Raw genomic sequence first — 57,671 nt, 5'->3', positions numbered from 1 at the left:
ACCGGAAAAGTTAACTTTTAACCTGGGGGATCACCATGGAATTGCGGATTATGACCGGTAAACTGATTTTGTTGGGATTTATCATCTATCAATGCGTTTTTTCGGAAATTGACAATCTGCCGTGGCTTGTGTTCAGCCTTCTTGTTTACGTCTGTATCAACCTCGGGATTGCGATTTTACCTAAAGGAAAAACAAAAAAGCTTTTTATTCTCATTTCTGTCATCATTTCAATCGTTTCTTATGCAGAAGTGCACCCCCTATTTATTTTATTCCTTCCTTTTACCCTGTGTGAAGGAGCAGCCGATTTCGGACTGCCGAAGTGGTTGGTACTTGCCGCTTCAATCGTTCCGGTTTTGTTTATTAATGAAAGCATCTTAGCGGTCTACGCGTTGACGGCCGCTTTTCAATTTTTGCTATACTGGGCCGCAAGTCATGATGCAGCGCGGATTGCAAAGCTTGAACATCATATTGATCAAACGAGAAGAGACATGCAGAAGCTAACAAACATCCTGCGTGAAAACAAAGAGTTTATCAGACAATCCGAATATACGTATAAGCTTGAGGAGCGCAACCGGCTTTCCCAGGAAATACACGATAAAATCGGCCATTCCATAACAGGAGCGCTGATTCAGCTCGAAGCGGCGAAGCGCGTTCTTGACATAGATAAGGAAAAAGCTTCCGAGCTCCTACAAAATGCGATTAACATCTCCAAGGACGGGATCGAAAACATCAGATTGACGTTAAAAAGCGTCAAGCCGCCCTCAGAACAGATGGGTATCCACAGATTGAGGCTGTTTATCGATGAATGTTCGGCGCAGTACCATATGAATATTTCATTTTTGCATAAAGGCGATTTGGATGTTATTTCTCAGATTCAATGGAAGATTATTTTTGAAAATATCACCGAAGCGCTGACAAACTCGGTGAAATATGCTGAGGCGACACATGTATCCATCTATATTCATGTGCTGAATACGCTCATTAAAGCCGAAGTGAAAGACAACGGAAAAGGGCGGCAGAAAATTAAGAAAGGGATGGGGATCATCGGGATGGAGGAACGGGCCGCTTCTGTTAACGGAAAGGTGATCGTTGACGGTTCGAACGGCTTCTCTGTCACCACTCTGCTGCCCAAGCATGAATGATTTCATGAATTAAATATGAATTTTCTCATGTGAAAAAGATGAAATGCTGCACTGCCGCACCATTCATCTTTTTTTTATAATGAAATCAAAATGAGGTGAGAACATGAATGTATTGGAAATCCAGCATCTGACGAAAAAATTTGGCGACTTCGTTGCCGTCGACAATATATCACTCTCGATCGAAGAGGGCGAAATATTTGGATTGCTCGGGGCAAACGGGGCGGGAAAGAGTACGACCATTCACATGATCTCGAGTTTGCTGAGAAGCAATGAAGGCGAGATTTTGATTCTCGGAAAAAACATTGCGAAATACCGCAAGTTCGCCAAGATGAATATCGGCATTGTTCCGCAGGATCTGGCCATTTACGAGGATTTAACGGCATATGAAAATGTGAAGTTTTTTGCCGGGCTCTATGGTCTGCGCGGGGCCCATTTACACAATCGGGTTGAAGAAGCATTGCAGTTCGTCGGTTTAAGCGATAAGCATAAAAGCTTTCCGAAAAATTTTTCCGGCGGTATGAAAAGAAGGCTTAATATCGCCTGCGCGATTGCCCACAGGCCAAAGCTGATCATCATGGACGAACCGACGGTTGGAATTGATCCGCATTCGAGAAATTATATTTTGGAATCCGTCAAAAAGTTAAATGCGATGGGATGTACGATTATTTACACGAGCCACTATATGGAGGAAGTTGAAGAGATCTGTACGCGGATCGCCATCGTTGATCACGGAAAAATTATCGCCGAGGGAACGAAGGAGCAGCTGAAATCGATCATTACCAATACAAAAGATATTCAGGTCGTTCTTAAATCGGCAGAAAATATCGATATCGGCGAACTGAAAACGATCAGCGGCGTGGAAGCGGCTGCTCTTGAAGACAATACGATCAAAATCAACTCGGATGCAGGCGTCAACAATTTAAACCAGATTATTGAAAAGCTGATGAAAAACGGGGCCGAGATTCGTTCATTGGAAGAGAAAGCGCCTAATTTGGAAACCGTGTTCCTGACCTTGACCGGAAGACAGTTGCGCGATTAGAAAGGAGGTCCAAGGTTTGAATACACTCATCATTGCGAAAAAAGAAATTGTATCGGCTTTTCGGGACAAACGGACGTTCCTTTTTATGCTGGCATTTCCGATTGTACTGATTATGATTTTGGGTACAGCGCTGACGAACGCTTTCGATCAGCAAGTAGTAGCGGTCGGCGAGGTTCATGTCTTGTATAAAGACAAGTCTGACGGAGCGTTTTCGCAAGGTTTTAAAACATTCACAAAGGAAGCGAAAACATCCGGCGTTCATTTTAACAAAGTATTGTCCGATATGGATGAAAAACAAGAAATCAAACAGGGGAACTACGATGCTTATCTTGAGATCGAAAACAGCGGCATCAAACTTTACCAAATGGGTAAAAACAGTATGAAAAACAGCATTATTCAAGGAATGCTTTCCGCGTTTGCTAACCGGTACAATGCCGCAGCGGAGATCATCAAAGCCGCTCCCGAGCAAGCGGGTGCCGTGCTCGGTGACACACCGGGCGACAATTATATCAAAGAGACGTCGCTCAGCTCAGACAGGCGGCCGAGCTCCATAGATTATTACGCGGTTACCATGACCACTCTGATCGCGCTTTACAGTGCACTAAGTGCCAGCTATTTAATAAGGGGAGAGCGGCTTGGAAAAACAGCCGACCGGCTGATCGCGGCACCGGTTCATAAAGGCGAAATTTTTGCCGGCAAGCTGATCGGCAATCTTGTGACAAACGGATTGTGTATTTTTGCCGTCGTCGCAGTCAGCAAATACGTATTTAAAGCGGACTGGGGAGAGCATCTCGGGCTTGTAGCGGCCGTGCTGTTCAGCATCGTATTGTTTGCCGTATGCCTCGGCCTTGGCGTCAGTTATTTGACGAGAACGGGGGAAGCGGCGGTGGCGATCATTAACGTGTTGATTCCGCTGGTTGCATTTTTCGGAGGCGCGTATTTTCCTGTCGACGGTGCGGAAGGTGTTTTAGCTTTGATCAAAGACCTGTCTCCGCTCGCCTGGACGAACGAAGCTATTATGAACATCATATTTGCGAACGATCTAGCGGCAGGGCTGCCTGCCATCTTGCTGAACATCGGCTTATCCCTGTTATTTCTGCTGATTGCCGTTGTCTCATTGCAGAGAAGGGAGGGGCTGTAAGATGAAAGAAATGCTATGGCTTGTCAAAAACACACTGAATGTCACCTTTAAAAAGAAGATCAATATCTTTCTGTTTGTATGTCTGCCTTTGCTAGGCATATTCGTATTGCTTTTGACAGAGGGAGGTATGGGCAAGACGGATTTGCGCGTTGGAATCATCAATCATGACGGCGGACGAATTGCCGAAGATACCGAGGATTTTTTGAAGGGGATTGAAAATGTCAACATCAGCGCGGTCAGTGAAGCAGAAGGGAAAAGTCAAGTTGCGTCAGGAGAGCTTGATTGCGTCATTACGTTTGAGCAAGGCTTTTCTCAAAGCGTGCAGAGCGGAGAACCGGCTCACATCGCAATCGCCTCTGTCAAAGGTGCTGAAATTACCGGATTTGTGAAAGCGTATGTCTATCATTATATTGATAATATCGCCGCAATCGGCAAATCGGCGCAGGGGAATGAAAAGCGCTTTGAGGAAATGTATAAAAATTACCGGAGTTCTGAAACGGGTGTCAAAACATATACGATTGAAGACACGGCGAAAAATAAAAATATGACGGAGCGGACGGTCGGTTTTCTGCTGATGGCGATGCTTTTTTCAGCGGGAAGCTTAACTGAACTGTTAGTGAAGGAAAAAGAGAACAGAACGTATTTCAGGCTTTTGACCACACCGATAACGTCAAGGCAGTACGTCATGTCCAATGTGGCCGTCAGTATGTCTGTCATCACATGCCAAATCTTTTTAACATTGATGATGGTGAAATATGTTTTCCGGATGGAAACCGGCATCTCATTTTGGGAGATGGCAGCGGTGCTGCTGATCTTTGCGCTAAGCGCGGTCGGCCTGGCATTGATCACCGTCGTCTTTGCAAACAGCTCCAAGTCATCCGGGGTATTGCGAAATTTGATTTTTATGCCGACGATCATGCTGTCGGGATGTTTTTGGCCGGTTGAAATCATGCCGTCTTTCGCACAGCGAATCGCGGACTTTCTTCCGCAGCGGTGGGTGTTGGATACGCTGGCAAAATTACAGGATGGACAGCAGCTTCAAGATCTGTACTTGAATATCATGATCCTGTTTGCTTTCGCTGCTGTCTTTTTCCTCATCGTCATTTACAAATTCAAACGCAGTAATGATGTGAGAAACTTCGCTTAATATCTATAAAAAAAGGGTTCGGTTTTAGTTAAACCGAACCTTTACCTTGGTGTATAGGAGGCCATTGAATACGGATAATCATAAGTGATCGGTTCATCAAATGTAATATAGTCAAGATACACCATCAGCAGCAAATAGCGTGTGCCTGTTTTTCTGTCGCTTAAAATGATGTGGTCGCGGCCGGCTGCTTCAATTTCTCCCCGAAAGACTTTCGCATTCCATTCCGGATTGTTTTCGAATGTCATATATACGGTTGCTACTTTTCCGCGATTGAGCCGCAAAATATTTTCAATATAGGATTGCTCAAGCGGCAGCATGCCGGGGATACTCGGTGAAGTCTGCTGTGCTGAAGGCATCGGAGGGACCTGGACTCCTGCCGGCTGCGGCTGGAACAGCTGTGGGCTTGGCTGCTGATACGATTGCTGCCCTCCCATTTGGGTGAAAGGCTGCTGTCCCTGCTGCTGATACATTTGCCCCATCTGCGGATAAGGGTTGGGCCCCATTTGCTGCCGGAAATCCGGCATTTCAAGCTCCTGAAGCGGCTGAAATTGATTTTTTTTAAATTTCATCTCGTTCCTCCTCATTTCATTGTGTCAAAGTCATGCCTACCATCCATACATGAGGAATGATAAAGTGCTGCTATGAAGACGATCCGGCTGAAAAAGCTGGGGGATGACTCAAGATGATAGATCAATATTTCCCATCCCTTTTACAGTATGAACGGGTGGGGGCGAATATGACGACACATCATGTTAGGAAGAGAAAAACAAAAAGACCGCTCGCGAAAAGAGCGGTCTTTCTCCATATTAACCTGTAATCACTTCATCTTCGGGATGGCGGATCGGCGCCTTCTTCGGCTTGGCCAGTGTAAACGCCATGGTCAGAGGCCCGACGCGGCCGATGAACATCATCACCATAATAACCGCTTTGCCTGCAGTCGTTAAATCAGGTGTCAGCCCCATCGACAGGCCGACTGTTCCGAAAGCGGAAAATACTTCAAAGACAATTTCCAAAAATGGGGCATTTTCTGTGATCGTCAATATAAATAATGCGAAAAGCACGAATAAAAAACTGATGACGATAATGGCCAAAGCTCTTAAAATGGTTTTCATTTTAATTGCTCTGTTGAACACAACCGTCTCGCTCTTCCCCCTTAAAAAGGTGATCGTCGCCAAGATCATCACGATAAATGTTGTCAATTTAATTCCGCTTCCTGTTGACGCGCTTCCGGCTCCGATAAACATCAAAACAATGGTTAACAGGAGGGACGGCGTTGTCATCTGGGCGATATCAAGTGTATTGAATCCGGCAGTTCTCGGTGTCACACCTTGGAAGTAAGCGCCCCACATTTTGTCAGCCAAAGGCAGTCCGCCGAGCGTACCCGGATTTGAGTATTCCAAAATAAAAATCAGCAAGGCGGCTGTCGTATTGATGATCAATGTTCCCATGATCATGAGCTTGGAATGCAGCGATAATTTCCGGAAGTTTCGCTTTGTCCATAAATCCAGCAGAACGGTAAAGCCGATCCCCCCTGTAATGAAAAGGCCTGTGATGACAAGGTTGACAATCGGGTCGCCGACATATTGAGACAAGCTGTCCGGCCACAGGGAGAACCCTGCATTGTTAAAGGCTGAAATCGTGTTAAACAAACTATGAAACAAGCCTTTTTGCAAACCGTATTCAGGAACCCATCTGATCGAAAGGATCAGAAATGCCACAAATTCTATGACAATCGTGAAAATAAACAGATGCTTGACCAAGCGGACAAGCCCGCCTAAAGAAGTCTGGTTAAATGCTTCTTGAACGAGAATCCGCTGCTGCAAGCCGATTTTTTTGCCGATCATCATGACGATGAGGACGGCAAATGTCATTAAGCCGAGCCCGCCGATTTGTATCAGGCACATAATAACTGTTTGTCCGAACACCGTAAAATCTGCCCCTGTATCGACAACGACAAGGCCTGTTACCGTAGTTGCTGAGGTGGCCGTAAATAAAGCATCCACCCATGAGATGTAAGTAGTGGAGGCACCGGGCAGCTTCAATAAACAGGCGCCGATGGCAATGATAATCAAGAAACTGAGGGCCAACGTCTGCGGCGGACTAATATTGATGATCTTCCCTTTTACAAGATTTGAAGAAACAAATTTAGGCATTTTTTCGTTCCTTTCTTCATCCATTCAGTCAAAACATGAATGGAGAAAAAGCAAGGTTATGTCAATCATAAACGCGGTTCGTGGTGTTTCAATAATGTCAATAATGTACAGCCAGATACATCGTTTGTCAACAAAAAATCAGGAGAATGAAGAGAAGGGAAGCGGGCAGGCCTTTTGTCCTTTACTAAAGCACAGCGGAGAAAATCAAGAGGAACAACGCCTGGTTAAATTCTATTATTTTGCATTTCTTTTAAAAATATGACATGGAAAACATTTACCATCTACAGAAAAAATGGTAGTTTTTAATAGAAATCACCAAAGTGCCGGCGCTTTGGAAAGAAGGCGTTGCTTGATTTTACGTCTTTCTTGCACGCTTTCGTCATGACGAATGATGAAAAAATGATGACTAGGGGGAATTGCTGTGTTGAAAAGAATGTGTCGTTCTAAATTGTCAATCTTGGCGGTTAGTCTCGTGATGATGGCTTCGATTTTTCTGCCCTCGTTCCAGGCCAGCGCTCAAACAACAAAAACTGAATCTGTCTACCGTCCGGCTGCGAGGGCTTCCTTGTATTCGGTGATAACAGGTGCCAGCAAACAGGAGTGGTCGTTCTCGGATATTGAGTTAACATATCGTCCTAATTCAATTCTGGCGCTGGGAACGGTTGAATTTACATTGCCGTCGGGATTTTCCGCAACAACGAAAGATACGGTGAATGGAAGAGCGCTGACAACGGGGCAAATTTTGAACAACGGAAAAACGGTAAGGCTGCCGCTTACAATTGATCTGCTGGGCATTGCGGAGTTTAAGCTGGTGTTGGCCAACAAAACGCTGCCTGCCGCAGGAAAGTATACATTCCGGGCGGAGAACAGAGTACTGGGGCTCGGATCGACTTTCTATGCCGAATCTTCAATCGAGGTGCAAAAAAGGGCGACTCCGCCTACACAGCCGTGTAACTGCAAGTAAATAGGCAAAAAAGCTCCAAAGACCTCGGTCTTTGGAGCTTTTTATCATTACACATGCAAAAATGCAGGCAGCTGTTCATTTGCGAGGCGGTTGCCGACAAAGAACGAGCCGAATTCACCGTAGCGGGCGCTTACTTCATCGAAGCGCATTTCATAGACGAGCTTTTTGAACTGAAGCACATCATCTGAAAAGAGCGTGACACCCCACTCATAATCGTCAAATCCGATTGAGCCGGTAATAATCTGCTTCACTTTGCCCGCATAGCCGCGTCCGATCATCCCGTGGCTGCGCATCAAGTTTCTTCTCTCTTCCATAGACAGCATGTACCAGTTGTCATCGCCCGATCTTCTTTTATCCATCGGATAGAAGCAGACATATTTGGCATTCGGCAGCTCAGGGTACAGGCGCGCACGCACTTGCGGATTTTCGTAAGGGTCTCCGTCTCCGCTTCCCATATAGTTGCTCAGCTCGACAACGGATACGTATGAATAGGCAGGTATCGTGTATTCAGCGAGTTTGGATTTATTGAACTCGAGTTCGATTTGATTTAATTCCTCCATCGTAGGACGCAAAATCATCAGCATGAAGTCCGCTTTCTGGCCGACGATGCTGTAAAGCGTATGGCTTCCGTTACCTTCTTTTTGAGCAGCTCCCCATTTTTCAAGAAGACCTGTAAATTCGCTGATAATGATCTGGCGCTCATCGCTTGAAAGCATTTTCCATGCGGACCAGTCCATTGTCCGGAAATCGTGAAGGGCATACCAGCCGTCAAGCGTTTGTGCGGCTTCGTTCGTTTTTTGCTGTTCGCTCATTTTGCAATCACTCCCAATTTGTATGTACTTGTCTTCATCATATCATAGTTTGCCGCGTTTTATCCGTTTAGAAGATTTGAACAAAAGGTGACATCTGTCGTATAACTGGGAAAGGCTGTTATATACTAATAGAAGTGTTTGAAGCCTTGCTGCACTTAAATTAATTAAAAAAAAGCGTTTAAAAAGTGAAAGCATTATAATAAAATACAGAAGGATTGAATTTATATCACAAAAGAGTATGCTTAATAGAGAAATGAAGTATTTGTGACACTTTCAAGGAGGGTATATAGTGGCAGATCTATTTACAACAGTGCAGGAAAAAGTAGCAGGAAAAGGAGTTAAAATCGTATTTCCGGAAGGTTTGGACGAGCGCATTCTCAAAGCTGTCAACGATTTGGCCGGAAACAACGTGTTAAAGCCGATCCTTGTAGGAAATGAGCAGGAAATCAAAGATAAAGCAAACGGGTTGAATTTGACGCTGGAAGGCGTTGACATATACGATCCTCATACATACGAAGGAATGGAAGACCTTGTTCAGGCTTTCGTTGAACGCCGCAAAGGAAAAGCGACGGAAGAACAGGCTCGCCAAATCCTTTTAGACGAAAACTACTTTGGAACGATGCTTGTTTATAAAGGGCTTGCCGACGGTCTTGTCAGCGGTGCGGCTCATTCAACAGCGGATACGGTTCGCCCGGCGCTGCAAATTATTAAAACAAAAGAAGGCGTGAAGAAAACATCTGGCGTCTTTATCATGGCGCGCGGCGATGAACAGTACGTATTCGCAGACTGTGCGATCAACATTGCTCCTGACAGTCAGGACCTTGCGGAAATCGCAATCGAAAGCGCGAACACAGCGAAAATGTTCAACATTGACCCTCGTGTCGCCATGCTCAGCTTTTCAACGAAAGGCTCGGCAAAATCAGATGAAACTGAAAAGGTAGCCAATGCGGTTGCGATCGCCAAAGAAAAAGCGCCTGAGCTTACACTGGACGGCGAATTCCAATTTGACGCGGCATTCGTTCCGTCTGTCGCTGAGAAAAAAGCGCCGGACTCCGTCATTAAAGGTGATGCAAACGTATTTGTTTTCCCAAGTCTTGAAGCGGGGAACATCGGCTATAAAATCGCTCAGCGCCTCGGTAACTTCGAAGCGGTCGGTCCGATTCTGCAAGGGCTGAACATGCCTGTAAACGACCTGTCCAGAGGCTGCAACGCCGAAGACGTTTATAATCTTGCGCTGATTACGGCCGTTCAAGCGCTGTAATTGCTTTTGAAAAAGGTGAACCTGAAGAGGTTCGCCTTTTTTTATGCTTCAATCGCTACATTCAGCAGAGATTCCGCCCCTTTCCGGCCGGGATCGAGAGGCGGCCACTGACAAAGGTCAAAAGGAAAATCGGAACCCGGGACAAGGCGGTCTTCTCCGACGAGCTTCTTCAAATATGCCGCGCTTTCTTCCTCCCACAGTACCCCATCAAACCAAAACTTCCGCAAATATTCGCGCGGCGGAGCCGAAAGCGATGAAGAAACGCCGGCCCATTTGTCATACCCTTTGTTCAGTCTTCCGATCTGATAAGGCAAAAAGCCGCCGCCGTGCGCCAAAAGAATTTTCACATTGCGAAAACGGTCTGTAAACCCGCTTAACAAAAGGTCTGCGGCACAAATCGTCGTTTCCCACGGAACGCCGATCAAGTTTGGCAGCATCCTGCGGCGGAGCCGCGGATCTTCAGAAAGGAGCGGATGGATAAAGATAATCGCTTTTCTTCTGTCAGCCGTTTCCCAAAACGGTGTGAATGCTTCGTCCGAGAGAAGCATTTGCGAAGCGCCGGGTCCGATAATCGCTCCTTTAAGCCCGTTGTTCATCGCTTCATTCAGGCGCTCGCTCGCCTTTGAAGGGCTGTTCAGCGGGACTGTGCCGAGGCCTGAGAGGCGGCCGTCGTGTTTTTTAACCCATCCGGCAAGCGCTTTGTTGTATACAAAGGACAATTCGTCTGTGATTTCTTCGGCGAAGTCATAAAGGAAAAGCTGGGGAACCGGCGATACCAATGAGTGTGTGACGCCGGCCTCCCGCTGGGCTTCCAAATATAAAGCCTCCTGATAGAAAAGCTCTTTTAATTCAAAGCCCCATTTGTGATTGACCGTCAAAAACTCCGCTTGGCAGCCAGCCTTTTTTTCGCGGATTGCGTGGACTCTCTTTTCATTGTCGTCCAGCCAAAGCAGCACATCGTGCGGTATAAAGTGCGTGTGAAGATCATACAAAGCCGATTCCCCCAATTTTTATATTCGTTTCCAGTACCCGATCCTTTCGGAAATATCCCGGGCCGCTTTTTTCACCTGGTATACGATTTTCGCCTGCCGGGCTTTTATACGATTAGCAGGGCCTACGACACTGACGGCGTACAACACTCGACCGGCGTGGTTTCTGACGGGAGCTGAGATTGATGTGACACCATCAATGAATTCCCCGCAACTGACGTCAAATCCGTTTTCTTTAACGGTTTTCAGCACTTCCCGCAATTTGTCCCCGTCTGTAATCGTTTGTTTCGTACAGGTTTTCAAGCCTTCCTTCACATACTCGTCCAATATGCCATCTTCGTCAAAGGCGAGAAGCACCTTACCCGAGCTTGTGCAATGCATCGGGTTTTGCCGCCCGATATATGAGAGAAGTTCGACCGGGCGGGGGCATTCCGTCCGATTGAGATAAACGACACTGAGACCGCGGCGCATCGCAATATGCGACGTTTCGCCGGTCTCTTCTGTCAGCTGTTTGAGGACCGGCTGGGATTCACGATTGATTTCAAGAGTGGAGTTGACAATGGTGTTTAACTGCAGGACCGATAAGCCGAGCTTGTATCTTCTGGATTCCGGGTCCTTCATGACAAACCCTTCGCTTTCCAATGTAGACAAAAGGCGCGAGACCGTGCTTTTTCCGAGGCCGAGCGATGAGGCGAGTTCGGTTAGTTTCTTTTCCGGTGTATCTAAGGTAAACGATTGAAGCAGCCGAAGTGCATTTTTTACTGAGCCGAGCAGCTGGTGGTCCTTTGTCTCAACAGTCATAGGTTCCTCAACTCTCTCCCTTGTTTTTGTTACCTTTTATTCCATAATATAACACGATCTGAAAAATAAAAAAGCGGAAAATATCAAATTTTCGGAAAAAATGTCCGGTTTGTTCCGCATAGAGGAACATTGCTGTTTTCTTGCTGTTTAAAATCATTTAATTTAATGGAAAGGATTTGAAAAGGAGGATGTTTGTAGAATATGAATGTTCAGACCCCATCGGCAAAACTCGTAAAACCTTTTGACTGTCAGCACTACATAAACGGCAGGTACTTTCCTTCAGAGAACGGCAGCACGTTTGACAACATCAATCCGGCCACACAGGAAATCATCGGAAGCGTTGCGGAAGGAGGCAAGAAAGAGGTCGATCTTGCAGTCGCGGCAGCCAGGCGTGCATTAAACGGACGCTGGAAAAACATGACCGCTGACGAAAGGATTCGGATCATCAGAAAGATCGGCGACATCATACTTGAGCGTAAAGACGAACTGGCAAGGCTTGAGACATTGGATACGGGAAAACCGCTTTCGCTCTCAAGCACTTTGGATATTCCACGCGCCGCTTTCAACTTTCATTTCTTTGCGGATTTTATGAGAGGAGCCGGAACGGAAGCATATCAAACTGACGATCTTGCAATCAATTATGCGATCCGCCGTCCGGTCGGCGTCGTCGGGCTGATCAATCCGTGGAACTTGCCGCTTCTTTTGCTGACGTGGAAATTGGCGCCTTGCCTGGCGGCGGGAAACACAGCCGTCATCAAACCGGCTGAACTGACGCCGATGACAGCCACCCTCCTCGGGGAAATCTGCCATGATGCAGGGATGCCTGACGGAGTCGTTAATATTGTCCACGGATTTGGGCCTGATTCCGCCGGCGCTGCGCTTTCTGAGCATCCTGATGTCGATGCGATATCTTTCACCGGAGAAACGACGACCGGCAAAGTCATTATGGAAGCTGCTTCGAAAACATTAAAGAAACTTTCCTTTGAATTGGGAGGGAAGAATCCGAACATTATTTTTGCCGATGCCGACATGGATGAAGCTGTCAGCACCTCATTGAAATCGAGTTTCGTCAACCAGGGCGAAGTATGCATGAGCGGCTCCCGCATCTATGTCGAGCGGGAAGCGTATGACGAATTTCTGAACAAGTTCGTTGAGAAAACGAAAAAGCTTAAAGTCGGCGATCCTTTTGATCCGGACACGAATATCGGCGCCTTGATTTCTTCTGAACACACCGAGCGTGTAATGAACTACATCGAATTGGCCAAACGGGAAGGCGGCGGTATTTTAACCGGAGGAAAACGCCCTGAAGGACAGGAATCCGGCTGCTTTCTTGAACCGACGATTATCACCGGACTTTCCCGCAATTCCAGGCTCATCAAAGAAGAAATCTTCGGCCCGGTCGTGACGGTGATTCCGTTCGACGATGAGGAGGAAGTCATTGCACAGGCTAACGACACACATTACGGGTTAAGCGCGACCGTATGGACGAACGACCTCCGCCGGGCGCACCGTGTAGCCGGGCAAATCGAATCGGGCATGGTGTGGGTCAACAGCTGGTTTCTCCGCGATCTTCGGACGCCGTTTGGCGGCATGAAACAGAGCGGGCTCGGACGAGAAGGAGGCATTCACAGCCTCGAATTCTTCAGCGAATTAACCAATATTTGCATCAAGCTGTAAAAGGGGGAAAACGGATGAATGCCGCAGCATTAAAAGATACGGCGCGTCTCTTGTATCTTGCCGAAACAGAGAAGCGCGAGGTTGAAAGAATCACAAAGGACTACCCGGAGCTGACCGTCGAAGAGGCGTATGCGATTCAAGAAGAGCTGATTCAGCTGAAATTATGGGATGGCAATGGCATTATCGGTCCGAAAATGGGCCTGACCAGCCGGGCGAAAATGAAGCAGATGAACGTCGAGGAGCCGATCTACGGTTATATTTTTGAAGATATGATCGTGCCAAACGGCGGAAGCATCCGGATGAACGAGCTGATTCACCCGAAGGTTGAAGCGGAGATTGCATTTGTGCTGGGGAAGGATATTGAAGGGCCGGGTGTTACAAAGGAGCAGGTCCTTGAAGCCGTTGCTGAATTGATTCCTGTTCTTGAAGTGATTGACAGCCGCTATGAAAATTTCTCATTTACCCTGCCTGACGTCATTGCGGACAATGCGTCATCTTCAAGAGTGGTGTTAGGTGAAAAAGTGAAGAAGCCGGACGATTTCAAGCTGGATGAAGCAAGTGTCTCTTTAATGATAAACGGCGAGGTCAAAGAGCGGGGCACTGGAGCAGCGGTTGTCGGACATCCCGCAAATTCGGCGGCCATGCTCGCCAACATGCTCTCCAGGAAAAAACAAAAGCTTGCGGCCGGCAGCATCATTTTAACGGGCGGTGTAACGGGAGCTGTCATGCTGCAGCCGGGCGACCGCGTTTCAGCACACGTAGAAGGGCTGGGAGATGTATCATTTTCAGTCCAGTCATAACCTGAGGTGATGATATGCCAATCGTTCATATTCAACTATTAGAAGGCCGGCCGCCTGAAAAGGTCGAGGAAGTCATTCAAAAAGTGACGGAAACGTTGAGCGCCACCCTTGATGCTCCGAGTGAAAACGTCCGCGTTCTTGTCACCGAAGTTCCTAAAAGCCACTGGGGCATTGGCGGAACACCGGTCTCAAAATTAAGACCTTAAAGAAGGCGATGGGAGGAATCGACATGTCAATCGAATTGGCGGCACTTGTGCCGCATACACCGAGGATGTGCTTTGAAGATAAAACCCCTGACTTCCAAAAAGAGCTGGTCAAAGGTATGAAGCGGCTCTCCGAGATCATTGAAAGAATTCAGCCTGATGCCGTTGTCCTGATTTCCTGTCACTGGACGTCAAGCTTTGACCATCTGATTGATGCAGCTCCCGACCATCAAGGCGTTTTAACAGCTTTGGAGTGCCCGAATTTAATTTCCGATGTTCCGTATTCTTACCCCGGGGACACTGAATTGGCGCTGCAATTGGCCGAAGCCGGCGCAGAAGGGGGGCTTTCCGTCATTCCTGTCAATGATCCAGCCTACTGCTGGGATTACGGGACGGTCGTTCCATTGCGCTATCTCATTCCAAAAGGGAATATTCCGGTCATCGATTTATCGGTTACATTGGCCGCGAACCTGGAAGAAACGTATTTGTGGGGCCGGCTTGCCGGAAGAGTGCTGAAAGAAAGCAGAAAGAAAACCGTGTTCATCAGCAGCGGGGCACTCAGCCATCATTTGGTGAGGGGGCCAGAATGTATGCCGACTTTGGCCGAACAGGCCCTCGATGCACAATTTTTAACTTATTTAACAGATAACGATCTTTTATCAGCTCAGCAGATGCTGCCTCAATATGCTAAAAACGCCGGGCTCGAAGCCGGCGGCCGCCACATCGCAATGCTTTTGGGTGTGCTTGAGGACGGATGTAAAAGCACATTTTACGGATACGGTCAGTCTTCCGGAAGCTCCAATGTCGTCATGGCATTCGAACCGGCGGGACAAAAAGCCCGCCCGCACGCTTTCAATGAAAAAGATACCGTGCGTTAAGCGGTTTTCACAATACGATAAGAATCGTGGAGGGGAACATGAAAAATCGTTCAGTTCATCCAGCAGAAGTCATGGCGGCCAGCAAATTCAACAAAGTGCACCTGACTGTTTTCCTGTGGTGTTTTTTCGCCATCGCCTTTGATGGTTATGATATTGCGATGTACGGCGTCAGCCTGCCATGGCTGATGGAGGAATGGAGCCTGACCGCCATTCAAGCCGGGGCGATCGGGAGCTATACGTTGATCGGCATGATGCTCGGCGCGCTTATTTTTTCGCCGATCGCAGATCAATACGGCCGCAAAAAGGTGTTAGGCCTCTGTATCTTTCTGTTCAGCCTGTTTACGGCATTAGCCGGGCTGATCGATTCTCCGCTTTTGTTTACGATCATGCGGTTTCTCGCTGCTCTTGGAATGGGCGGATTGATGCCGAATGCGATTTCGCTGATGACAGAGTATTCGCCGAAAAAAAATAGAGCGGTGATCGTAGCCGCTATGTATTGCGGCTATTCCGCAGGCGGCGTGCTGGCTTCCCTAGTCGGCATGTTCGCCGTGCCCGGGACAAGCTGGAGAGTGCTGTATCTGATCGGAGCCGTGCCGCTCTTCGTGCTCCCGTTCTTTTTCAGCCGGTTCCCCGAATCTCTGTCATTTTACGTTTTGAAGAAAAAGACGAAAGCGCTAGCTGAGATTCTCAACCAGGTGCATCCGGCGGGACGGTATAGGGAAGACGACAATTATCAAATCTCGCTGATTGCCAAAGAAAAGAAGGGCTTTCCGGTAAAAAAACTGTTCGAACAAAAACGTGCAGCGAGCACATTCGCATTCTGGCTTTCCGTTTTCAGCTGCCTTCTCATGGTCTACGGCTTGAATACATGGCTTCCGAAAATGATGCAGGCGTCAGGCTACGGGCTGTCATCAAGCTTGTCATTCAATCTGGCGCTGTGCAGCGGACAAGCCGCAGGAGCGGTATTCGGCGGATATTTGGCAGATAAAGCGGGCCATAAAAAAGTGCTTGCGGCTATGTATGTCATCGGGGCCTTTTGTTTTGCAGCGTTTGGAATGACGATGAACCCCGTTCTTTTATACTTGCTGATTGCCTTGGGCGGGGCATGCACTGTCGGAGCGCAAAATATCGCCAATCCTTATATTTCAGAATATTATCCGAAAGAAATCAGAGCGACCGGAATCGGCTGGGCGCTCGGGGTCGGCAGACTCGGAGCGATCATTGCGCCTTCGCTGTTTGCGTTGATTCTTGCTTCCGGGATGGAGCCGAAGCAGGCTTTCATGGTGTTTGCGATCCCGAGTATTTTTGCTGCACTCGGCATCATGTTCGTCCAAGAGAAACATGCTTCATTTGATTTTGTCGATAAGGAAAGCGCAGAGTTTACATTAGAAGCTACATCAAAACATGGATAAAGGGAGGGAACCATTTTGCGGACACAAGTGGGAATTATCGGAGCGGGGCCTGCCGGGCTTATGCTCGCAAATCTGCTCCACCGCCGGGGAATCGAAGCGGTCGTGATCGAATCCCGCTCGCGAAAGGAGATTGAAGAGACCGTCCGTGCAGGTGTTCTTGAACAGATGACGGTAGACTTGCTGAATGAAACAGGCGCCGGTGAACGGATGATGAAAACAGCTATGTTTCATCAAGGGATTGAGATCCGCTTTGGCGGCAAGCGGCACAGAATTGATATGCACAAGCTGACGGGAGGAAAGTACATTGCCATCTATCCCCAGCATGAAGTGATCAAAGATTTAATCGCCGTCCGCCTGCAATCGGGAGGGCGCATCGTTTTCAATGTGTCTGACGTCCGCCTGTCAAATATTGATACAGAAGCGCCTGTCATTACTTATCAGAATGAAAACGGCGATACAGAAGAACTGACCTGTGATTTCATCGCGGGGTGCGACGGCTTTCACGGGCCGAGCAGACAAAGCATACCGAAGGAGATCCGTAAAGAGTACGAAAAAGTGTACCCATACGGATGGCTCGGCATATTGGCCGAAGCCCCTCCGTCCTCGCCTGAACTTGTGTATGCCCATCATGAAGACGGGTTTGCCCTCGTCAGTACGAGGACACCGGAAATCCAGCGGCTTTACCTGCAAGTCAGTCCTTCAGATTCAGTCGCGAACTGGCCGGACGAAAGGATATGGGAGAAGCTTCACTTAAGGCTGTCGGCCGATGACGGGTGGAAGCTGACTGAAGGCCCGGTGATTCAAAAAAACATTGTCTCGATGAGAAGCTTTATATGCGATCCGATGCAATACGGCAGACTCTATTTAGCGGGGGATGCCGCGCATATTGTACCGCCGACAGGTGCGAAAGGCCTGAACCTTGCGATGGCGGATGTCCAGCGGCTTGCATGGGCGCTCGAAGACTATTACGAAGCCGGCAGAAGCGAACGGCTGGCCCGCTATTCTGAGGCTTGCCTCCGCCGCGTCTGGAAAGCTGAGCGCTTTTCCTGGTATATGACATCCCTGCTGCACCGCCATCACGGCTACACGCCATTTGATTACCAAATTCAATTGGCTGAACTTGACCATGTCACAACCTCAACAGCGGCCGCTCAAAGTCTTGCCGAAAATTATGTCGGGCTGCCGCTTGAATTCGGAGAACCATCTTTAAGCGTCACTTGAATGAAGGAGAAGCGCCGGAGAAAAGAAAATTTCCGCAACATGATTTCGTAAATGGTATAATGGATGTTGGCTGAAATGCATAACGAAAGGGTTTACAATATATATGGCAAAGCAACCGATTGATCTACTCATCCAGCCGAAATGGAGAATTATTGACCAATCCAGTCTCGGCCCATATTTTGATGCAAAACAATCATTTGCGATAGATGATACGCTGTGCGCTTCTGTCGGAAAGGGTTTGTCTCCGGCGACGGCGCGTTCCTGGGTGCACCATGACACGATCGTGCTCGGAATTCAGGATACAAGGCTCCCTTATTTACAAGACGGGATTTCATTGCTTGAAGAAGCGGGCTATCAAGTCATCGTTCGCAATTCCGGCGGACTGGCCGTCGTTTTGGACAGCGGGGTTTTAAACGTTTCGCTGATTTTTCAGGATAAGAAAAACGGAATTGATATCGACCGGGGCTATGAAGCGATGTTTGAGCTCGTTAAGCGAATGCTGTCATCCTATGACGCAGCAATCGAAGCCTATGAAATCAAAGGCTCTTACTGTCCGGGGAGCTTTGATTTGAGCATCGGGGGCAGGAAGTTTGCGGGAATTTCCCAGAGGCGCCTGAGAGGCGGAGTGGCTGTTCAAATTTATTTGTGCACTGATCAAAGCGGAAGCGGTCGGGCTGAGCTGATCAAACGTTTCTACGACACCGCATTGAAAGACATGCGCGGGAAAACAAAAGCCGTTTATCCCGATATTCGCCCGGAAACGATGGCTTCGCTCTCTGAACTCCTCAATGAAGACATATCGGTGCAGGACTTGATGCTCTTGCTTCTGACACAGCTGAAAGAGCTGGGCGGGGAGATTTATCAAGGCCCCCTCACGCCCGCAGAAGAGGAAGTGTATGAGAAAAATCTTGTCCGTATGATTGAACGGAATGAAAAAGTTTTTGGATAGGAGAGGAGCCTCTGCGCCTTTATACTCGTTAGGCTGCCTCTAGCGGATTGAGAAAATGCTTCATAGACGGCAAAATCCTAAAACGGTTGAACGTTTCAGGATTTTGTCACACTTCACCGCTTCCGAAGCGGTTTTTTTATGCTGCGCTCGAAGCGCTTTTTCGTTTTACATATGTCTTGATGAGAAGATAAGCCGCCAAAGAGATGATATATGCCAAACTGACGGCCATTAAAATAACGGTTGCCGGCGTATGCTTGGCAGGAAGAAGGATCGGCGGCTAAATGCTCAGGCGTCCTGCCTGAACACCGCCGCCATCACATCCTGTGAAAGTCCATAGAGCAACTTTGTAAATTTGGCTGTATATTTCCACTCCCACGGAACCTTTAAAAGCTCGCTTCCTTGATACCAGCTTGCCAATGCAGAAAACAAAAACAAAAGGGCCGCAGTGCCGAACTGAACCGCATATAAAACAAACTTCATCAAATACCCCGCCTTATGAATTGCTATCCCTATTATGAAATTTTTGTCATATGAAAGCAAGCCGCAGAGGTAAGAATACCCCCTTTTTTCAAGAAAGGGGTATCATCGTATCGGAAAATTTTTGTATGCGTTGTCAGTCCTGGCTGCCTGAGCGCCTCTGCCGCACCCTCTGAGAGCGCTATTCAGCCATTTTTTCTAAATTGCCGTTCCGGTCCATTTTGAAGGCGGGCGCAGCGTGTTCGTCTTCTTCGAATAAAACTAGTTTTCTTGCACGGTTCATAATTTTTACGAGCGTTTCGTAGTCTTCCTGGATGGTCGTCTGGTCTTTTTCCAGCTTTTTGACTTCCGCTTCAAGCTTTTCAACTTTTTTCGTCAGCTCTTCATTTTCCTGTTTTAAGCGGTCGTTTTCCATTTTTAAAGCGGCAGTCTGTTCTTCGTTTCCTGTATAGTTTTGCAGGAAGCGGATCACATCATCGATCGTCATGTCTTTCGATGAGTCGGCTGTATGGCCGGCCTGCGGCTGATTTGGCGATAAAAGGTGCGATAAACTAGCTAACTCTTCTTTAAAGCTCTCATCAACATAAGGCAGATGCTCGCTAGCGATCGGCTGCTGTTCGCTTGAATCGGCGGTTGCTTTCTGCTGCTCAATGACGCTTTCTGCAGGCTGTTCAGCATCTGTTTCGACCGGCGGCTTGTATAATAAGCGTTTTTTCGCCGGCTGGCCGTTTCCAAGGGCGCGCATTCTTTGCTTCCTTTGTTTTTTAGCCAGCTGCAAAGCCTTTTCGTATTGGTGGCGGACAACCGCGTTCCATCTAAAACCGCAGGCGGCTGATGTCCTGTTCAGTTTGTCTCCGACTTCCTCGAAGGCGTTCAGCTGTGTGCTGCCTTCCCTGACATGCCGCAATACCGTTTCAGCAAGCAGTAAATCATTTTCTTCAGACCAAGCGTCTTGTCTTTGTTTCATCACTTCTCAACTCCCATTGTCAGTATTGGTATTAGATTGTCCAATTTGGAAAATATTTATACAAGTTTGCTAAAAGAATAGGAACTGATTTTTTTAGCGCGATCCTTGCAGGAATGAAAGAATCCTTGTAAAATGAAGGATGGTGTCATTTTTTATCAAAGTTCGGCACGGTTGAATGCCTTTCATAAAGACAGATGAACAAAACGAAAGGAAGCGTATGAAATGGCTAATGAATTTCGAGTATGCGACGATTGTCAGGCCACTAATTTAAAGACGCTTTTGCCCCGTCTGAAAGAAATCGATCCGGATGCAAAAGTGGAAATCGGCTGCCAGTCTTACTGCGGGCCGGGACGAAAAAAATCGTTCGCGTTTGTCAATAATCGTCCGCTGTCAGCTCCTGATGAAGACGAGCTGATCGAAAAAGTGAAAAAGAAACTCAAAAAATAACCGCCTCCCTAACGGGTCAGGCGTTTTTGCTTGTTTGCCGGGTTTTTTGGAGGCTGGAACAAATGGCCGGGTAAATTCAAGGATGTTTTCAAAAAAGCAGACTCGATATAATAGAAACAGACCTAAAAGAAAACAAGCAGATCGGGCAATACTTACAATATACATTTAGTTTTCCGAAGAAAAAGAGACGGATGGGCAGCGATCAGTTTGCCTCACGTTTGAAAAAAAGAGGGACAAAAATGGCGTATCCAAACGGAAAATTATCAGAAGAAAAAGTGTTTAAAGATCCTGTTCACCGCTATGTCCATGTACGGGACAAGCTGATATGGGACTTGATCGGAACCCGTGAATTTCAGAGGCTGCGCAGAATCAAACAGCTTGGAACGACCTATTTGACGTTTCACGGAGCCGAACACAGCCGTTTCAACCATTCTCTCGGCGTCTATGAAATTGTCAGAAGAATGGTTGATGACGTATTTAAAGGCAGGGAGGAATGGGATGACAGCGAGCGCGATCTGTGCCTTTGCGCCGCATTGCTGCACGATTTGGGGCACGGCCCGTTTTCCCATTCGTTTGAAAAGGTCTTCCGGCTTGATCATGAAGATTTTACGAGAGCGATCATTTTAGGCGATACAGAGGTTAACCGGGTGTTAAACAAGGTGAGTCCGACGTTTGCAAAGGATGTCGCTGAGGTCATCGCGAAAACCTATCAAAATAAGCAGGTCGTCAGTCTGATCTCAAGCCAGATTGACGCTGACCGTATGGACTACCTTCAGAGGGACGCCTATTATACCGGCGTCAGCTACGGCCATTTCGATATGGAGCGGATTCTCCGCGTCATGCGGCCGCGCGAAGATCAAATCGTGATTAAGCAAAGCGGAATGCATGCTGTTGAGGACTATATTATGAGCCGGTACCAGATGTACTGGCAGGTCTATTTCCATCCTGTGACAAGAAGTGCGGAAGTGATTTTAACGAAGATTCTTCACCGTGCAAAGCAGCTTCATGAGGAAGGCTATGTGTTCACGCATGCACCCGTGCATTTTTATTCTATTTTTGAAGGCAATGTCACATTGGAAGATTATTTAAGTCTTGATGAATCAATCATTCTTTATTATTTTCAGGCCTGGGAAAAAGAAGAGGATGAGATTTTGTCTGATTTATGCCGCCGTTTTATCAACCGCAGGCTGTTCCAGTATGCGGAGTTCAACCCGAATGAGGAAATGGCGACTTACTTTGAACTGACCGCCTTGTTTAAAGAATCAGGGATTGATCCCGATTATTATCTTGTGGTGGATTCGTCCTCAGACCTTCCTTATGATTTCTACAGACCGGGGGAAGAAGAGGAGCGCCTCCCGATTCAATTGCTGACGCACAACGGCCAGATTAAGGAGCTGTCGCGGCAGTCCGATATTGTCGATGCAATATCAGGTAAGCGGAGAACGGACCATAAGTTGTATTTCCCACTCGATTTAATCGAAGGGTTGCCTGACGGCCGTCATGCGAAAAGAATGAAAGAATTGCTCGGACTGATATAGAAAGAAAAGGATGAAGGAGATGGCGGAGATTTGTTAAAAGAACATGCAAAGCTGATGAAGGTCTTCTCGGATTCGGGGGAGATTGTCGGACGGAAAAAGCTGCAGAAAATTATTTATATCGCAAAGAAATTGGAGCTTCCCTTTTATGAAAAGTATGATTTTCATTTTTACGGGCCGTATTCAGAGGAGCTGACGCTTCAAGTTGAAGAACTTTGCAATCTCGGATTTCTCCATGAAGTCAAAGAAAAAAAAGGCGGCTATTATCAATACCGCTATTCATCCACTGAAGCGGGAAAGCAGTTTTTGAGCCAGTGTGAGCTGGATATGCGGGATATTAAAGCCTATATTGACGACGTGAACGGCCAGTCATCGCGTTTTTTGGAACTGGTGTCGACGATTTTGTATTTTGAGGGGCTGGAGCAGGAAGAGATCAGAGAAAAAGTGTTTACCGTAAAAAGCAAGCAGCGGTATACGGACGAAGAATTCGATGAAGCCGTCGCTTACATAAAAAAGCTCAGAGACCTTTGTTCATAAGCCTGCCGAAAAACGGTAGGTTTTTTGGTTTGTTTTTTTGTAAACGGTTTGGAATATTTGTAGGGAAATTGAAAGAAGCAGTGAAAAGAACGTATGCAATATTTCCTCTTTTTGGATGAATTGAAGGAATTTTTAGATAACTAGCAGAATTTTTCATTCGTTCAAAAAATAAGGAGGGGTTTTGCAGTGAAAAAACGTTCTTTATTCTTATCTCTATTACTTTCCGTCAGTCTCATTCCCGGTGTGACGGCCGGTGCCGCCAAGACGGGAGGGCATGAGCACGATCATGAAGTAAGAGGAACTTATATCGATTCTTTGCCTAAAGCGAAAGGTTTTAAAGACTTGAAAGGAAAAGTTCAAATTGAAAGAACGGTCAATACGAAAATATTGGATGAGAAAGGAAATGTGACGGGAACGAAAACGTTTAAAAAGAATACAAGCAAAGGGACGTTTTCAACCCAGGCAGACACGGGAAGCCAGAAAGTGAGCGTCCTTGCCGTGGCTGACGCTCAGTATCGTGCGAAATACAGCGATTGGCAGACAAGAATCGTCCAAATTATTGAGCAGGCAGATGTCATGTTCAACAGGGATCACGATATTGATTTTGTCGTCGAAGCTGTGGCGCCTTGGACCTCTTCAGGCAGCAACAGCTCTCAAATTCTATCAAACCTTCAGAGCAATTTCAGCGGACGCAGCTATAAATTCGTCGTCGGATTTACGGCGAACAGTAATTTTGACGCTGGCGGTATCGCATACGTATACAACAGCAAGCCGAACGGCAGCGCTTTCAGCGTAAACCTCGACCAGGGAACGGCCAACACGGCAAAAGCTGCAACCCACGAATTTTCCCATAACTTCGGCTTGAACCACGATGCGCAAGGAAGCGGAATCCGCTGCATTATGAACTATGACTACGCCTACACGGTCGATGTTTGGGATTCAGCTCACAATAGCCAGATCACTAGAAACAAAGCTTGGTATAGATAATAAAAACGGCGTCCCGCACGTAAGCGGCAGACGCCGTTTTCATTACATATCGCTCATTCGTTTGCCAGCGACACCGTAGTTTTCCTTTTTCATTTCCTCAATGATGACCGCGATTTTTTCTGCAGGTGCGCCAGTTGTTTCGGAGACGGCTTCGGTCACTTTTTTCACCAGATTTCTTTTTTGTTCATCTGTACGGCCTTCCAGCATTTGAACAGTTACGTATGGCATATGTTCTCCTCCTCCTTTTTAAAAAATGGCTGCCACTTTAGCATCAGGTGCTCTTATAGTATACTGGAGATAGTAAATCTTTGTATATGAGAAAGAGGGAAAGCCACATTTTAGACCGTTTTCTTATTTATCCGCTGGAAATGATTCCGTATGTTGTTTTGACACTTGCTGCCGCATTCACCGTGCATGAGGTCGCCCATGCGTATGTGGCTTACAAATTCGGCGATGAGACGGCCAAACGGCAGGGCAGGCTGACGCTTAACCCGCTCAAGCATCTTGATCCGTTTGGGACGATTTTGATCTTTATTTTGGGATTCGGATGGGCAAAGCCGGTGCCCGTTAACCGCTTTTATTTTAAAAATCCGAGGCTGGCCGGATTTCTCGTGTCAATCGCAGGACCGATCAGCAACCTGATCCTTGCTTTCATCGGTTTTATGTTGCTGCTTTTGTCCGTGAAGCTGTCCGGGACGTTGCCTTCCGGTTTTTACAGCGGCTTGCTTCAATTTTTTACGATTTGGGTGAATCTCAACCTGCTGTTATTTTTGTTTAATTTAATGCCGTTCCCGCCCCTTGACGGTTTTCGGGTTATACAGGATATTGTCGCGCCCGAAGTGCGGGCGAAGCTGTCGAAATATGAAGCGTACGGCTCGATCGTGTTTCTGATTATCGTCATTACACCGCTTGGCCAATATGTATTCTGGCCATTTTTGAATGACGGGCGGGAATGGATCATCTCGATATTTAACAGCGTTTTCCGGCCGCTGATGTAGGAGGTATTTTTTAATGGAACAAGGTAAAAAGAAAAAAACAATCGGATTCAACATTATTAAAAGCGATCCGACAGACGGACACGGGGGATTTGGTGCAGGCGCTTTAAGCCTTGACAACATCTCGCCTGTCTTTGTCGATGTTGAAGAGAAAGAAGCATTTGTTGATATCGGCGCCATGCACGCCCGCAGCACGGTTGAAAAAGGAATCAAATTTTTGCCGAACAAGGAAGAGGTGCCGAACGGAAAACCTTACTGGCTTGTGTGGGTTACGATCGACCGCAGGGAAGAAGGCCCTTATTATGCGGGTGTGACGGCTTGCGAAATGACGGTGGACAGAAGCATTCGCCGCGGCTACAAATCGCTTCCGGAACACGTCAATTTAATGGATAAGTCGATGAAGCGGAAGATTATCGTCGAGCATATGGATGAAGGTTCTAAGCGCGTTCTTGCCGATTTTTTGAAAAATCATGATCAAGGGCTTTGGGACCGTTCATCAGACGAGCTGAAAAAGGGATTGCTCCAGCAATAGGAAAATAACCCCCCGGACCGCCGTGAAGTCCGGGGGATTCGTCTATCCCGCCAAAAAAGTTTATTCTCCTTTTTTAAACCATTTTTCCCACCACTTTTTCCGCTTGTGGGGAGCGGCGGGCTTTTCGTGCCCGGCTTTTTGATCCTTATAGATTTCCTTTCCATAGCAAACCTGATCGGGTTCAGTACCTTCGATAAAATAAGTGAAATATTTGGACGGGCAGCTGGGCGCCGCCGCATAGCCTGTAGCCGGATCGATGTACATCCCTTTCACACCTTCAGGCGGCATTAATGCTGCAGCGGGCGCGTCTTCAAGCGCTTTTTCCATAAATTCAGCCCAAATTTGTTTGGCATAGTTTTTCTCTGCGACGGCATCGATTGTCCGCTCTTTGTCATATCCCGTCCACACGCCTGAAGCAAGACCGGGATAAAAGCCGATCATCCAGCTGTCGGTGCTGGTCGTTCCCGATTTTCCGGCGTATGGGCGCGTGAGCTGATCTGCGATCGTCCGGCCGGTAACAGATGTATAGCCGTTGAGTGATTTGTCGAACATCCCGCTCATCATGTTCGCCGTGATAAAAGCCGCTTTTGGGTCAAGGGTTTGTTTGCTTCGCTTCGGTTTTTCGTATAGAACCTTCCCGTTCGGATCGGTAATTTTCGTAATAAAGGAAGGTTCGATTTTTTTTCCGCCATTGGCAAACATGGCGTATCCGTTCACCATTTCAATCGGTTTCACGGGGGATGTTCCGAGCGCAAGCGACGGCACTTTTTGCAGCGGGCTCGTAATCCCGAATTGTTTTGCAGAATCAGTCAGTTTGTCCATGCCGAGAAAAAGGTGTGTTTTCACCGCGTAAATGTTATCGGACAAAGCCAAGGCCTGCAAAAGCGTGATCGGGCCGTCTGCATAATAGCCGTGATAGTTGCTTGGGGAATAAGCGCTGCCTTGCCCGAGCTCAAATGTCGTTTCCGCGCTCCTCATCCGGGTGGCCGGCGTAAAACCGTTTTGAACCGCCGAATAATAAAGAAAAGGTTTCATAGTGGAGCCGGGCTGCCGCATAGCCTGCGTTACGCGGTTAAACGGGCTTTTATCGTAGTCGCGTCCTCCGACAAGCGCAAGAACGCTGCCGTCGGTCGGGTTGATCGCTGCAAACCCTGCCTGAATATCGGATGACGAATCTATCGTATGTTCGATCGTATCCTCGGCAATTTTTTGGAGACGCGGGTTGAGCGTGGTGAATACGTTGTAGCCGCCTGTTTCCGCTTGCTCCGGTGTCAAATGCAGCAATCGCGCGATTTCTTTAACAGCTTCGTCATAAAAGTAAGGAGCGGTTTTTGCGGTTGTTGGCTTATCCTGTTTTTCAAAGCGGAGCGGCAGCTTTTTCAGTTCTGCCGCTTGCTTTTTCGTCAGCTTGTTTTCTTTCTCCATCATTGTCAGGATCATTTCCTGGCGTTCTTTCGCTTTTTTTTCATTAACAAAAGGCGAATAAACTGAAGGACCCTTTGGAATGCCGGCAAGCATCGCAGCCTCCGCCGCATTGATATCTTTGGCCCGCTTGCCAAAATACAGCCGGGAAGCCGCTTCGATCCCGTATGCTCCATGCCCGTAATAAATCGTATTTAAATAGCCTTCCAAAATATCTTTCTTTGTGTAGTTTTGTTCGAGCCGTATCGTATAAAAAGCTTCATTCCACTTTCTTTTCCATGTTTTATCGTGACCGAGGTAGAGGTTTCTCGCATATTGCTGGGTAATGGTACTGGCTCCCTGAACTTTGGACATTGCCTTTAGATCGGCAATGAGGGCGCCGCCCATCCTCATATAGTCAAAGCCGTGGTGCCGGAAGAAGTTCCGATCTTCAACGGCAAGCGTGGCATCGATGACTGCGGGATTGATGTTCTTCAGCGAAACCCAGTACCGCTTTTGCCCGTAATGCGTTTCCCCCATCTGCTTTCCGCTTTCGTCATACAGCACGGTAGACCTCGGCACCTGAATCGAAGGAGCGCCTTGCCATTTGGCCGCCAGGACCACCGTCATGACAACGATTGAAAGGAAGATCAGCATCAATGCTCCCATGAACAAAAATGCGCGTATCGTCTTGATGGTTAAACGGACCCGCTTGTCCGTCATCATGTCCATGTTCAAATCTCCTCCCGGATAAATAAAATGTTCTTATCATTATGAGGAAAAAGAGGAGGATTTAAACAAGCGGGAAGGAAAAAACGGCAGACCCTCGATCGGCCGATTAACAAAGCAATCCGAGGAATCCTATTTTTTGGCGGTCGCCACATATAAAATCAGCCATAAGACGAGAACGGCACCTTCGCTGACTGATGCGGCCAGAATCGGGGAAGCCCCGGCTGCATGGATGGACAACAGCATGCCTTCTCCCGGGAGCAGCCCTTTAAAGGATATATTGAATTTGAAAAGGAGCATTAAACCGGCGGACCACGCAAGCGGCAGCCATAAAGCAAGCTGCTCTTTCTTTGCGAGCAGCGCACCCGCCAAACCGAGAAAAATCAGAAAGCAAAGCGACCACCAGTCAATGAACAGGCGTGACACGACAAACCAGAGGGGAGAACTTGACAGCTCAAAAAAAGGATGAACATTCTCCGAGCCGTAGCCGCCGAATGTAAACCAGCCGATGGCTGCGCTCCAAAACAGCAGGCAGATCATCACAAAAGCAGAAACGGTGCAGCCGAGCAAAATCAACGGCCAAACCGTTCTGTTTTTTACAATTGCACCGGCTGAACGCCGCATCCATTCCGCTGTGCCGTAAAACAAACAGGCTGCGGACAGGACAGCGACCATATGCATCAAATAAACGGATCCGCTGACTTCGAGAAGCCAATCCAGCAAAGACGGAACGGCCGCCTCCCGGATATAAACGGGGCTGAAAAACAAAACGGCCGCCCCGATCAGAAAAAATATCAATAAAAACCTTTTCCGGCGGCCGGTTATATACAGTTTGAGCAGTTGTTTGTTCTGCAAATGAGAACACCTCCAAAAGTGCGGCAGAATAAGCCTTATGTACATCTGTGCTAAGCTTAGCCATTATAAAAGAAAAATCGGCCAATGGGAATAGAATGATCTTGGAATGACCCCTGAAAATGAATCGATCCGTCTTTACAATTACCTGCAATTCCTCTATACTTTTTCCTTAGGCAAAAGCCGATGCTTCAGTGCAGAATAATCGTCGCCGCAGGCGAGAAAAATAGATGGAAATACAGCTTATTACGAAAGGAAGATGACGCTTTGAGCGGACTTTGGTATACAGAAAAGCAAACGAAAAACTTCGGCATTACGATGAAAATCAACAGGACTTTACATACAGAGCAAACAGACTTTCAAAAGCTCGAAATGGCCGAGACGGAAGAATTCGGCAACATGCTGTTTCTGGACGGCATGGTCATGACATCTGAAAAAGATGAATTTGTCTACCACGAAATGGTGGCGCATGTGCCCCTGTTTACGCATCCGAATCCTGAGCATGTGCTTGTGGTCGGCGGGGGAGACGGCGGCGTCATCCGTGAAATTTTGAAGCACCCGAGCGTGAAAAAAGCGACGCTTGTCGATATCGACGGCAAGGTGATCGAATACTCCAAGAAATTCTTGCCTTCCATTGCAGGCAAACTTGACGATCCGCGCGTCGAAGTAAAGGTCGATGACGGCTTCATGCACATTGCCCAGTCTGAAAATGAGTACGATGTCATCATGGTGGATTCAACCGAGCCAGTAGGGCCTGCTGTCAACTTGTTTACAAAAGGCTTTTATGCCGGCATAGCAAAAGCGCTAAAGGAAGACGGCATTTTCGTTGCTCAGACGGACAACCCTTGGTTTACACCTGAGCTGATCACAAACGTCCAGCGCGATGTAAAAGAGATCTTCCCGATTACAAAGCTGTATTTGGCCAACATTCCGACATATCCAAGCGGATTGTGGACGTTTACGATCGGTTCGAAAAAATACGATCCTCTTGAAGTGGAGGACAGCCGCTTCTTCGATATTGAGACGAAATACTATACAAAAGAAATTCATAAAGCGGCATTCGTCCTTCCGAAATTCGTCAGCGATTTAATTAAATAAAACAGTTTGGCGCAGGATGGCATTCTGCGCTTTTTTTCAGGGAGGTTTTTGAAGATGAGATTTGATGAAGCATATTCCGGCAAGGTGTTTATCGCAAGCCGCCCCGATTGGGAAGAGGCGGACGCCATCCTTTACGGCATGCCGATGGATTGGACGGTCAGCTACCGTCCCGGCTCCCGCTTCGGACCGGCGAGAATCCGGGAGGTGTCCATCGGGCTTGAAGAATACAGCCCTTATTTGGACAGGGAGCTGGACGAGGTTCATTTCTTTGACGCCGGCGACATCCCGCTGCCTTTCGGGAACCCGCAGAAGAGCCTTGACATGATTGAAGAATATGTTGACAGCATTTTAGAAAAAGGAAAATTCCCGCTCGGAATGGGGGGAGAGCACCTCGTTTCATGGCCGGTCATTAAAGCGATGTACAAAAAATATCCCGATCTTGCCATCATCCATATGGATGCGCACACAGATCTCCGCGTCGACTATGAAGGTGAGCCGCTCTCGCATTCGACGCCGATCCGTAAAGCCGCGGAACTGATCGGTCCCGGCAATGTCTATTCATTCGGCATCCGCTCCGGTATGAAAGAAGAGTTTGAATGGGCAAAAGAAAACGGCATGCACATTTCCAAATTTGAAGTGCTTGAGCCTCTTAAAGCCGTCCTGCCGAAACTCGCAGGGCGTCCGGTTTATGTTACAATTGACATCGATGTCTTAGATCCCGCACATGCACCGGGAACCGGTACGGTTGACGCCGGAGGCATCACATCAAAAGAGCTGCTCGCTTCGATTCACGAAATCGCCCGCTCAGACGTCAACGTCGTTGGAGGAGATCTTGTTGAAGTTGCTCCGGTCTATGACCATTCTGAACAAACCGCAAATACGGCAAGCAAGCTGATTCGCGAAATGCTGCTCGGCTGGGTGAAATAAAACAGGCTGTCCTTTTTTCAGGACGGCTTTTTTCTTAGAAAATGGTTTATCTTCCCGTCCGTTCTGTTAAGATGATATAAAGGAGCTGCGGTTGAACTTTTTTCCCCGAATGATTATACTAATCAAGTCAAATCGGATCAAAAAAGGAAGTGTCGGAATGGATCAGGAGACACCCGTTAATATCCATGTGAAATCTGTTATCCGGGAAGGATCGGACACAGAAACAATCGAGTTTCGCACAACTGGGTTTTATTATATGAAAAAAGATAAAATATATCTTTCTTATCATGAAGAGCATGATGCGGGAAAGGTGAAGACGATCGTCAAAGCAAGTGAAGACGAAGTTCTGGTCATGCGTTCCGGCGCCATTGAAATGAAACAGCGTTTCAGGCCGGGCAGCCGCACCGTCACTCATTATAAAATGCCTTTCGGCAGACTGGAGCTTGGCGTGGATACAAAAGCCGTATCAGTCACCCATCAACCGCCAGACGGAAAGATCAGCGTTGAGTACGATATGATTGTAAGCGATGAACAAAAGCATTTACATAAGATGTCGATTTCGTATAGAGGAGGACACGAGTCATGAACATAGTCGAACAAATGAAAGATGTGCTGAAGCAGGAAATTAAGGAAGCTGTCATGAAAGCCGGCCTCGCTGAAGAAAGCGAGATTCCCGAAGTCGTACTGGAAGTTCCGAAGGACAAGTCGCATGGCGACTATTCCACTAATATGGCTATGCAGCTGGCGAGAATCGCCAAAAAAGCGCCGCAGAATATTGCCGAGGAAATCGTTGCATCCTTTGATAAAGGAAAAGCGTCGATCGACAAACTTGATATCGCAGGACCGGGCTTTATCAATTTCTACATGAACAATCAATATTTAACGAAGCTGATTCCGGCTGTGCTTGAAGCAAGAGAGGCCTACGGTGAAACAAATATCGGGGGCGGAGAACGCGTCCAGGTGGAATTCGTCTCAGCAAACCCGACGGGCAACCTGCATCTTGGACATGCCCGCGGAGCCGCTGTCGGAGATTCCCTCTGCAATGTACTTGAAAAAGCGGGATATGAAGTGAGCCGCGAATATTATATCAACGATGCCGGCAATCAAATCAACAACCTTGCATTATCCGTCGAGGCCCGTTACTTTCAGGCGCTCGGAAAAGATAAGCCGATGCCTGAAGACGGATATCACGGCGAAGATATTAAGGAAATCGGCCGAAAACTCGCTGACGAATTCGGCGACCGTTTTGTTCATGAAGAAGAGAGCGAACGCCTCGCGTTTTTCCGCGAATACGGTTTAAAGTACGAATTGGGCAAACTTCGTGAAGACCTCGAGAATTTCCGTGTCCCATTTGATGTCTGGTACTCAGAGACATCGCTTTATCAAAACGGAAAGATCGATCAGGCGCTCGAAGCCCTTCGCGAAAAAGGGCACATCTATGAAGAAGACGGGGCGACATGGTTCCGCTCAACGGCGTTCGGCGATGACAAAGACCGCGTGCTGATTAAAAAAGACGGGTCCTACACGTATCTTCTGCCTGACATCGCTTATCATAAAGACAAGCTTGACCGCGGCTTCCAAAAGCTGATCAACGTATGGGGAGCGGACCATCACGGCTATATTCCGCGCATGAAAGCGGCCATTGAAGCGCTCGGTTATGACAAAGAAACGCTTGAGGTCGAGATCATTCAGCTCGTCCACCTTTACAAAAACGGCGAAAAAATGAAAATGAGCAAAAGAACCGGAAAAGCCGTCACAATGCGCGATCTCATTGATGAGGTCGGCCTTGACGCGGTGCGTTACTTCTTTGCGATGCGCAGCGCCGATACCCATATGGACTTTGACCTTGATCTGGCCGTCTCTACATCTAATGAAAATCCGGTTTACTACGCGCAGTACGCCCATGCGAGAATTTGCAGCATGCTGCGCCAAGGCGAAGAAAAAGGTATTTCATTTGAAGGAACCCCTGATCTGACGAAAATCGGTTCTGAAAAAGAATATGATCTGCTTAAAGTGATCGGCTCGTTCCCTGAGGCCGTCGCTGATGCCGCAGAGAAGCGGATTCCGCACCGCATTACAAACTATATTTTTGAATTGGCATCTGTGCTCCACAGCTTTTACAATGCTGAGAAAGTTCTCGATCCGGCAGATGAAGAAAAAAGTCGGGCGCGTTTATCATTGATGAAGGCAACACAAATCACATTAAATAATGCACTCAAGCTGATCGGCGTATCAGCGCCTGAAAAAATGTAAAACGAAGCCCCCGTCCATTGAACGGGGGCTTTTTTTTTATTTAGTGAGGAGGCGTCTCACAAAGGAAGGACCGCCGCCTTCTCTTATTGAACTTGAGCATCAGAAAGAATCGATTGTGCTTTTTTTACTAATTCCTGTGCCATTTTCCCTTCGATGACAATCAGGCACTCATTTTCACGATTGGCCATTCTGAACATTTCCAGCTCAATTAAATCTTTAATTTTGCACATCGTTTTTCTTGAGCATATATATAGCTGATGTCTGGCTGAGCGGCAAAGCCTGTACAGCTCAATCAAGTTTTTTAATGTCATCGATTGTGCGCGGAGTTTAATCGACTCTGCTTGGTTCATCGTACATCCCTCCGTATGTAATCATCACCTTGGTGAAATGTTACCCGCATGTCATGCAGGATAAACGTATGATTCATAAAAAGTATGAAATCGATTTCGTCAGCCATTCGACGGGCCGCTGCATCACCGGCCGCTTCGCATACCGCTCCTTTGTCAGAAGCTCAGCGTGTTCAATGCTTTCCTTGACGACGTCAAAGAATTGTTTTGCCCAGTGTTTATCATGGATGACGACATTCACTTCATCATTGAGAAACAAGCTCCGGTTGTCAAAATTCGATGTTCCGATCATCACATGCCGGTCATCGACGATCAATGCTTTTGCATGATAAAAGCCCCTGTAGTACCGGTAAATATAGCAGCCCGCTTCCAAGAGTGCGGGAAAGTGCGTGTAGGCGGCCTCTTTGACAAGCGGATGGTCAGCTTTCATCGGCACGAGAACCGACACGTTCACGCCCCTTTCCCTGGCTGAAAGAACAGCCTGCTGCAAAGCCGGGCTCGGTATATAGTACGGTGTGCAAATCATGATTCTTTCTTTTGCCTGTTCGATAAATGAAATGTATTTTTCCTCTAGAGAAAACCCCTTTGTCGCATGCATGGAATGGGTGACAGCTCCTTGATGCAGCGGCGGAAACACGCTGCTGTCCGGCTTTGCCTGCGGCGCTTCTCTTTTGAAGTCCGATAAAAAAATGTGCTGCAAGTCAGCCACGCCTTCTCCCGTCATTCGCAAATGGTAATCCTTCCACGGTCCGAATTCCGCTTTTTTACCAAGGTATTCTTTCGCAATGTTAAATCCGCCCACATAGCCGATCTTTCCGTCTATGACGGCGATTTTTCGGTGATTTCTTGCATTCAGCCGATAAAAGAAATAAGGGAAGCCCGGCTTGTTGACGAAAAAAACGTGCGCTCCGCTTTGTTTTAAGCCGGACAGCACTTGTTTCTTCACCTTCATCGCGCCGATCCGGTCGATCAGCAAGCGGACGCATACGCCGGATTTCGCTTTATCCTTCAGCACCTTCAAAAATTCAAGACTGATGTCATCGTTCTTCACAATATAAAACATGACATGCACCGACGATTCGGCCTGGCGGATGTCATCCATCAGCCGCTCACACAAGTCTTCTCCATTATGAATCAGTTCAATATCGCTTTTCTTCGCTGAAAAAACGGGTTCGTAGGCTTTCTTCTCAAAGGCTTTGCGGCCGAGACGGAAATCGAGCGCAAGAAGCAGGATGAGAAAACATACCATAATCATAAGAGGCACCAATGAAGACACTCCCTTTTTTCGTGTAAAGAATAGTGTCCCCCTATTTTCCTGCATTTATGAAAATATATTGACTGAACACTCATTCATTATTTAAGATAAAGGTAGTTCAAGGGGATTTAAGGTTGGGGAAATGAAGGGGGGAGCAGCTGATGAATGTCTTACTGTGGTTGAATTTCATTGCGTTTTTAGGTGTAACCGCTTACGCCGTTTATCTGTTTGTCTATTTGATCAGAACGAGAATCAGCTACATCAGGCTCGGACAAAAAGAGGATTTTGATAAGCGGACGAAGGAGCGCCTTCAAAAGATATGGGAGAACGTGTTTGGCCAAAAGAAACTGCTTAAAGATAAAAAAAGCGGCATCATCCATGTCATGTTTTTTTACGGATTTATTCTCGTACAGTTGGGAGCGATCGATTTTATTTTGAAAGGGCTCGTTCCTGATCAAGGCCTTCCGCTTGGCGGCGTCTACCCGGCGTTTACGTTTTTTCAGGAAATCGTCACGCTGATGATTTTAATTGCGGTAGTCTGGGCTTTTCACAGGCGCTATATTGAAAAGCTCGTCAGACTGAAGCGCAATTTTAAGTCGGGGATCGTGCTCATGCTGATCGGCGGCTTGATGTTTACCGTTTTACTCGGAAACGGTATGAACATGATCTGGCATGAACATTCATTATCATGGCACGAACCGATGGCATCAGGCATCGCTTTTGTCTTCGGTTTTATGGGGGAAACCGCCGCAGAGGCAGTGTTCTACGCGGCATGGTGGGCGCACCTTCTCATCTTACTGACATTTTTAGTCTATGTGCCGCAGTCAAAACACGCCCACTTAATTGCCGGACCGGCAAACGTATTTTTCAGCCGGCTGACAAACCCGGGAAAGCTTCAAAAAATCGATTTTGAAGATGAAACAAAAGAAACGTTCGGCGTCGGACGGATCGAGGAATTCAGGCAGTCCCAGCTGATCGACCTTTACGCGTGCGTGGAATGCGGGCGCTGTACCAATATGTGCCCGGCTACCGGAACAGGCAAGATGCTTTCGCCGATGGATCTGATTTTGCGGCTCAGAGACCATTTGACAGAAAAGGGAGCAGCAGTGACATCGAAAACGCCTTGGGTTCCCGCGCCGCTCTTTCAGCATACGAAAGGCAACCAGCTGGCCATAGCGGCAGGGGGAGAAGGATCAAGGGAAGCGGCTGCTTCAGAACTTTACAATCCGAGCTTAATCGGCGACATCATCACAGAAGAAGAAATTTGGGCCTGCACAACCTGCCGGAATTGTGAAGATCAGTGCCCGGTCATGAATGAGCACGTCGATAAGATCATCGATCTCCGCCGCTATCTCGTGCTCACAGAAGGAAAAATGGATGCAGATGCCCAGCGCGCCATGACGAGCATTGAAAGGCAGGGGAACCCTTGGGGGTTAAACAGAAAAGAACGTGAAAACTGGCGTGACATGAGAGACGACGTTGAGGTGCCGACAGTGAAGGAAATGAAGAAAAAAGGCGAATCCTTTGAATACCTGTTTTGGGTCGGATCGATGGGATCGTATGACCGGAGAAGTCAGAAGATCGCCATGGCTTTCGCGCGCCTCCTCAATCAAGCCGGGGTCACGTTCGCGATTTTAGGCAATAAAGAAAAAAATTCAGGCGATACGCCGAGGCGGCTTGGCAACGAGTTTTTATTCCAGGAGCTTGCCGCAAAAAACATAGAAGAATTTGAAAAAAATGATGTTCAAAAAATTGTAACCATCGATCCGCATGCATACAATATTTTTAAAAATGAATATCCTGATTTTGGTCTGAAAGCGGAAGTATATCATCATACAGAAATTCTCGCTGCCCTCATTGAAGAAGGAAGGCTGAAACCTGAGTTTCCGGTTCGCGAAACCGTCACCTTTCATGATTCATGCTATTTGGGCCGCTACAACGAGGTTTACGATCCGCCGCGCGCTATTCTCCGCTCCATTCCGGGCATCCGTTTAACGGAAATGGAGCGCAGCCGTGAAAACGGAATGTGCTGCGGAGCGGGGGGCGGCCTCATGTGGATGGAGGAAGAGGCGGGCACAAGGATCAACGTTGCCAGAACGGAGCAGGCGCTCAGCACTTCACCTTCTGTTATCAGTTCGGGCTGTCCGTATTGTTTAACGATGCTCGGCGATGGAACAAAAGCCAAGGAATTGGAGGATCAGGTCGGCACGTACGATGTAGCGGAGCTGCTTGAACGCGCCGTCTTCGGGTCAGAACAAAAAGAACATGCTTCATAGACGGATTTCAGGTTTTGAATAAAGAAGGTGTGAGCTGGATCTCCGCCTTCTTTTATCTTCGGTATGTACAAATCATGATAAGGGGAGAGGATGTCAGGTGGCGAGATCGGTTATTGCAGGCGGCGCGCGCACGCCTTTTGGAAAACTCGGGGGTGCGCTTCAGTCAAAGACGGCAGCGGAGCTCGGCGGAATCGCTATAAAAGAGGCATTAAAACGTTCCGGTGTACATCCTGAGGATGTCGATGAAGTCATCATGGGCTCCGTTCTTCAAGGCGGACAGGGGCAGCTGCCGTCGAGGCAGGCCGCGCGTTTTGCGGGACTTCCATGGGACGTCAAAACGGAAACGATTAATAAAGTGTGCGCTTCAGGTTTAAGAAGCATCACAATGGCGGATCAGATCATCCGGGCCGGTGATGCGGAGGTCATTGCCGCGGGAGGTATGGAATCGATGTCAAATGCCCCTTATTTGCTTCAAAAAGCGAGGTGGGGGCTGAGAATGGGAGACGGAGCGGTTAAAGATTTGATGATCACAGACGGGCTGACATGCTCATTTACTGGCGTTCACATGGGCTCCTACGGAAACGCCGCTGCGAAAGAGTTGGAGATTGCCAGGGAAGAGCAGGATCGATGGGCGCTCAGGAGCCACATGCGGGCCGTACAGGCTACGGCTTCAGGCGCGCTTGGAGAAGAGATCGTCCCGGTCAGCATCCAAGAGAAGCGGGGCGGCGAATTAACGGTCGATCAAGATGAAGCTCCGCGGCGCGACACGTCATTGGAAAGGCTGTCAAAGCTTGCTCCGGTTTTTGACCATGATGGGACAATTACTGCGGGAAACGCGCCGGGGGTAAATGATGGGGCATGCTCACTTATCGTGATGAATGAAGACAAAGCAAAGGAACTCAATGTGAAGGCGTCCGCCGTCATTAAAGCGCATACATCCATTGCAGTCGAAGCCAAAGACTTCCCGAAAACCCCCGGGCTTGTCATCAGAGAACTGCTTAACAAAACGGGAGCTGAACTTTCTGATATCAAACTGTTTGAAATCAATGAAGCTTTCGCCGCGGTTGCTTTAGCAAGCGGAAAGATCGCGGGCCTTGATATGGAGAAGGTCAATGTCAATGGCGGCGCCATTGCGCTTGGCCATCCGATCGGTGCGAGCGGAGCAAGAATCATTTTAACGCTTATGTACGAATTAAAACGGCGCGGCGGCGGTACAGGTATTGCTGCCATTTGCAGCGGCGGCGGCCAGGGAGACGCCGTGATGATCGAGGTATAAAAAGGGGGATTTTAAATGAAAAAAGACACGATCATGGTCATCGGAGCCGGCCAGATGGGGGCCGGGATCGCCCAGGTCTCTGCCCAGGCCGGATACAATGTTTACATGTATGACGTATCACCTGAACAAATTGAAAAGGGAATGAAGCGCATTTCCGGCCAGCTAGTCAGACAGGCGGAAAAAGGCAAGCTGCCGCATGGAGACGTGCAGCAAATCTATCAGCGTCTTTCTCCTTCAGCTTCGCTGGACGAAGCACGGGAAGCCTTTCTCATCATTGAAGCGGCTGTTGAGCAAATGGATGTAAAAAAAGAGATTTTCAAGCGGCTTGATGAAGTGACCGAAGACTCAGCCATATTGGCATCAAATACATCGTCCTTGTCGATTACGGAACTCGCTTCCGTCACGAAAAAACCCCAGAATGTCATCGGCATGCATTTTATGAACCCGGTTCCGGTCATGCAGCTTGTCGAGGTCATCAGGGGGCTTGAGACGAGCGGCGAAACATATGAAACCGTCGTGTCTGCAGCGGAGCGGATGAACAAGGTTCCGATAGAGGTGCGGGATTTTCCGGGATTTATCTCCAACCGCATTTTAATGCCGATGATTAATGAGGCGGTTTTTGCACTTTATGAAGGCGTCGCCGAGAAAGAAAGCATAGACGGAATCATGAAGCTTGGCATGAACCATCCGATGGGTCCGCTGGCTCTCGCCGATCTGATCGGTCTGGATACGTGTCTGTATATTATGGAGACGCTGCATGAAGGCTTTGGCGATGATAAATACAGGCCTTGTCCGCTCCTTAAACAATATGTCAGCGCAGGACGTCTCGGAAAGAAAACGGGCAGAGGGTTTTATACGTACGAAAAGCAGCCGACATAAGGAGGGGTGAGCTTGAATTTTCAGTTTACAGAAGAGCAGACCCGCATGCAGAAGATTGTCAGGCAATTTGTCAACCAGGAGGTCGCTCCTTTTGTACCTGAAATGGAAAAAGGACGTTTTCCAGCCTCTCTTTTGAAGAAAATGGCGGAGCGCGGCTGGATGGGGCTTCCGATACCGGCTACATACAGCGGGGCCGGTCATGACTTCATCACCTATATGATGACCATACATGAGCTGTCAAAGAAAAGTCCCGTTCTTGGTGCGGTTCTCTCTGTACACACGTCAATTGTCACCATTCCCATTCTTTTATACGGAAATGAGCGGCAAAAAGAGCATTATGTTAAAAAACTGGCAGCAGGAGAGTACTTGGGAGCTTTTTGTTTAACCGAACCGAGTGCCGGTTCCGATGCGGGCAGTCTAAAAACCAGGGCCGAAAAGCGCGGCGATACCTATGTGCTGAACGGAACGAAAGTTTTCATCACAAACGGCGGAGCAGCGGACATTTATCTTATTTTTGCTTCAACCGATCAGAAGGCGGGAACGGGAGGCATTTCCGCTTTTATCGTGGAGAAGGGAACGCCGGGCTTTTTCATCGGAAAAAATGAAAAGAAAATGGGGCTTCACGGTTCGCTAACGGTCACTTTAAATTTTGATAACGCTGTCATTCCTGCCCGGCAGCTGCTGGGGGAGGAAGGAAAGGGATTCAAAATGGCCCTGTCTAACCTGGATACCGGCCGGATCGGAATTGCGGCGCAGGCTCTGGGTATCGCCGAAGGAGCGCTTTCTGAAGCTGTTCAATTTCTAAAAAAACGGTATCCGGACGGAGAGCTGTATAAGAACGGACAAGGGCTTGCCTTTAAGCTGGCCGACATGGCGGCGAGGACAGAGGCAGCCAGGCTTCTCGTCTATCAGGCCGCTTCGCTGAAACAGCAAGGCATGCAGACGGGAAAAGCTGCTTCAATGGCCAAACTGTTCGCTTCGGAAACGGCGATGTATGTCGCCGGAGAAGCCGTGCAGCTGCTCGGAGATTTTGGATACACAAAGGATTTTAGCGCTGAACGATATTTCAGGGATGCGAAAGTGTGTGAAATTTATGAGGGCACAAGCGAGATCCAGCGGATCGTTATCGGTAAGCATTTATAAGGGGTCAAAGGGGGAAAAAGGATGATCTTTAAGCTGAGTGAAGAGCACCAAATGATACAGAAGATGGTGCGCGACTTTGCCCATCACGAGGTGGAGCCGACTGCGAAGGAGCGGGATGAGGAAGAGCGGTTTGACAGAGAACTGTTTGCAAAAATGGCGGAATTGGGGCTGACAGGTATACCGTGGCCTGAGGAATACGGAGGGATCGGCAGCGACTATCTCGCCTACGTTATCGCGGTTGAAGAGCTTTCGAAAGTCTGCGCCTCAACGGGTGTCACCTTGTCTGCCCATACATCGCTTGCGGGCTGGCCGATTTACGCATTCGGAACAGAAGAACAGAAGCAGGAATACTTAAAGCCGATGGCCCGCGGTGAAAAGATAGGAGCCTACGGATTGACGGAGCCCGGTTCAGGCTCCGATGCCGGCGGTATGAAAACGGGCGCGGTTAAAAACGGCGATGAATATATTTTAAACGGGACGAAGATTTTTATCACAAACGGCGGAATCGCAGACTTCTACATCGTGTTTGCCAACCTTGCGCCGGAACAGAAACACAAAGGCACAACCGCTTTTATCGTTGAAAAGGATTTTCCCGGCTTTTCTGTCGGGAAAAAAGAAAGGAAACTGGGCATCCGTTCATCGCCGACAACCGAAATCATCTTTCAGGATTGCCGCGTACCTTTAAAAAACCGCCTTGGCGGGGAAGGTGAAGGCTTTAAAATCGCAATGAAGACGCTCGATGGAGGTAGAAACGGAATTGCCGCTCAAGCTGTCGGGATTGCCCAGGGCGCATTTGAGGCGGCGAAAGCGTATGCGAAAGAGCGGAAGCAATTCGGCAGGCCGATCGCCGAGCAGCAGGGGATCGCTTTTAAATTGGCTGATATGGCGACGGAGATTGAAGCTTCAAGGCTTTTAACCTACCAGGCGGCATGGCTGGAATCGGAGGGACTGCCTTATGGAAAAGCTTCCGCCATGTCAAAGCTTTACGCAGGGGATACGGCCATGAAAGTGACGACCGAGGCCGTGCAAATATTCGGCGGATACGGCTACACAAAGGATTATCCGGTCGAGCGCTTTATGCGCGATGCAAAAATCACTCAAATCTATGAAGGAACGCAGGAAATTCAGAAGCTCGTCATTTCGAGAATGCTGATGAAATAAGGGTGGAAAACAGCCGTCTGGCACGGCTTGATCTGCTGCCGGCGGACAGGCTGCCGGCGCAGTTTTTTTCGTTTTGAAAGGGCCGGATGCTCCCGGCTGTTCTATGTTTCAATCCCGCTTGCCGCCGATTTCCAATGCAACCGGTAAAAATTATTGAATTAACGGGAATAAAGGTGGCATAAAGTGATTTCTTTTGTTTATAATGAGAGGTATGGTTTGTCGTAAAAGACAGGGATTACATGCTTATTTTCTATGACAGAGATAGTAGATACATACATGAAGATAGAAAGGGAGTGTCTGGCGATGAGTTTGAAACAATACTCAGAGGAACAGCTAAAGGAAATGGCTTTAGTTGAAATCGCATACGAAATTTTCTCGGAACACAAAAAACCGATTACATTCCAGGAGCTAACAGATCAAGTGGCTTCCTTGCTTGGAATGGGGAAAGAAGAGCTGGAAGACCGCATCGCCCAGTTCTACACAGATTTAAATATCGACGGACGCTTTTTGGCGCTGTCAGACCAAACGTGGGGCCTGCGCAGCTGGTATCCGTATGATCAGCTTGATGAAGAAACGCAGCCGACTGTAAAAGCGAAAAAGAAAAAAGCGAAAAAAGTGGTTGAAGAAGATCTTGATCTTGACGAATTCGAAGAAATCGACGAGGATGATATTCTTCTTGACGATGTCGAAGAAGATTTGGACATTAACGCCGATGAATTCGAAGAAATCGATGAAGCCGACGATGATGAGCTGGATGATCTTGAAGACGAGATCCTGGATGATGATGATGAAGATTTTGAAGAAGAGGAAGACGAAGATTAATTTGCCGTCTGAACGGAATTTCATGTCTAAATCGATCTTGACTTTCACAGGCGAACTATGTAGTATGTATTTTGGGCTCTTCAAAACGAAGAGATTCGAGTGATACGGACTATCAGCTCCCTTTCAAGAAATTGAAAGGGAGCTTTCTTGTTTTTCCGCCTCCTAATCATTTAAATCATTTAGAAAAGATCTAAATGATTTTTCATAAAAAGAGCATTTTAAGGAATAAGCGTTAATCGAAGAGAGGGGTACAGAAATGACAAAATATATCTTTGTAACCGGAGGAGTTGTATCCTCGCTTGGAAAAGGAATTACGGCGTCTTCGCTCGGCCGCCTGCTGAAGAACAGAGGTTTGAATGTTACCATTCAAAAATTTGACCCGTATATCAACGTAGACCCGGGGACGATGAGCCCGTATCAGCACGGTGAAGTGTTCGTAACCGACGACGGTGCGGAAACCGATCTTGACCTCGGCCATTATGAGCGCTTCATCGACATCAATTTAAATAAATACAGCAACGTGACAACAGGAAAAATCTATTCCACGGTGCTGAAAAAAGAGCGCAGAGGCGATTATTTAGGCGGTACCGTACAGGTCATCCCTCATATCACAAATGAAATTAAAGACCGCGTATTCCGCGCCGGAAAAGAAACGCACGCTGATGTCGTGATCACCGAAATCGGCGGAACCGTCGGTGACATCGAATCGCTGCCGTTTCTTGAAGCGATCCGCCAGATCAAGAGCGATGTCGGCCGCGACAATGTAATGTACATCCATTGTACACTTGTTCCATATCTTAAAGCGGCGGGAGAAATGAAAACAAAGCCGACTCAGCACAGCGTAAAAGAACTGCGCAGCCTCGGCATTCAGCCAAACGTCATCGTCGTGAGAACAGAAATGCCGATTTCTCAGGACATGAAAGATAAAATCGCGCTGTTCTGCGACATCGATCCTAAAGCCGTCATCGAGGCCGGAGATGCGGATACGCTCTACTCCATTCCTCTCGATCTGCAAAAACAAGGGCTGGACAGCCTGGTCTGCAGCCACTTGAAGCTGGATTGCAGAGAGGCCGATATGGAAGAGTGGAAAGAACTCGTCAAAAAGGTGAAAAATCTGTCCAAAACGGTAACAATCGCTTTGGTCGGTAAATACGTTGAGCTCCCTGATGCTTACATTTCTGTTGTGGAATCGCTTCGCCATGCGGGTTATGCGTTTGACGCAGACATTCAGGTTAAATGGATCAATGCGGAAGAAGTGACGGAAGACAACGTTGCCGATCTTGTTCAGGATGCGGACGGTATTCTTGTGCCGGGCGGATTCGGAGACCGCGGTGTTGAAGGAAAAATCGCGACAGTCAAATATGCCCGCGAACAAAAGATTCCGTTCTTCGGCATTTGCCTCGGAATGCAGGTGGCATCGATTGAATACGCGAGAAACGTGCTCGGTCTTGAAGGAGCGCACTCAGCCGAAATCGATCCGTCCACACCGTATCCGATTATCGACCTTCTCCCTGAACAAAAGGACATTGAAGACCTCGGCGGAACCCTGCGCCTCGGACTTTATCCGTGTAAGCTTCAAGAAGGATCGAAAGCGTACCAGGCATATGAAAATGAAGTGGTGTATGAACGCCACCGCCACCGCTACGAATTCAACAATGAGTTCAGACAGCAGATGGAAGAAGCCGGATTCGTATTTTCCGGTACAAGCCCTGACGGCCGCCTCGTGGAAATTATCGAGCTTAAAGACCATCCATGGTTTGTCGCGTCTCAGTTCCACCCTGAATTTACGTCAAGACCGACAAGACCTCAGGCTCTGTTCAGAGACTTCGTACATGCTTCGCTAAAGACTTCGGAAAAGCTGTAAAAAAAGAAAGCCTGCCGGCAAATCACGCCGGCAGGCTTTTTTTGGCTCTTTCTGATGATAATGGCGGCCCGAACTGGTACTATATTCATAAGGCCGGCCTCACCGTCACTAATTTCCTTTAGGCAACCCTGTTTTATTGGTATTCCTGAAGAATTTCCTTTAATGTAAAGGATAGGGCATGATAAATGTAGAGGCTGACCATCAGGGACGGAAATCCGTACCTTGTTCCGTCTTCATCGGGAAGAAGCGGCATTCTCAGCTTTGAATCGATATGGACATCGGCGAAGGAAGAGATCGGGGCGCCGTCTTTTCCCGAAGGGGAGACGACAACAAGTCCGATTCCTTTTTCATACAGTTTTTCCGCCATTTTCAGCTCTTCGTCATCCGCTGAACCGGCGCAGAACATCAGCACTTTGTCCGTCATTTCAAAACCGGGCCAGTTTTCTTCGTCTTTCGGCAGCGGTTTGACTGAGGGGAACGGTTCAGAACTGTACATCGCTTCTTTCAAAATGCCTTCCAATTCATTTTTTCCGTATACATAAACCGAATGATCACTGATGACCGCCTGAGCCAACAAGCGGGCGCCGTCCTCTATCGATTGGGCCTCGCCCTCTTGAATCCGCTTGAAGATTCCCGTCAATTGAGTGGTGAAAATTTTAAGCAAGCTGACTCCTCCTTTTTTACTGACTATCATTATATAACAAAAGAGAATAATGGGAAAAATCCTCTAAATATGTCGCAAACTTAAATTTTTTAATTAAAGGAAAAGAGAAAAACAAAACAGAATAGATAAACTACTGCTTAATTTTGGCGAAAATTATAAATATAGAGGTGTAAATCATGAATGAGAAGATTTTAATCGTAGACGACCAGTACGGGATTCGGGTTCTGCTGAATGAAGTTTTCAATAAAGAAGGGTACAAAACCTTCCAGGCCGCGAACGGGATTCAAGCGCTTGACATTGTGAAAAACCAGCGCCCTGACCTCGTTCTGCTCGATATGAAGATCCCCGGAATGGACGGAATTGAAATTTTGAAAAGAATGAAGGTCATAGACGAGGGGATCCGCGTCATCATTATGACGGCCTACGGAGAGCTCGACATGATCCAGGAATCGAAGGAGCTCGGAGCCCTGACGCACTTTGCGAAGCCTTTTGACATCGACGAAATTCGCGATGCCGTTAAAACCTATCTGCCCATAAAGTCTAACGGATAGACGGGAAAAGTTTTTGATGTTGTCACAGTCATGTTGTTGCCGATTTGTTGATTAATTGTTATTCTATATAAGTGGAGAAAAGCTATCTAACGTTTTTAAAAAACCAAAACATTTTACATATGGCGGATTTTTCTGGTCATGCTAGGTAGGTGTGGAGGCTTTTTTCGCAAAAGCAAATCAGGCTACATAAGGAGGACTTTCGACATGCCTTTAGTATCAATGACGGAAATGTTGAATAATGCAAAAGAAAACGGATATGCTGTCGGACAATTTAACTTAAATAACCTTGAGTTCACTCAAGCGATTTTACAAGCCGCTGAAGAAGAGAAATCTCCTGTTATCCTCGGTGTATCAGAAGGTGCAGGACGCTATATGGGCGGATTTAAAACCGTTGTTGCAATGGTTAAAGCGCTGATGGAAGAATACAACGTAACAGTACCTGTTGCGATTCATTTAGACCACGGTTCAAGCTTTGAATCTTGTGCAAAAGCGATTCATGCGGGATTCACTTCCGTTATGATCGACGCTTCTCACCATCCTTTCGATGAGAACGTTGCGACGACTTCAAAAGTTGTTGAGCTCGCTCATTTCCACGGCGTATCAGTTGAAGCTGAGCTTGGAACTGTAGGCGGACAGGAAGACGACGTAATTGCAGAAGGCGTCATCTACGCGGATCCTAAAGAGTGCCAAGAACTTGTTGAGCGCACAGGAATCGACTGCCTTGCACCTGCATTAGGTTCTGTTCACGGCCCTTACAAAGGCGAACCAAACCTTGGATTCAAAGAAATGGAAGAAATCGGAAACACAACTGGTCTTCCGCTCGTACTTCACGGCGGAACAGGCATTCCGACTGCCGACATTAAGAAAGCTATTTCCTTAGGTACGGCAAAAATCAACGTCAACACTGAAAACCAAATTGCTTCTGCGAAAGCTGTTCGCGAAACGCTGGCTGCGAAGCCTGAAGAGTATGATCCGCGCAAATACCTCGGACCTGCACGTGAAGCTATCAAAGAAACAGTGATCGGCAAAATGCGTGAATTTGGTTCTTCAAACAAAGCATAATGACGATTGGAAAAGCATCTGTTTTCCCGCAAGGCCGGGGAAACAGGATGTTTTTCTGATGTTTTAGGGAAGTGCTGTTAACACATGCTATTTGACGGCATGAGGCTCTTTTGCTTCCCGTTCAGTCAAAAAAGCCGCCTGATAGCGACAGGCGGTTTTATCCATATCATCCGGAAAGCGCAAACAAGTTCCACAGTTCAGACATTTTCATGACAGGAGGTTTTATCAATATGCTGTTTTTTATTGATACTGCAAATTTAGACGAAATTAAAGAGGCGCACGCTCTCGGCGTGCTTGCGGGAGTTACGACAAATCCTAGTTTAGTAGCAAAAGAAAACATTTCGTTTCATGACCGTCTGCGTGAAATTACCGAAGTGGTTTCTGGGTCAGTCAGCGCTGAGGTTATTTCTCTGAAGGCTGAAGAGATGATTGAAGAAGGAAAAGAGCTTGCGAAAATCGCGCCGAATATTACGGTAAAAATTCCGATGACGTCTGACGGCCTGAAAGCTGTTAAAGCATTAACCGATCTCGGGATTAAAACGAACGTCACACTGATCTTCAGCGCAAATCAGGCGCTTCTTGCCGCAAGAGCAGGAGCTACGTATGTTTCCCCGTTCCTGGGACGCCTTGACGATATCGGCCACAACGGCCTCGACTTGATCAGTGAAATTAAACAAATTTTCGATGTGCACGGTTTGGATACGCAAATCATCGCCGCGTCCATCCGTCATGCGCAGCATGTGACTGAGGCCGCGCTAAGGGGAGCGCATATCGGCACGATGCCTCTCAAAGTCATTCACCAGCTTACAAAGCACCCGCTGACTGATAAAGGGATCGAACAGTTTTTAGCTGACTGGAATAAATAATTGCTTCATGTGGGTGGCAAGTGGAGGGGCTCCCTCCGTTTGTCACCATTTTGTCTTACAAAGAGAAATGAATGTTTTGCAGAAGAGAACCTTGCCGCAGTCTGCTTCGCTACTTTTTCTTCCCGATAAATTTAAAATGTGTTGTATTCTTTCTCTTTTAATTGGATAGATTTTGAAATGAACCATTTATTTTGAGTTTGAGGAATTCTCATTATGAAGCGCTCCATTAGCTATCTTCTTTAAGGAAGGAGACGATCATGGAAAAGTTAAATATAGCTGGCGGCGATCCTCTCAATGGCACAGTACATATAAGCGGAGCGAAAAACAGCGCTGTCGCTCTCATACCCGCGACGATTTTGGCTGATTCGACGGTTACGCTTGAAGGCCTTCCCCACATTTCAGACATTTTGACCCTGCGCGATCTGCTGAGAGAGATTGGCGGAAACGTTCATCTTGAAAAGGGAGAAATGGTCGTTGATCCTGCGCCGATGATCAGCATGCCTTTGCCGAATGGAAAAGTGAAACAGCTTCGGGCTTCTTATTATTTAATGGGCGCGATGCTCGGACGCTTTAAGAAAGCGGTCATCGGCCTTCCAGGCGGCTGCCACCTTGGTCCGAGACCGATTGATCAGCATATCAAAGGTTTTGAGGCGCTCGGAGCCGAAGTGACAAACGAACAGGGTGCGATCTATCTGCGTGCGGAGGAGTTAAAAGGCGCACGCATTTATCTTGATGTCGTCAGTGTTGGAGCAACGATCAACATCATGCTTGCCGCCGTGCTTGCCAAAGGCAGAACCGTAATTGAAAACGCTGCGAAAGAACCTGAGATTATCGATGTTGCCACCCTTTTAACAAGCATGGGAGCAAAAATAAAAGGTGCCGGTACGGATGTCATCCGCATCGAAGGCGTTGAATCGCTTCACGGGTGTAGACACTCGATTATCCCGGACCGGATCGAAGCCGGCACGTTCATGATCGCAGCTGCTTCCATGGGACAAGAAGTGCTGATTGATAATGTGATTCCGACGCATTTGGAATCGTTAATCGCCAAGCTCCGCGAAATGGGGGTTCGGATCGAAGAAAGCAGTGAGCAGATTTTAATGGTCGGCGGACAGAAAGAGCTGAAACCGGTCGACTTGAAAACGCTCGTATACCCCGGCTTTCCGACCGATCTGCAGCAGCCGATGACATCGCTCTTAACGAAGGCAAACGGGACGAGCGTTGTCACTGACACCATTTATTCCGCCCGCTTCAAACATATCGACGAGCTGAGGCGCATGGGTGCGTCGATGAAGGTCGAAGGAAGATCGGCGATTATTACAGGTCCCGTTCCTTTGCAGGGAGCCAAGGTGAAAGCGAGTGATCTGCGGGCGGGAGCATGTCTCGTTGTTGCGGGTCTGATGGCGGAAGGAGTCACGGAAATCACCGGTTTGGAGCACCTTGACAGAGGCTACAGTCAGCTTGAAGAAAAGCTGACAAAGCTCGGGGCCACTGTCTGGCGCGAAAAATTGACAGACCGGGAAATTGAACAGCTGCAAAACTCCTGATGGACAAATGCTGTGATAGATAAAACATAAAGGATTTCATATGGGGGAGAGGAGATTAGATAGGAATGGAAAGAAGCTTATCGATGGAACTTGTACGTGTGACAGAAGCGGCTGCGCTTAAGTCAGCGCGCTGGATGGGAAGAGGTAAAAAAGACGAAGCCGACGACGCTGCGACAAGCGCCATGAGGGATGTGTTTGACACCATTCCTATGAAGGGAACGGTCGTAATCGGAGAAGGGGAAATGGATGAAGCACCGATGCTTTATATTGGAGAAAAGCTCGGCAACGGCTACGGCCCTCGCGTAGACGTAGCAGTAGACCCTCTCGAAGGGACGAACATCGTCGCAAGCGGCGGATGGAACGCGCTCGCAGTCATTGCGGTGGCTGATCACGGAAACCTGCTGAATGCGCCTGACATGTATATGGATAAAATCGCTGTAGGTCCTGAAGCTGTCGGCTGCATCGACATTGAAGCACCTGTGATTGATAACTTGAAAGCTGTAGCAAAAGCAAAGAATAAAGATGTAGAAGATGTCGTAGCCACGATTTTGAACCGTCCGCGGCACGAGAAAATCATCCATGAGCTTCGCGAAGCGGGCGCCAGAATCAAGCTGATCAATGACGGGGACGTGGCCGGTGCCATTAACACCGCTTTTGATCATACGGGCGTCGATATTTTATTCGGCTCAGGAGGCGCTCCGGAAGGCGTTCTGTCGGCTGTCGCACTCAAAGCTCTCGGAGGAGAAATTCACGGAAAGCTTCTTCCTCAAAACGAGGAAGAACTGAGACGCTGTGAAAAGATGGGGCTTGATACGGGCAAAGTGCTCCGCATGGAAGACCTCGTCAAGGGAGACGACGCGATTTTCGCCGCAACTGGTGTTACAGACGGAGAGCTCCTGAAAGGCGTGCAATTCAAAGGATCTGTTGGAACGACCCACAGCGTAGTCATGAGAGCGAAATCCGGTACGGTACGGTTTGTGGACGGAAGACACAGTCTCAAGAAAAAACCTAACCTAGTCATCCGGCCATAAGGAAAAAGAAAAGCGGGGATATATACGACCCGCTTTTCCCTTGTATTTCACTTCACGAATTGAATCAAGGTTCATACTCTGATACAATAGCTACGGCTTTTCTTCTTCATGTCAAGGCATTTTTCAAAACAGGGTCATCTCTATCAATTTCATGTCAAATCGTAAATGAAGTTGAATATGTACGACAAATAAGGTAAAACTAAAGAGTGCTGCGAAATTTTCTGCACATGTTGGTTCTTAGAGAGAGCCAAAATCCTGCCGCATCTATCAGATATGCGATTATCTTCTCTTGTTAAGTCCTCGCTTCTTTCTCGACTCATACTTATAATCCTTTTCAATACGTCGATATATATGGGTAGAAGCGTTGCCGGTAAAACGAATCGGCAGTATACATTAAGCGTCTTTCGTGAAATTGATGAGACAAAGTAAATTATTTGATTAGAAAAGAGTGGTGTTCTTAGTGAAAGATGTATCCATTTCATCTTTGGAAAATATGAAATTAAAAGAGCTGTATGAGCTTGCAAGGCATTATAAAGTCTCTTATTACAGCAAACTGACAAAAAAGGAACTGATTTTTGCCATTCTGAAAGCAAACGCCGAACAGGAAGATCTGCTGTTCATGGAAGGCGTATTGGAAATCATCCAGTCCGAAGGGTTCGGCTTTCTCAGGCCGATCAACTATTCCCCGAGTTCAGAGGATATCTATATTTCCGCTTCGCAAATCCGCCGTTTTGATTTGAGAAACGGTGACAAAGTGTCCGGAAAGGTCCGTCCTCCAAAAGAAAACGAACGGTATTACGGCCTGCTGCACGTTGAAGCGGTTAACGGTGACGATCCTGAATCGGCAAAAGAACGCGTGCACTTTCCGGCATTAACGCCTCTTTATCCAGATCGCCAGATGGTGCTTGAAACGAAACCGAATCACCTGTCAACACGGATCATGGACATGATGGCGCCGGTCGGCTTTGGACAGCGCGGTCTGATCGTCGCTCCGCCTAAAGCGGGTAAAACCATGCTTTTGAAAGAGATCGCGAACAGCATCACAACCAACCATCCGGAAGCGGAGCTGATCGTGCTTCTTATCGATGAAAGGCCTGAGGAAGTGACCGATATCGAACGTTCGGTGGCCGGAGACGTCGTCAGCTCCACGTTTGACGAGGTTCCTGAAAACCACATCAAGGTGGCCGAGCTTGTTTTGGAACGTGCAATGAGGCTTGTCGAGCATAAAAAGGACGTCATCATTTTAATGGACAGCATTACAAGGCTGGCCCGCGCTTATAACCTTGTCATTCCGCCGAGCGGCCGAACGTTGTCTGGGGGAATCGATCCCGGCGCTTTCCACCGTCCAAAGCGTTTCTTTGGAGCTGCCCGCAACATCGAAGAGGGCGGCAGCTTAACGATCCTGGCGACTGCTCTCGTCGACACGGGCTCGCGGATGGATGACGTCATCTATGAAGAATTTAAAGGAACAGGGAACATGGAGCTTCATCTTGACCGTTCTCTTGCGGAAAGAAGAATCTTTCCTGCCATTGATATTCGCCGTTCGGGTACGCGTAAAGAAGAGCTTCTCGTTCCGAAAGAGCACCTTGATCGTCTGTGGTCAATCCGGAAAACGATGTCTGACACGCCTGATTTCGTCGAGAAATTTATGAGAAAAATGAAAAAGACGAAAACGAATCAGGAGTTTTTCGATATTCTGATCCAGGAATGGAAACAAGCCAATATGTCGGCGGCAAGGCGCTGATTTAAAACTTTAGTTTGCAAAACGTCCGAATCGCTGTTATAATTTCATCATGTGCGTTCCGGAGGTTTTGTCCCGGAATAATAACTCTGTTTCCGAATTGGATTCAGGGCGGAAGGAGATGACAGATATGAAAGCAGGAATTCATCCTGAGTTCAAAAAAGCAACAGTCAAATGCGCTTGTGGAAATGAATTTGAAACAGGTTCAGTAAAAGAAGAGGTACGCGTTGAGATTTGTTCTGAATGCCATCCGTTCTACACTGGCCGCCAAAAATTCGCTTCTGCTGATGGTCGTGTTGATCGCTTTAACAAAAAATACGGTCTTAAGTAATAATAGATATGATAAACAGGCAGGATTCGTCTTGCCTGTTTTTTTACTTGCAATAATTGCTGGAGAGGAGTTAGTTGGATGTACATCATGAAGCAAAGCGGCTGGCTTGAACTCATATGCGGAAGCATGTTTTCTGGCAAGTCAGAGGAGCTCATCCGCCGGATTAAAAGGGCAACGTTTGCGAAGCAGGAAGTCAAAGTGTTTAAACCGGCCATTGATAATCGCTACAGCAGCGAATCGGTTGTGTCGCATAATGGGACATCCATTGTGTGCCATGCCATCGCATCTCCGGAAGAAATTTTTCAATACATAAGCAAAGATACGGATGTCATCGGTGTCGACGAAGTGCAGTTTTTTGATGAAACGATTGTCGGCACGTTAACTTCTCTGGCTGATCAGGGCTACCGTGTGATCGCAGCAGGCCTTGATTTGGACTTCCGGGGCGAGCCTTTCGGTGTCGTGCCTGATCTTATGGCTTTAGCGGAAACGGTGACCAAGCTGCAAGCGGTGTGCTCTGTCTGCGGTTCTCCGGCCAGCCGAACCCAGAGGCTGATCAATGGAAAACCTGCTTCTTATGACGATCCAGTCATTTTGGTGGGGGCTTCCGAAGCATATGAAGCGCGTTGCCGCCACCATCATGAAGTGCCCGGAAAGCCGAAATGAAACCGGAAAAACATATAGATTTTCACAAAAAAACACTTGGTAAAAACAAGTGTTTTTTTTATTGAATCCTTTTTATAGGAATTAATGTAATTAAAAAACTTAATTAAGAATACGAAAAAATTAACTAATTTTCATCGCTTGAATTTTGACAAAAGCAGGCATAAAATGACTTACTGTAGTCAGTAAAAAGTAAATAGGTTTTAGGAAATGTTCAGTTTTTTGTCAAAAACGCGCGTTACATATTTGACAATCTACATGTGTAAAAAGGCAAATATTCTATATTGTTTACCGTATTTATTTCACCTCATTAACATTTTAAGAAAGAAGGTAATTAGTGTGAACAACATGAGAAGAACGAAGGAAGGATATTTGGAGACTTCTTTGCGGGGAAAAGACGTTCTTTCCATTCCAACGCTTAATAAAGGTGTTGCATTTTCGCTTGAAGAAAGAAAGAACCTCGGTCTGGAAGGGCTTCTGCCGCCGACTGTTCTCAGCCTTGATCAGCAGGCAGAACGGGCTTATGAACAATTTTCCCGTCAACCTGACAGACTTCGTCAAAACGTATATTTGAACGATCTGCAAAACAGAAACGAAGTGCTTTTCTATAAATTATTGCAAAACCATCTGCGTGAAATGCTTCCGGTTGTCTATACGCCAACTGTCGGTGAAGCGATTCAGGAATACAGCCACGAATACCGCAGACCGCACGGCGTTTACTTGTCAATCGATGATATGGACGGAATCGAAACGGCATTTAAAAACCTGCAGGCATCTGCTGATGACATCGATTTGATCGTTGCTACCGATTCCGAAAGCATCTTGGGCATCGGCGACTGGGGCGTCGGAGGCATCAACATCGCGATTGGTAAGCTTGCAGTATATACGGCGGCAGCGGGAATCGATCCGAGCCGCGTCATCCCGGTCGTACTGGATGTCGGAACGAATAATGAAAAACTGCTAAACGATCCGCTTTATATCGGAAACCGTCATTCGCGTGTAGAAGGCGAGCGCTACGAACAATTTATCGACGCTTATGTCGAAACAGCATTGAAGTTTTTCCCTAATGCGCTTCTTCACTGGGAAGATTTTGGGAATAAAAATGCCCGCAACATTATGAGTAAATATAACCATAAAATTTCAACATTTAATGATGATATCCAAGGAACAGGGGCCATCACGCTGGCAGCGATTTTAGCAGCTGTCAAAAAGACAGGAACGTCTTTGAAAGACCACCGTGTCGTCATCTTCGGACCTGGTTCTGCGGGTATCGGAATCGCTGACCAAATCCGCGACACTATGGTGCTTGAAGGGCTTTCAGAAGAAGAAGCCAGCCGTGCATTCTGGACAGTCGACTACAGAGGATTATTAACGACAGGCATGGATCAAATTTTGGATTTCCAAGAACCGTATTTGCGCGATACGCAAGAAGTGAAAGATTGGAAATGCAATGAAAAGGGAGAGATTTCCTTTGAGGAAGTCATCCGTCAGGTGAAGCCTACCATCCTGATTGGTACATCAGGTGTTGCCGGCGCCTTCACTGAAGAAATCATCAAAGAGATGGCGGCTCATACTGAGCGTCCTGTGATTCTGCCGATGTCCAATCCGACACATCTGGCTGAAGCTGTTCCTGAAGACTTGTTCAAATGGACGGACGGAAAAGCGCTTGTGGCGACGGGAAGCCCGTTTGAAGCTGTTGAGTACAATGGCGTGAAACACGAAATTGGACAATCCAATAATGCTTTCGTATTCCCTGGATTAGGTCTGGGAACAATCGTTGCGAAAGCGAAGGTCATCACAAACGGCATGTTTGCCGCATCTGCAAACGCGGTCGCGAACATGGTTGACCATGAAAAACCGGGTGCAGGCCTTCTGCCGAAAATTGACGACCTGCAAGACGTATCCGTTCAAGTGGCAATCGACGTTGTGAAAGCTGCCATTAAAGACGGCGTGGCCCAAGTTCAGCCTGAAGATGTCGAAAAGGCGGTTCGCGAAGCCATGTGGCGTCCGGAATATCAAACAATTGTTGCAAAACGCGACTAATATTCAGTACTGAGGAAACGATAAAAAGAAACGGCAGCCCGGGTGCGGGAGTTTTTCACCGGGCTGCACCAATCAAAGATGAAAAATGGGATCGGCGGCTGTGTAACAGGGCGACCGCATTTATCAGCCGCCGTTAATTCGTCCCTGAAAGGGACAACATAGAGGAGGAAACAGTCTTGGACTTTTTAAATATTTTAATCCTCCTTGCGCCAATATTTTTTGTTATTGCGCTGGGATGGTTCGCGGGTCACTTTGGAAGCTATGATGCTAAATCTGCAAAAGGGGTAAGCACGCTCGTTACGAAATACGCGCTTCCGGCCCACTTTGTTTCAAGCATTTTGTCAACGCCAAAAGATAAGTTTTACAGCCAGATTCCGCTGATGATTTCACTGGTAATCGGTATCGTTGGATTTTACGTTATTATTTTGCTTCTTTTACGATTTTTATTTAAGTACGATTTAACAGATGCTTCAATGTTCTCATTGAACTCAGCTCAGCCGACATTCGCCTTTATGGGAATTCCGGTATTGGGCAGCCTGTTCGGCATGCAGGAAGTTGCGATTCCGATCGCGATTACGGGAATTGTCGTGAATGCGATGCTTGATCCGCTTGCGATCATCGTCGGAACCGTCGGCCGTTCTTCTAAAAAACAAACGGAAACGACTGAAAGTATTTGGAAGGTAACAGGAAAATCAATTTTACACGGTTTGTCTGAACCGCTCGCTTTTGCACCGCTTGCAAGTATCATTCTTGTATTATTCGGTCTGCAAATTCCTGAATTGCCGCAGAAAATGCTTGATATGCTCGGGAATACGACTTCAGGTATCGCCCTTTTCGCAGTCGGGGTGACTGTCGGAATCCGCAAAATCAAATTCAGTATGCCTGCTTTGAGCATCGCTTTATTAAAAGTCGCTGCTCAACCTGCTTTAATGTTTGTGATCGCGATTGTCGTCGGCCTTTCTTCCGCTGACATGACAAAAGCGGTTCTGCTTGTGGCATTCCCTGGTTCTGCTGTGGCGGCCATGATTGCTACAAACTTTGAAAGCCAGGAAGCGGAAACGGCCTCCGCGTTTGTGATCAGCGCGGTGCTGTCGATTATTTCACTGCCGATATTAATTGCCATTACAGCATAAGGAAAAAGCTTGCAAGAAGCCGTTTTATGGCCTTGCAAGCTTTTTTGCGCTTTAAAAAGAGAAGATCGATTTCAATTTGCTTTTCGGTTTTTTTTCTTCTCTTCTGCCGGCTGTATCTTTTTCCTGGCGGTTCATGCTTTCCAATTCGCTGATTTTCTGTTCGAGATGTTTGATCTGTTGCCGTTCTTCTTCTAGTTCGCGTCTTTGCTGCAGAAGCTGATAGGAGACGACATCGTCAGCTTTTTGTTCCAGTTTTCTCTCTAGCTCGGCGATTTTCTTTTGGAGCAGCTCGCGTTCAAGCTGTTCATGCTCTAAAAAACGCTGCAGTCTTTCTTCGAGCCGCTCATTCATTTGCGGTGCAGGCTCTTTCGTTTGAATCATTTCGTTTTTCTTGATGAAGAAGGTTTTTTTCGGGCGTTTGACCGTGACATCCTGCATAGGCGTCCCATTTTTCAACTGTTCTTTTACTTCTTTTAAAATGGCGATATCGTCTTCCGTGAAAAAATAGTGGCCAAGCTCATTTCGGGAAGCGGGTAGTTGCAGCTGCTTGACCCAGCGCTGCACCGTTTTGGTTGACACCCCGAGTTCATTTGCCGCATCGGCAGTATTCATATGATACCTCCTTTTAACCTGTTACTGTTCATTAAAAAGGGTATTCGACCTGAATGAAAAGCTTCCTTCCTGTTAGACAAAAGAAGAAGGGATTCGGCAAAGAAAGCGGTTTTTCCACAGACGGTGCAGGGCGTTGCTATGCCTCGTAAAGCTCTAAAGGCAGGCCGTCCGGGTCAGAGAAGAACGTATAGCGCTTGCTTGTTCCGGGATCGGTGCGAATCGGTTCAGCAGTGATGCCTTTTTGCTTGAGCTCCTTGACGGTCTGATCAAGATCAGCCACTGTGAAAGCCAAATGGCGGAGTCCGGCAGCTTCTGGTCTGGTAAGGCGCTCGGGGGGCTCTGGAAAAGAAAACAGCTCGATGACATAGCGGCCGTTTAATGAGAGATCCAGTTTATATGAATCCCGGTCCTTTCTGTACGTTTCGCTCAGAATCTCAAGTCCGAGCTTGTCGACATAGAATGTTTTGGATGCTTCGTAATCCGAGCATATAATGGCAATGTGATGAATCGATTCCAGCATTGAGTCAAGCTCCTTTTTTCTTAAAAGTATAGCAAAAAGACGCGGCTGCTGCCGATAACGGCGAAGTTGTTTTGACGGGGAAGAGTCCCTATACTATAATTAGAATGTTACGCACAGCAAACAGAGGTGAATAGCGTGTTAGACCGTTTAAAATCGATAGAGGACCGGTACGAAAAATTAAATGAGCTATTAAGCGATCCGGAAGTTGTCAACGATCCGAAGAAGCTTAGAGAATATTCGAAAGAACAATCTGATTTACAGGAAACAGTTGAAGCATACAGACGTTATCGGAGCGCGTCGGAACAGCTGAGCGATGCAAAAGCGATGCTTGAAGAAAAGCTTGACGCCGACATGCGCGAGATGGTCAAAGAGGAGATTTCCGAACTGCAGGAAGAAATCGAGTCGCTCACAGATCAGCTGAAGGTATTGCTGATCCCGAAAGATCCGAATGATGACAAAAACGTTATCATGGAAATCCGCGGCGCAGCGGGCGGAGAAGAGGCCGCTTTGTTTGCGGGCAACCTTTACCGTATGTACAGCCGCTACGCAGAGCTCCAAGGCTGGAAAACAGAAGTGATGGAAGCGAATACGACAGGTACAGGCGGATATAAAGAGATCATTTTTATGATCAATGGAAGCGGCGCATATTCAAGGCTGAAGTATGAGAACGGCGCACACCGCGTACAGCGCGTTCCAGAGACCGAATCCGGCGGGCGCATCCATACATCCACGGCAACGGTAGCCTGCCTGCCTGAGGCTGAAGAGGTAGAAGTCGACATTCATGAAAAAGACATTCGCGTCGACACCTTCGCTTCGAGCGGTCCGGGAGGGCAAAGCGTCAATACGACGATGTCAGCCGTCCGTCTGACTCACCTTCCGACAGGTGTTGTCGTGTCTTGCCAGGATGAAAAATCTCAGATCAAAAACAAAGAAAAAGCGATGAAGGTTCTGCGTGCGCGAATTTACGATAAATTTCAGCAGGAAGCTCAGGCTGAATATGATCAAAACCGGAAATCCGCAGTCGGAACAGGGGACCGTTCTGAGCGCATCCGTACGTATAACTTTCCGCAAAACCGCGTCACCGATCACCGGATCGGCTTGACGATCCAAAAGCTCGACCAGATCCTTGAAGGCAAGCTTGACGAAGTCATCGACGCGCTGATCGTAGAAGACCAGGCAAGCAAGCTGCAAGAGGCGGAGAGCTGAGATGAAAACAGTTTTTGAAGCCCTTAAGTGGGCTTCTTCTTATTTGACTGAAGCGGGAAGGGACCGAAATGCCTCGGAAATTTTGCTCGCCGATCAGCTGAACATCGACCGCAGCAAACTGTTGGCAAGCTTCCATGATGTCATATCAGAGTCTGATTTTTCGAGGTTTAAAAAATCTGTCGAGCTTCATCATCAAGGAGTGCCTGTTCAATATATCACCGGAAAAGAGTCCTTCTACGGACGGGAATTTTCGGTAAATGAACACGTTCTGATTCCGCGTCCTGAAACAGAGGAAGTCATTGAAGCGGCCCTTTCCGAAGCGGAAAGAGTTTTTCCCGGAATAGATCGTCTTAAA

At 47.5% G+C, this 57,671-nt stretch carries 58 protein-coding genes (2 of these 58 cut by a window edge); 43 read left to right on the top strand and 15 right to left on the bottom strand.

Going from position 1 to position 57,671, the window contains the following annotated elements; all coding sequences use genetic code 11:
- From BTA31_RS00570 to BTA31_RS00550, 5 genes are all read left to right on the top strand, one after another.
- On the top strand, window positions 1–21 hold the 3' end of the coding sequence (locus BTA31_RS00570; RefSeq protein WP_076788550.1) for a response regulator. It extends 618 nt beyond the left edge of the window; only the last 21 of its 639 coding nucleotides appear in the window; the start codon falls outside the window, past its left edge; its stop codon occupies window positions 19–21.
- A 14-nt stretch (window positions 22–35) separates the two neighbouring features.
- Entirely contained in the window at window positions 36–1,142 is a 1,107-nt protein-coding gene (locus BTA31_RS00565) for a sensor histidine kinase (protein ID WP_076788231.1), read from the top strand.
- Between the two features lie 103 nt (window positions 1,143–1,245).
- Window positions 1,246–2,181, top strand: coding sequence for an ABC transporter ATP-binding protein (locus tag BTA31_RS00560; protein WP_076788228.1), 936 nt, complete (start codon window positions 1,246–1,248; stop codon window positions 2,179–2,181).
- A 16-nt stretch (window positions 2,182–2,197) separates the two neighbouring features.
- The gene (locus BTA31_RS00555; protein WP_076788222.1) at window positions 2,198–3,322 is read left to right on the top strand and encodes an ABC transporter permease; all 1,125 of its coding nucleotides are present in this window, start codon (window positions 2,198–2,200) and stop codon (window positions 3,320–3,322) included.
- Window position 3,323: 1 nt separating this feature from the next.
- Entirely contained in the window at window positions 3,324–4,469 is a 1,146-nt protein-coding gene (locus BTA31_RS00550; protein ID WP_076788217.1) for an ABC transporter permease, read from the top strand.
- Window positions 4,470–4,510: 41 nt separating this feature from the next.
- Here BTA31_RS00550 and gerQ read toward each other — a convergent pair whose 3' ends face one another.
- Both gerQ and BTA31_RS00540 read right to left on the bottom strand, forming a co-directional pair.
- The gene (gene gerQ, locus BTA31_RS00545) at window positions 4,511–5,038 is read right to left on the bottom strand and encodes a spore coat protein GerQ (protein WP_076788214.1); all 528 of its coding nucleotides are present in this window, start codon (window positions 5,036–5,038) and stop codon (window positions 4,511–4,513) included.
- 237 nt (window positions 5,039–5,275) lie between these two features.
- On the bottom strand, window positions 5,276–6,622 hold the full coding sequence (locus BTA31_RS00540; protein ID WP_076788547.1) for a TrkH family potassium uptake protein: 1,347 nt from the start codon (window positions 6,620–6,622) through the stop codon (window positions 5,276–5,278).
- Window positions 6,623–7,046: 424 nt separating this feature from the next.
- Here BTA31_RS00540 and bslA point away from each other — a divergent pair, with 424 nt between their 5' ends.
- A complete protein-coding gene (bslA, locus tag BTA31_RS00530) occupies window positions 7,047–7,586 on the top strand; it encodes a biofilm surface layer hydrophobin BslA (protein WP_193427191.1) in 540 nt (179 codons plus the stop codon).
- A gap of 47 nt (window positions 7,587–7,633) precedes the next feature.
- Here bslA and hemQ read toward each other — a convergent pair whose 3' ends face one another.
- The gene (gene hemQ, locus BTA31_RS00525; RefSeq protein ID WP_043925214.1) at window positions 7,634–8,398 is read right to left on the bottom strand and encodes a hydrogen peroxide-dependent heme synthase; all 765 of its coding nucleotides are present in this window, start codon (window positions 8,396–8,398) and stop codon (window positions 7,634–7,636) included.
- A 289-nt stretch (window positions 8,399–8,687) separates the two neighbouring features.
- Between hemQ and pta the strand changes: the two genes are divergently transcribed.
- The gene (gene pta / locus BTA31_RS00520; protein WP_076788208.1) at window positions 8,688–9,659 is read left to right on the top strand and encodes a phosphate acetyltransferase; all 972 of its coding nucleotides are present in this window, start codon (window positions 8,688–8,690) and stop codon (window positions 9,657–9,659) included.
- Between the two features lie 41 nt (window positions 9,660–9,700).
- On the opposite strand, the gene BTA31_RS00515 is transcribed toward pta, so the two are convergent.
- Window positions 9,701–10,651 (bottom strand): amidohydrolase family protein, encoded by a 951-nt coding sequence (locus BTA31_RS00515; RefSeq protein WP_043925211.1) that lies wholly within the window; start codon window positions 10,649–10,651, stop codon window positions 9,701–9,703.
- An 18-nt stretch (window positions 10,652–10,669) separates the two neighbouring features.
- On the bottom strand, window positions 10,670–11,449 hold the full coding sequence (locus BTA31_RS00510) for an IclR family transcriptional regulator (RefSeq protein ID WP_076788205.1): 780 nt from the start codon (window positions 11,447–11,449) through the stop codon (window positions 10,670–10,672).
- Between the two features lie 201 nt (window positions 11,450–11,650).
- Between BTA31_RS00510 and BTA31_RS00505 the strand changes: the two genes are divergently transcribed.
- From BTA31_RS00505 to lipL, 7 genes are all read left to right on the top strand, one after another.
- Entirely contained in the window at window positions 11,651–13,126 is a 1,476-nt protein-coding gene (locus BTA31_RS00505; protein WP_076788203.1) for an aldehyde dehydrogenase, read from the top strand.
- Window positions 13,127–13,140: 14 nt separating this feature from the next.
- Window positions 13,141–13,926: a 2-keto-4-pentenoate hydratase gene (locus BTA31_RS00500; protein WP_076788201.1), complete on the top strand. Its 786-nt coding sequence runs from the start codon at window positions 13,141–13,143 to the stop codon at window positions 13,924–13,926.
- A 14-nt stretch (window positions 13,927–13,940) separates the two neighbouring features.
- Window positions 13,941–14,132, top strand: coding sequence for a 4-oxalocrotonate tautomerase (locus BTA31_RS00495; protein WP_043925206.1), 192 nt, complete (start codon window positions 13,941–13,943; stop codon window positions 14,130–14,132).
- Between the two features lie 23 nt (window positions 14,133–14,155).
- Window positions 14,156–15,007 carry a DODA-type extradiol aromatic ring-opening family dioxygenase gene (locus BTA31_RS00490; RefSeq protein WP_076788198.1) on the top strand — a complete coding sequence of 284 codons (852 nt, stop codon included), beginning with the start codon at window positions 14,156–14,158 and terminating at the stop codon, window positions 15,005–15,007.
- A gap of 38 nt (window positions 15,008–15,045) precedes the next feature.
- Window positions 15,046–16,419, top strand: a complete 1,374-nt coding sequence (locus BTA31_RS00485) for an MFS transporter (protein ID WP_076788196.1) — start codon at window positions 15,046–15,048, stop codon at window positions 16,417–16,419.
- A 15-nt stretch (window positions 16,420–16,434) separates the two neighbouring features.
- A complete protein-coding gene (gene pobA / locus BTA31_RS00480; RefSeq protein ID WP_076788193.1) occupies window positions 16,435–17,640 on the top strand; it encodes a 4-hydroxybenzoate 3-monooxygenase in 1,206 nt (401 codons plus the stop codon).
- Between the two features lie 103 nt (window positions 17,641–17,743).
- Window positions 17,744–18,589, top strand: a complete 846-nt coding sequence (lipL, locus tag BTA31_RS00475) for an octanoyl-[GcvH]:protein N-octanoyltransferase (RefSeq protein WP_076788191.1) — start codon at window positions 17,744–17,746, stop codon at window positions 18,587–18,589.
- 285 nt (window positions 18,590–18,874) lie between these two features.
- Here the strand turns inward: lipL and BTA31_RS23150 are convergent, their stop codons facing one another.
- Window positions 18,875–19,069, bottom strand: a complete 195-nt coding sequence (locus tag BTA31_RS23150; RefSeq protein WP_193427184.1) for a DUF4306 domain-containing protein — start codon at window positions 19,067–19,069, stop codon at window positions 18,875–18,877.
- A 178-nt stretch (window positions 19,070–19,247) separates the two neighbouring features.
- A complete protein-coding gene (locus tag BTA31_RS00465) occupies window positions 19,248–20,036 on the bottom strand; it encodes an RsfA family transcriptional regulator (protein ID WP_076788189.1) in 789 nt (262 codons plus the stop codon).
- Window positions 20,037–20,255: 219 nt separating this feature from the next.
- Here BTA31_RS00465 and BTA31_RS00460 point away from each other — a divergent pair, with 219 nt between their 5' ends.
- The 4 genes from BTA31_RS00460 to BTA31_RS00445 all read left to right on the top strand — a co-directional run bounded on the left by BTA31_RS00460 (window position 20,256) and on the right by BTA31_RS00445 (window position 23,539).
- Window positions 20,256–20,480, top strand: a complete 225-nt coding sequence (locus tag BTA31_RS00460) for a YuzB family protein (protein ID WP_003186096.1) — start codon at window positions 20,256–20,258, stop codon at window positions 20,478–20,480.
- A gap of 239 nt (window positions 20,481–20,719) precedes the next feature.
- Window positions 20,720–22,018: an HD domain-containing protein gene (locus BTA31_RS00455; RefSeq protein WP_043925252.1), complete on the top strand. Its 1,299-nt coding sequence runs from the start codon at window positions 20,720–20,722 to the stop codon at window positions 22,016–22,018.
- Between the two features lie 30 nt (window positions 22,019–22,048).
- A complete protein-coding gene (locus tag BTA31_RS00450; protein WP_076788186.1) occupies window positions 22,049–22,552 on the top strand; it encodes a YwgA family protein in 504 nt (167 codons plus the stop codon).
- 186 nt (window positions 22,553–22,738) lie between these two features.
- Window positions 22,739–23,539, top strand: coding sequence for a zinc-dependent metalloprotease (locus BTA31_RS00445; RefSeq protein ID WP_076788184.1), 801 nt, complete (start codon window positions 22,739–22,741; stop codon window positions 23,537–23,539).
- A 42-nt stretch (window positions 23,540–23,581) separates the two neighbouring features.
- Here the strand turns inward: BTA31_RS00445 and BTA31_RS00440 are convergent, their stop codons facing one another.
- Window positions 23,582–23,767 carry a 2-hydroxymuconate tautomerase gene (locus BTA31_RS00440; protein ID WP_003186089.1) on the bottom strand — a complete coding sequence of 62 codons (186 nt, stop codon included), beginning with the start codon at window positions 23,765–23,767 and terminating at the stop codon, window positions 23,582–23,584.
- 86 nt (window positions 23,768–23,853) lie between these two features.
- Between BTA31_RS00440 and BTA31_RS00435 the strand changes: the two genes are divergently transcribed.
- Both BTA31_RS00435 and BTA31_RS00430 read left to right on the top strand, forming a co-directional pair.
- Window positions 23,854–24,537 carry a site-2 protease family protein gene (locus tag BTA31_RS00435; RefSeq protein WP_076788541.1) on the top strand — a complete coding sequence of 228 codons (684 nt, stop codon included), beginning with the start codon at window positions 23,854–23,856 and terminating at the stop codon, window positions 24,535–24,537.
- A gap of 13 nt (window positions 24,538–24,550) precedes the next feature.
- The gene (locus tag BTA31_RS00430) at window positions 24,551–25,066 is read left to right on the top strand and encodes a YwhD family protein (protein WP_076788182.1); all 516 of its coding nucleotides are present in this window, start codon (window positions 24,551–24,553) and stop codon (window positions 25,064–25,066) included.
- A 60-nt stretch (window positions 25,067–25,126) separates the two neighbouring features.
- On the opposite strand, the gene BTA31_RS00425 is transcribed toward BTA31_RS00430, so the two are convergent.
- Both BTA31_RS00425 and BTA31_RS23200 read right to left on the bottom strand, forming a co-directional pair.
- The gene (locus BTA31_RS00425) at window positions 25,127–27,199 is read right to left on the bottom strand and encodes a transglycosylase domain-containing protein (protein ID WP_076788180.1); all 2,073 of its coding nucleotides are present in this window, start codon (window positions 27,197–27,199) and stop codon (window positions 25,127–25,129) included.
- Between the two features lie 129 nt (window positions 27,200–27,328).
- Window positions 27,329–28,051, bottom strand: a complete 723-nt coding sequence (locus tag BTA31_RS23200; protein ID WP_239693108.1) for a hypothetical protein — start codon at window positions 28,049–28,051, stop codon at window positions 27,329–27,331.
- Between the two features lie 264 nt (window positions 28,052–28,315).
- Here BTA31_RS23200 and speE point away from each other — a divergent pair, with 264 nt between their 5' ends.
- The 4 genes from speE (at window position 28,316) to argS (ending at window position 32,326) form a co-directional block, all read left to right on the top strand.
- The gene (speE, locus tag BTA31_RS00410; RefSeq protein ID WP_003186080.1) at window positions 28,316–29,146 is read left to right on the top strand and encodes a spermidine synthase; all 831 of its coding nucleotides are present in this window, start codon (window positions 28,316–28,318) and stop codon (window positions 29,144–29,146) included.
- A 54-nt stretch (window positions 29,147–29,200) separates the two neighbouring features.
- The gene (speB, locus tag BTA31_RS00405; protein WP_043925194.1) at window positions 29,201–30,073 is read left to right on the top strand and encodes an agmatinase; all 873 of its coding nucleotides are present in this window, start codon (window positions 29,201–29,203) and stop codon (window positions 30,071–30,073) included.
- A 157-nt stretch (window positions 30,074–30,230) separates the two neighbouring features.
- Entirely contained in the window at window positions 30,231–30,659 is a 429-nt protein-coding gene (locus BTA31_RS00400; RefSeq protein ID WP_043925193.1) for a YwiB family protein, read from the top strand.
- Window positions 30,656–32,326, top strand: a complete 1,671-nt coding sequence (gene argS / locus BTA31_RS00395) for an arginine--tRNA ligase (RefSeq protein WP_076788177.1) — start codon at window positions 30,656–30,658, stop codon at window positions 32,324–32,326. The genes BTA31_RS00400 and argS overlap by 4 nt, the downstream gene beginning before the upstream one ends.
- Window positions 32,327–32,409: 83 nt before the next feature.
- Here argS and BTA31_RS00390 read toward each other — a convergent pair whose 3' ends face one another.
- Window positions 32,410–32,676: a hypothetical protein gene (locus tag BTA31_RS00390; protein WP_043925189.1), complete on the bottom strand. Its 267-nt coding sequence runs from the start codon at window positions 32,674–32,676 to the stop codon at window positions 32,410–32,412.
- A 73-nt stretch (window positions 32,677–32,749) separates the two neighbouring features.
- Window positions 32,750–33,940, bottom strand: a complete 1,191-nt coding sequence (gene cls, locus BTA31_RS00385) for a cardiolipin synthase (RefSeq protein ID WP_076788175.1) — start codon at window positions 33,938–33,940, stop codon at window positions 32,750–32,752.
- Between the two features lie 149 nt (window positions 33,941–34,089).
- Here cls and BTA31_RS00380 point away from each other — a divergent pair, with 149 nt between their 5' ends.
- The 7 genes from BTA31_RS00380 (at window position 34,090) to BTA31_RS00350 (ending at window position 43,349) form a co-directional block, all read left to right on the top strand.
- Window positions 34,090–36,204: a (Fe-S)-binding protein gene (locus tag BTA31_RS00380; RefSeq protein ID WP_076788173.1), complete on the top strand. Its 2,115-nt coding sequence runs from the start codon at window positions 34,090–34,092 to the stop codon at window positions 36,202–36,204.
- A gap of 97 nt (window positions 36,205–36,301) precedes the next feature.
- A complete protein-coding gene (locus tag BTA31_RS00375) occupies window positions 36,302–37,480 on the top strand; it encodes an acetyl-CoA C-acetyltransferase (protein ID WP_076788170.1) in 1,179 nt (392 codons plus the stop codon).
- A 15-nt stretch (window positions 37,481–37,495) separates the two neighbouring features.
- Entirely contained in the window at window positions 37,496–38,359 is an 864-nt protein-coding gene (locus tag BTA31_RS00370; RefSeq protein ID WP_076788167.1) for a 3-hydroxybutyryl-CoA dehydrogenase, read from the top strand.
- 12 nt (window positions 38,360–38,371) lie between these two features.
- Window positions 38,372–39,502 carry an acyl-CoA dehydrogenase family protein gene (locus BTA31_RS00365; RefSeq protein WP_076788165.1) on the top strand — a complete coding sequence of 377 codons (1,131 nt, stop codon included), beginning with the start codon at window positions 38,372–38,374 and terminating at the stop codon, window positions 39,500–39,502.
- Between the two features lie 21 nt (window positions 39,503–39,523).
- Window positions 39,524–40,663, top strand: a complete 1,140-nt coding sequence (locus tag BTA31_RS00360) for an acyl-CoA dehydrogenase (protein WP_043925182.1) — start codon at window positions 39,524–39,526, stop codon at window positions 40,661–40,663.
- A gap of 303 nt (window positions 40,664–40,966) precedes the next feature.
- A complete protein-coding gene (gene rpoE / locus BTA31_RS00355; protein ID WP_076788162.1) occupies window positions 40,967–41,485 on the top strand; it encodes a DNA-directed RNA polymerase subunit delta in 519 nt (172 codons plus the stop codon).
- Between the two features lie 256 nt (window positions 41,486–41,741).
- Window positions 41,742–43,349 (top strand): CTP synthase, encoded by a 1,608-nt coding sequence (locus BTA31_RS00350; RefSeq protein ID WP_043925180.1) that lies wholly within the window; start codon window positions 41,742–41,744, stop codon window positions 43,347–43,349.
- A gap of 133 nt (window positions 43,350–43,482) precedes the next feature.
- Here the strand turns inward: BTA31_RS00350 and BTA31_RS00345 are convergent, their stop codons facing one another.
- A complete protein-coding gene (locus BTA31_RS00345; RefSeq protein ID WP_076788159.1) occupies window positions 43,483–44,013 on the bottom strand; it encodes a DUF2529 domain-containing protein in 531 nt (176 codons plus the stop codon).
- Window positions 44,014–44,186: 173 nt separating this feature from the next.
- On the opposite strand from BTA31_RS00345, the gene BTA31_RS00340 reads away from it, so the two are divergent.
- The 10 genes from BTA31_RS00340 to BTA31_RS00295 all read left to right on the top strand — a co-directional run bounded on the left by BTA31_RS00340 (window position 44,187) and on the right by BTA31_RS00295 (window position 54,978).
- A complete protein-coding gene (locus tag BTA31_RS00340; protein ID WP_094777382.1) occupies window positions 44,187–44,564 on the top strand; it encodes a response regulator in 378 nt (125 codons plus the stop codon).
- 204 nt (window positions 44,565–44,768) lie between these two features.
- Window positions 44,769–45,626, top strand: a complete 858-nt coding sequence (locus tag BTA31_RS00335; protein WP_076788157.1) for a class II fructose-bisphosphate aldolase — start codon at window positions 44,769–44,771, stop codon at window positions 45,624–45,626.
- Window positions 45,627–45,856: 230 nt separating this feature from the next.
- A complete protein-coding gene (gene fsa / locus BTA31_RS00330) occupies window positions 45,857–46,492 on the top strand; it encodes a fructose-6-phosphate aldolase (protein WP_020453287.1) in 636 nt (211 codons plus the stop codon).
- Between the two features lie 257 nt (window positions 46,493–46,749).
- The gene (locus tag BTA31_RS00325) at window positions 46,750–48,039 is read left to right on the top strand and encodes a UDP-N-acetylglucosamine 1-carboxyvinyltransferase (protein WP_043925177.1); all 1,290 of its coding nucleotides are present in this window, start codon (window positions 46,750–46,752) and stop codon (window positions 48,037–48,039) included.
- A 65-nt stretch (window positions 48,040–48,104) separates the two neighbouring features.
- Window positions 48,105–49,070 (top strand): class II fructose-bisphosphatase, encoded by a 966-nt coding sequence (gene glpX, locus BTA31_RS00320; protein WP_076788155.1) that lies wholly within the window; start codon window positions 48,105–48,107, stop codon window positions 49,068–49,070.
- Between the two features lie 460 nt (window positions 49,071–49,530).
- The gene (rho, locus tag BTA31_RS00315) at window positions 49,531–50,814 is read left to right on the top strand and encodes a transcription termination factor Rho (RefSeq protein ID WP_003186053.1); all 1,284 of its coding nucleotides are present in this window, start codon (window positions 49,531–49,533) and stop codon (window positions 50,812–50,814) included.
- Between the two features lie 127 nt (window positions 50,815–50,941).
- Window positions 50,942–51,142, top strand: a complete 201-nt coding sequence (rpmE, locus tag BTA31_RS00310; protein WP_003186051.1) for a 50S ribosomal protein L31 — start codon at window positions 50,942–50,944, stop codon at window positions 51,140–51,142.
- A 78-nt stretch (window positions 51,143–51,220) separates the two neighbouring features.
- A complete protein-coding gene (locus BTA31_RS00305) occupies window positions 51,221–51,805 on the top strand; it encodes a thymidine kinase (protein ID WP_043925176.1) in 585 nt (194 codons plus the stop codon).
- A 336-nt stretch (window positions 51,806–52,141) separates the two neighbouring features.
- Entirely contained in the window at window positions 52,142–53,845 is a 1,704-nt protein-coding gene (gene malS, locus BTA31_RS00300) for an oxaloacetate-decarboxylating malate dehydrogenase (RefSeq protein ID WP_076788153.1), read from the top strand.
- Between the two features lie 176 nt (window positions 53,846–54,021).
- Complete coding sequence (locus BTA31_RS00295) at window positions 54,022–54,978, top strand: AEC family transporter (protein ID WP_043925174.1); 957 nt, start codon at window positions 54,022–54,024, stop codon at window positions 54,976–54,978.
- Between the two features lie 51 nt (window positions 54,979–55,029).
- Here the strand turns inward: BTA31_RS00295 and racA are convergent, their stop codons facing one another.
- Together racA and gloA2 are read right to left on the bottom strand one after the other, a co-directional pair.
- Window positions 55,030–55,590, bottom strand: a complete 561-nt coding sequence (gene racA / locus BTA31_RS00290) for a chromosome-anchoring protein RacA (RefSeq protein ID WP_043925172.1) — start codon at window positions 55,588–55,590, stop codon at window positions 55,030–55,032.
- A gap of 136 nt (window positions 55,591–55,726) precedes the next feature.
- Complete coding sequence (gloA2, locus tag BTA31_RS00285) at window positions 55,727–56,110, bottom strand: SMU1112c/YaeR family gloxylase I-like metalloprotein (protein ID WP_043925171.1); 384 nt, start codon at window positions 56,108–56,110, stop codon at window positions 55,727–55,729.
- A 135-nt stretch (window positions 56,111–56,245) separates the two neighbouring features.
- Between gloA2 and prfA the strand changes: the two genes are divergently transcribed.
- Both prfA and prmC read left to right on the top strand, forming a co-directional pair.
- Window positions 56,246–57,316, top strand: a complete 1,071-nt coding sequence (gene prfA / locus BTA31_RS00280; protein WP_076788151.1) for a peptide chain release factor 1 — start codon at window positions 56,246–56,248, stop codon at window positions 57,314–57,316.
- 1 nt (window position 57,317) lies between these two features.
- On the top strand, window positions 57,318–57,671 hold the 5' portion of the coding sequence (prmC, locus tag BTA31_RS00275) for a peptide chain release factor N(5)-glutamine methyltransferase (protein WP_076788148.1). It continues 513 nt past the right edge of the window; only the first 354 of its 867 coding nucleotides appear in the window; it begins with the start codon at window positions 57,318–57,320; its stop codon lies beyond the right edge, outside the window.

The organism is Bacillus haynesii (assembly GCF_001969855.1).
GTDB classification, from domain to species: domain Bacteria; phylum Bacillota; class Bacilli; order Bacillales; family Bacillaceae; genus Bacillus; species Bacillus haynesii.
The sequence above is the reverse complement of the archived record's forward strand: the minus strand, read 5'-3'. Positions and strand labels throughout refer to the sequence as shown.

What these genes read in the sequence shown, in the direction of transcription:
- BTA31_RS00565 (WP_076788231.1), top strand. Translation starts at nt 36, where the DNA reads ATGGAATTGCGGATTATGACCGGTAAACTGATTTTGTTGGGATTTATC.
- BTA31_RS00560 (WP_076788228.1), top strand. Translation starts at nt 1,246, where the DNA reads ATGAATGTATTGGAAATCCAGCATCTGACGAAAAAATTTGGCGACTTC.
- BTA31_RS00550 (WP_076788217.1), top strand. Translation starts at nt 3,324, where the DNA reads ATGAAAGAAATGCTATGGCTTGTCAAAAACACACTGAATGTCACCTTT.
- gerQ (WP_076788214.1), bottom strand. Translation starts at nt 5,038, where the DNA reads ATGAAATTTAAAAAAAATCAATTTCAGCCGCTTCAGGAGCTTGAAATG.
- BTA31_RS00540 (WP_076788547.1), bottom strand. Translation starts at nt 6,622, where the DNA reads ATGCCTAAATTTGTTTCTTCAAATCTTGTAAAAGGGAAGATCATCAAT.
- hemQ (WP_043925214.1), bottom strand. Translation starts at nt 8,398, where the DNA reads ATGAGCGAACAGCAAAAAACGAACGAAGCCGCACAAACGCTTGACGGC.
- BTA31_RS00510 (WP_076788205.1), bottom strand. Translation starts at nt 11,449, where the DNA reads ATGACTGTTGAGACAAAGGACCACCAGCTGCTCGGCTCAGTAAAAAAT.
- BTA31_RS00505 (WP_076788203.1), top strand. Translation starts at nt 11,651, where the DNA reads ATGAATGTTCAGACCCCATCGGCAAAACTCGTAAAACCTTTTGACTGT.
- BTA31_RS00500 (WP_076788201.1), top strand. Translation starts at nt 13,141, where the DNA reads ATGAATGCCGCAGCATTAAAAGATACGGCGCGTCTCTTGTATCTTGCC.
- BTA31_RS00495 (WP_043925206.1), top strand. Translation starts at nt 13,941, where the DNA reads ATGCCAATCGTTCATATTCAACTATTAGAAGGCCGGCCGCCTGAAAAG.
- BTA31_RS00490 (WP_076788198.1), top strand. Translation starts at nt 14,156, where the DNA reads ATGTCAATCGAATTGGCGGCACTTGTGCCGCATACACCGAGGATGTGC.
- BTA31_RS00485 (WP_076788196.1), top strand. Translation starts at nt 15,046, where the DNA reads ATGAAAAATCGTTCAGTTCATCCAGCAGAAGTCATGGCGGCCAGCAAA.
- lipL (WP_076788191.1), top strand. Translation starts at nt 17,744, where the DNA reads ATGGCAAAGCAACCGATTGATCTACTCATCCAGCCGAAATGGAGAATT.
- BTA31_RS23150 (WP_193427184.1), bottom strand. Translation starts at nt 19,069, where the DNA reads ATGAAGTTTGTTTTATATGCGGTTCAGTTCGGCACTGCGGCCCTTTTG.
- BTA31_RS00460 (WP_003186096.1), top strand. Translation starts at nt 20,256, where the DNA reads ATGGCTAATGAATTTCGAGTATGCGACGATTGTCAGGCCACTAATTTA.
- BTA31_RS00455 (WP_043925252.1), top strand. Translation starts at nt 20,720, where the DNA reads ATGGCGTATCCAAACGGAAAATTATCAGAAGAAAAAGTGTTTAAAGAT.
- BTA31_RS00440 (WP_003186089.1), bottom strand. Translation starts at nt 23,767, where the DNA reads ATGCCATACGTAACTGTTCAAATGCTGGAAGGCCGTACAGATGAACAA.
- BTA31_RS00435 (WP_076788541.1), top strand. Translation starts at nt 23,854, where the DNA reads ATGAGAAAGAGGGAAAGCCACATTTTAGACCGTTTTCTTATTTATCCG.
- BTA31_RS00430 (WP_076788182.1), top strand. Translation starts at nt 24,551, where the DNA reads ATGGAACAAGGTAAAAAGAAAAAAACAATCGGATTCAACATTATTAAA.
- BTA31_RS00425 (WP_076788180.1), bottom strand. Translation starts at nt 27,199, where the DNA reads ATGGACATGATGACGGACAAGCGGGTCCGTTTAACCATCAAGACGATA.
- speB (WP_043925194.1), top strand. Translation starts at nt 29,201, where the DNA reads ATGAGATTTGATGAAGCATATTCCGGCAAGGTGTTTATCGCAAGCCGC.
- BTA31_RS00400 (WP_043925193.1), top strand. Translation starts at nt 30,231, where the DNA reads ATGGATCAGGAGACACCCGTTAATATCCATGTGAAATCTGTTATCCGG.
- argS (WP_076788177.1), top strand. Translation starts at nt 30,656, where the DNA reads ATGAACATAGTCGAACAAATGAAAGATGTGCTGAAGCAGGAAATTAAG.
- BTA31_RS00390 (WP_043925189.1), bottom strand. Translation starts at nt 32,676, where the DNA reads ATGAACCAAGCAGAGTCGATTAAACTCCGCGCACAATCGATGACATTA.
- BTA31_RS00380 (WP_076788173.1), top strand. Translation starts at nt 34,090, where the DNA reads ATGAATGTCTTACTGTGGTTGAATTTCATTGCGTTTTTAGGTGTAACC.
- BTA31_RS00370 (WP_076788167.1), top strand. Translation starts at nt 37,496, where the DNA reads ATGAAAAAAGACACGATCATGGTCATCGGAGCCGGCCAGATGGGGGCC.
- BTA31_RS00360 (WP_043925182.1), top strand. Translation starts at nt 39,524, where the DNA reads ATGATCTTTAAGCTGAGTGAAGAGCACCAAATGATACAGAAGATGGTG.
- rpoE (WP_076788162.1), top strand. Translation starts at nt 40,967, where the DNA reads ATGAGTTTGAAACAATACTCAGAGGAACAGCTAAAGGAAATGGCTTTA.
- BTA31_RS00350 (WP_043925180.1), top strand. Translation starts at nt 41,742, where the DNA reads ATGACAAAATATATCTTTGTAACCGGAGGAGTTGTATCCTCGCTTGGA.
- BTA31_RS00335 (WP_076788157.1), top strand. Translation starts at nt 44,769, where the DNA reads ATGCCTTTAGTATCAATGACGGAAATGTTGAATAATGCAAAAGAAAAC.
- fsa (WP_020453287.1), top strand. Translation starts at nt 45,857, where the DNA reads ATGCTGTTTTTTATTGATACTGCAAATTTAGACGAAATTAAAGAGGCG.
- BTA31_RS00325 (WP_043925177.1), top strand. Translation starts at nt 46,750, where the DNA reads ATGGAAAAGTTAAATATAGCTGGCGGCGATCCTCTCAATGGCACAGTA.
- glpX (WP_076788155.1), top strand. Translation starts at nt 48,105, where the DNA reads ATGGAAAGAAGCTTATCGATGGAACTTGTACGTGTGACAGAAGCGGCT.
- rpmE (WP_003186051.1), top strand. Translation starts at nt 50,942, where the DNA reads ATGAAAGCAGGAATTCATCCTGAGTTCAAAAAAGCAACAGTCAAATGC.
- BTA31_RS00305 (WP_043925176.1), top strand. Translation starts at nt 51,221, where the DNA reads ATGTACATCATGAAGCAAAGCGGCTGGCTTGAACTCATATGCGGAAGC.
- racA (WP_043925172.1), bottom strand. Translation starts at nt 55,590, where the DNA reads ATGAATACTGCCGATGCGGCAAATGAACTCGGGGTGTCAACCAAAACG.
- gloA2 (WP_043925171.1), bottom strand. Translation starts at nt 56,110, where the DNA reads ATGCTGGAATCGATTCATCACATTGCCATTATATGCTCGGATTACGAA.